The sequence below is a fragment of the Butyricicoccus sp. AM27-36 genome (assembly GCF_003480945.1).
Classification (GTDB): Bacteria; Bacillota; Clostridia; order Oscillospirales; family Butyricicoccaceae; genus Agathobaculum; species Agathobaculum butyriciproducens.
Genome location: NZ_QUJR01000004.1, coordinates 96384 through 153547, shown reverse-complemented (window position 1 = coordinate 153547; position 57164 = coordinate 96384). Strand labels below are relative to the sequence as shown.

The following is a 57164-nucleotide window of genomic DNA, read 5'->3' as shown; positions in this document are numbered from 1 at the left end:
CCTTGCTATGCTGCATGGCGTCAGCGAGGGCAAGGCCGCCGGAGACCGGAATATTCGGGCGGTATTCGACTACGCGAGCGATCATGTTTGCAAAAACTGCATGCTGTGTACGCAGTGCTGGCAGCGGGACTATGTGAGCACGCTGGCGGCGCTCAATGATGTGACCCAGCCGATGCTGCAGCGCGGACGAGCGGAAATGAGCGATTTTCCCTATCATTTTGCGGCACGGTGTGCGCGTCTGCCCGAGCTGATGCGTGCCATCAACAGTGCGCTGTTTGCGCTGCGCGAGCGCGAAAGCCTTCGGCGGCAGCAGGAGGAAAACCAGAGCCTGCTTGCCAGGCAATACGCAGGCATTACGGACATTCTTCGGCAGCTTGGCGCGGAGGTCACGCAGGATGAAACGGCGCAGCCGCTGATGGAACGGCAGGTGCGCCGGTATGCAGCAGCGTTCGGATGGATCGACCGCGTGTGCGCGGTGCGGGATTCGCAGGGCAGGCTGACCGTTGAGTTATACGGCGAGGGGATTGACGACATCATGAAGCAGGGGGACGGCTTTTCAGCCGGTCTGTCCGCGCTGCTGGGCGTGACGCTGACTGCGCCGGAGAAGAAAAAGGGCAGCCAGGGCATCCACGTTGAGATGCACGAGCGGGCGCCGTACCGTGCGGTGGTCGGCATCGGCCGTCAGCAGAAGGAGGGCGCGTCGGTCTCGGGCGACAACGCGTGCTACTTTCTCACCGACACCGGAACGGCATGCCTGCTCCTGTCGGACGGCATGGGCTCGGGTGCCGCCGCGTCGCGGGACAGCCGCATGCTCATCACCTCGCTCGAGCGGTTCCTGCGTGCAGGCATTTCGGTCGGAGACGCGCTGCACGCGGTCTCTCCGGCGCTGCGTCTGCGGTCAGACGGCATGCGCTTCACCACACTGGACGCATTCACGCTCGACCTGTTCAGCGGACGCGCGGAAAACCTCAAGTGCGGCGCCGCACCGACCTACATGCGGCTGAACGGCCGGTGGACTATCCTGCCGGGCACGGCGCTGCCCATCGGTCTGGCGGAGGAGGACGAACTTGGCGATGCCGTGCCGCTGCAGATGAACGACGGCGATATCGTGGTTCTGCTCTCGGACGGCGTGACCGACGGCACGGACGATAAATGGGTGCGGCAGCTGCTTATCGCGCATGCAGGCGACAGCCCAAAGGAGATCGCGGCACAGCTTGTGAACGAGGCGAAAGGCCGCGGACATGATGACGACCGAACGGTAATGGTCATGAAAATCGAAAAGCTGGAATGAGACTGGTATAAAATTACGAAAGAGGGGAATGATGGAACAAAGAGAGGAGGAATCTGTATGGTACGAGGCGTCAGCCGCCGCGTCATTGTCGTCAAGCCGGAGCAGCCGGAATTGTTCGAGCAGGCTATTTTCCTTGTGCGGGACTACAATGCGCCGCGCGGCGACATGGTGCGCGAGGCCTGCCGCATCGCAAACAGCTATCTGCCGCGCAGACGGCGGTCGAGAAGAAAGGCGGACGGTCTTTCTCTGCTGGCCGGATTCTGCACAGGCGCACTGCTCATCGGCACTATATGGGCGCTGACGGCGCTCGTTTTGTAAACAGATTATAAAATGAGCGGCCGTTCTCTTGTACCCTCCGGTTTTGGTTGGTATACTATAGTATACAGACGAAAATTTCGGTTTTCGCCTACTATAGATCAAACGGAGGCGGCTATTATGACGGCCGAAACCTTTTTTCAGCTGTTCAACCAGTACGGACTGATCCTGGTCTGTGCCGTGGTTTTCTGCGAATATATGAACCTGCCCGGATTTCCGGCAGGCGTTATCATGCCGTGCGTCGGTGTGCTGATTGCCCGGAGCGAGCTGTCGCTGCCGCTGACGGTTTTTCTGAGCGTGATCGCCGGTGTGCTCGGCAGTCTGGTCATCTACGCCGTGTGCTACTGGGGCGGCGAACCGGTGATGGAGAAGTTGTTCGGCAGGAGCAAGAAATTTAAGTCGCTCGTGCGTAAATGCCACGAATTTATCGACGCACAGCATGGGCGCGGACTGGCGATCATCCGCGTGATCCCGTGTATCCGCACCATTGTTTCCATTCCGGCCGGACTGCTCCGCATGCCGGTCAAGTGGTTCGTCGGCTGGTCTGCGGCAGGCATTGCCGTGTGGAATACCGCACTGATCTCGTTCGGCTATTTCTTCAGCGAGAAGATTCTCAGCATGGTCATGTAACCGAATATATCGACAGGGTAAATCCTCGGATTTACCCTGTTTTTGCGTTTTTTGGTCGGGAAATGGGTGAATCCATTCTATACGTTGCATTTGCAGTCGTGTTATGGTAAAATATACACCGTTATATAATGTATAAGACGGAGGAACGATATGCAGATCGGCAACGTAACAATCAACGGAAAACTGGCGCTTGCACCGATGGCAGGCGTGACCGATCTTGCATTCCGCCATATCTGCCGGGAGCACGGCGCGGCGCTGACCGTGACCGAAATGGTCTCCGCAAAGGCGCTGTGCTATCAGGATAAGAAAACGCCGCGTCTGCTTGAACTCGGTGCGGACGAGCATCCGGCGGCTGCCCAGATCTTCGGGCACGAGCCGGACACGATGGCCGAAGGCGCGAAACTGGCGCTGGAGAAATCCGGTTGTGATATCATCGACATCAACATGGGCTGTCCGGCGCCGAAGATCGTGAACAACGGTGACGGCTCCGCGCTGATGAAGGACCCGGAGCTGGCATCCGAGGTGATTGCAGCGGTCGTAAACGCGGTCGATGTACCGGTAACAGTCAAGTTCCGCAAGGGCTGGGATGAAAAAAGCGTCAACTGCGTGGAATTTGCAAAAATGGCTGAGCAGTCCGGCGCGGCAGCGATCACGCTGCACGGACGCACGCGCTCGCAGCAGTACAGCGGCACCGCCGACTGGGATGCGATTCGTGAAGTCAAGCAGGCGGTTTGCATTCCGGTGTTCGCCAACGGAGATGTGGCCGAACCCGAGGACGCGGTCCGCATTCTCGCACACACCGGCGCGGACGGCGTGATGATCGGGCGCGGTTCGCTCGGTGATCCGTGGCTGTTCGAACGGGCGAATGCACTGCTCGAGACCGGCATCTGTCCGGCGCTGCCGCCGTTCGCGGAGCGCATTGACACGGCCGTGCGGCAGATTGAGCTTGCCGCCGAGCAGAAGGGCGAGCATATCGCCATGCTCGAGGCACGCCGACACGTTAACTGCTATCTCAAGCGGGAAAGCGGTGTCAAGACGTTCAAGAACCGCATTTGCGCACTCACCAAGCTGAGTGACCTGTATGAAATCGCAGACGAACTGAAAGCCTTCGTTTCGGTGAAGGAGAATGTATAATAATAAGGTAAGAGAAAGGGAGGGGAGACGCAGTGGATGACAAGCATATTGTGGCGCAGGCGCGGCGCGGCGAGCTTTCCGCCTTTGAGGAGTTGGTGACGCGCTACGAAAAGCGCGTGTATGCCATCGCGCTGCGCTCGTCCGGCTCGCCGGAGGATGCCGCAGATATCACGCAGGAGGTTTTCCTTCGGGCATGGCGTTCGATGAAGAACTTCCGCGGGGACAGCGGCTTTGCGACCTGGCTGTTCCGCATCACGATGAACCAGTGCGTCGATTACGCGCGGCATAAGCAGAGCCAGCCGCCGACGCAGCCGCTCGTACAGGGCGAGGATGACGAGGAACGCGAACTGCCGCTTCCGGATACGGCTCCATCTCCCGAAGAGCACCTGGAGAACAGCGAGCTGGGACGCGAGCTTGCCGCCGCGCTCGATGAGGTGAGCGACGAGCACCGCAGAATCGTTCTGCTGCGGGACGTTTCCGGCATGAGCTACACCGAGATCGCCGAGATACTCGAGGTCAGCGAAGGTACGGTAAAGTCGCGGCTGTCACGCGCACGCATCGCTTTACGCAAAATTTTACTCAAACGAGGGAACCTTTTTCATTTGCCTTCGTCTAAAGATATGGAAGGAGGCGAGGAGCATGAATGAGGAGGAATATTTTGAACAGCTTTGCTCGAACAGTGTGGACGGAACCCTGACCGATTCCGAAAAGCAAAAGCTGGAGGAGCATCTGGCAGAGTGCCCATCGTGCGCCGCGCTGAAAGAGGATCTGGAGCAGATGCACAGTATGCTGGCGGTGGACGAAACCGAGCCGCCGGCCGGACTGCATGACAGCATTATGGAACGTCTGCGGCAGGAGGAAACCGTTCGGGTGGTCGCGCCGCAAAAGCCGATGCGCCGTCTGCCGGCGTTTACGATGGTGGCCGCTGCGGCGGTTGTCGTGCTGGTCGTGCTCGGCGGCGGACTGATGCCCGCGTTCAGCACGGTAGGCAGCGGCAGCACGACGGCAGCGGATTCCGCTTCGGCGGACGCAGGAGATTGCACGATGAACGGCGGTATGCAGGATGAGATCGAGCAGTCCGTACAGAGGAATACCGATACGTCGGACAGCGGAGCATCGAATTCAAGCGTGCAGCAGAGCGGCACGGCTTCGCAGAGTATGAACGGCAGCGCATACAGCGGACAGAATGACACCGGCGAGGACTCTGCGGCGAATGCGCAGAGCGATGCGGGCGTTGATGCTGAGCAGTATGCAGACAACGATCAGTCGATTGCAGCGCCTGAGCCGATTATTGAGAAGTCGGTACAGGTGCAGACCAGTCCGGTGCTCGCGCTCCCGCAAAGCCTGCACGGCACACACACCGCGTACTGCTATGTGGCCATCGGCGGCAGAAGCCTGCCGGATATTGATGGTGAGCTGCTTGCACAGGAGAACGGCGTTTCGTGGTTCCGGCTGGACAACAGTATGGAAACGCTCGAAAAGACTCTGCAGATAGTAGAACGGGCGGGCTGCACGGTGACTGCCTATGATAAGGTCGATCTGACGATCGACAGCCATGCAGATTCGTGGATCTTAGCGGTTGTTACCGATTGAGATTGGGCAAAACAGACCTGGAACGAGGGTTTTCAGGTCTGTTTTTGTGCATAACGCGAAAAATTCCGATTTCAACAAAAAATCGCTGAAAATTTTGTGCAAACACTTGACTTTTCTCCGAAAGTATTGTACTATGTATAAGAACTTGCGAGAGCAAGTCAAAACGCGATGATACCGGAGATTGCTGCTATGAGCAGGTAACTTCGGTGGAGTAGGTCCGACAATCGGGCGGTTGAGATAACTGCTATCAGCTGAATTCAGATATTCAGCAAAAACGCAATGTTCATGCGTAAATTCGGGACTCGCGGCGCGTGCGCCGTCAAGCCGATGGTTTGAACCACTTACGTTTCTTATCGTGACCGGATTGTTGCGCTGCGGAGTCAGTGCGCCCGGTTATTTTCATGCCTGTTGCGTGATACGCACGGCGGAGTTGCAGTTTCTCTCCGTAGCGAGTCAAAACATTATTTAATGTATGGCACACATACGAGGAGGAAATTCCACAATGGCAAACGCACAGAAGATTCGCATTCGCCTGAAGGCGTATGATCACGAGCTGATCGACCAGTCCGCAGAGAAGATCATCGAGACCGCTAAGCGCAACGGCGCTAAGGTTTCCGGCCCGATCCCGCTGCCGACCGAGAAGCAGATCGTTACCATCCTGCGTGCTGTTCACAAGTACAAGGATTCTCGTGAGCAGTTCGAGCGCCGCACCCACAAGCGCCTGATCGACATCATCAACCCGAATCAGGCTACTATCGAGGCTCTGACCACTCTCGACCTGCCGGCTGGCGTCGAGTTCGAGGTTAAGCTCTAATTTAAGTTAACAAGCTGACCGGATTAACCCACCGGCGGTTTGAAGCCCTGCCGCGACACGCGCGGCGAGGTCATGTTGGCGGTCAAATGCCGTCAACCAATAACCTTTAAGGAGGAAAAACAAATGCTGAACAAAGCAATCATCGGCAAGAAGGTCGGTATGACCCAGATCTTCAATGCTGACGGCAAGGTTATTCCCTGCACCGTAATCGAAGCAGGTCCTTGCGTTGTAACTCAGCTCAAGACCGAAGAGAAGGACGGCTACAATGCTGTACAGTTCGGTTTTGAGGATGTTAAGGAAGCTCGTCTGAACAAGCCCCAGAAGGGTCACCTGAAGAAGGCTGGCGACTCCCTGAAGAAGTACCTGAAGGAGTTCCGTTTTGAGGACTGCACTCCGTTCCAGCTCGGCGATGTTGTTAAGGCTGACATGTTCGTTACCGGCGATTATGTTGACGTTACCGGCACTTCCAAGGGCAAGGGCTACGCTGGCGTAATCAAGCGCTTCAACGCATCCCGCCTGAAGGAAACCCACGGTACCGGCCCTGTACACCGCCATGCGGGTTCTATGGGCGCTTGCTCTGATCCGTCCAAGATCATGAAGGGCAAGATGATGCCGGGTCATATGGGCGCTGAGCAGGTTACTGTTCAGAACCTGGACGTTGTAAAGGTTGACGCTGAGCTTAACCTGATCGCCGTTTGCGGCGCAGTTCCGGGCCCGAAGGGCGGCATCGTAGTGCTGAAGAACACCGTTAAGAACAACAAGGTTGCCAAGGGCGAGGCTGGCATCAGCAAGAACCCGCAGAAGGCTTCCGCAAGAAAGTAAGGGAAGGAGGAGCAAATCATGCCTACAGTAGCAGTTTTTGATATGACCGGTAAGAAGACCGGCGAGATGGAGCTGAACGCGGCTGTTTTCGGTATCGAGCCGAACATGACCGTTGTACACGCTGCAGTAAAGAATTATCTGGCTAACCAGCGTCAGGGCACTCAGTCCACGCTGACCCGCGCCGAGGTTCGTGGCGGCGGCATCAAGCCGTGGCGTCAGAAGGGCACCGGCCGTGCTCGTCAGGGTTCTATCCGCTCTCCGCAGTGGACCCATGGTGGTATTGCCCTCGGCCCGAAGCCCCGTTCCTACAACTACAGCCTGACCAAGAAGACCAAGCGTCTGGCTATGCTGTCCGCTCTGTCTGCAAAGGCAGCAGCAGGCGAGATCATCGTAATCGATGGCCTGGATATGGGCGAGATCAAGACCAAGTCCTTCGTTGGTTTCCTGAACGCAGTTGAGGCAACCGGCAAGAGCCTGGTAGTTACTCCGGAAGTTCGCACCAACGTAGTTAAGTCTGCGGCAAACATCCCGGGCGTACGCACCACGATCGCGTCTACCCTCAATGTATACGACATCCTCAATGCTGACAAGTTCATCATCGACAAGGCAGCAGTTGAGAAGCTGCAGGAGGTATACGCATAATGAAGTACGCATACGACATTATCAAGAAGCCGATCATCACCGAGCGTTCCATGATGGGCGCACAGGACAACAAGTACACCTTCGAAGTAGCGATCGATGCCGGCAAGGTAGAGATCAAGAAGGCTGTAGAGGAGATCTTCGGCGTTAAGGTTGCCAAGGTTAACACCATCAAGCTGCCGGGCAAGTGGAAGCGCATGGGCGTTCACGTTGGCAAGCGTTCCGACATCAAGAAGGCGATCGTAACCCTGACCGCTGACTCCAAGAAGATCGAGATCTTCGAGAACATGATGTAAAAACCACTTCGGCTGCTAAGGCGAGCCTGAGTGTTCCCGCGAAGCGGGTTTTCAATAGAATCTGCTTGCAGATTCATAAAAACCGGGAGCATGTATCACGGTTTTTATACAAGAGCGAAGAAAAGTTTCGCTGGTCGGAACTTTTCGCAGCCTTGGTTTCATCCGCGCTGTGCACGGTGGAACCTCTCTCGTTTGAAAACGTGTTTTCAAACGAAGTAATTGTATGGGGAAGCCACCCCGATAATAACGTATCAAGGAGTTGAAATTCCAAATGGCTATCAAGACTTTCAACCCGACGACGCCCTCGCGCAGAAATATGACTGTGCTTTCCTACAAGGGTCTGTCTAAGGTGAAGCCCGAGAAGAGCCTTCTCGAAAAGGTCAAGAAGACCGCTGGCCGCAACAGCTACGGCCGCATCACCGTTCGCCACATCGGCGGCGGCAACAAGAAGAAGTACCGTATCATTGACTTCAAGCGTCAGAAGCTCGACGTTTACGCCGAGGTTAAGACCCTGGAGTATGATCCGAACCGTTCCGCTAACATCGCTCTCATTCAGTACGAGGACGGCGAGAAGGCATATATCCTCGCTCCCGAGGGCCTGAAGATCGGCGACAAGGTCGTTTCTTCCAAGGATGCCGACATCAAGCCCGGCAACTGCCTGCCGGTTGAGAACATTCCGGTTGGTACCATGATCCACAACATCGAGCTGTACCCGGGCAAGGGCGCACAGCTGGTTCGTTCCGCAGGCGTCGGCGCTCAGCTGATGGCTAAGGAAGGCGGCAAGGCAATGGTTCGTCTGCCCTCCGGTGAGCTGCGTTACGTCCGTCTGGACTGCAAGGCTACCATCGGCGTTGTTGGTAACTCTGATCATTCTAACGTACAGCTGGGTAAGGCTGGCCGTACCCGTCATCTGGGTATCCGCCCGACCGTTCGTGGTTCTGTAATGAACCCGTGTGATCACCCGCACGGCGGCGGCGAAGGCAAGAGCCCGATCGGTCGTCCGTCTCCGGTTACCCCGTGGGGCAAGCCGGCTATGGGTTACAAGACCCGCAAGAAGAACCACCGCACCGACAAGCAGATCGCTCGTCGTCGCAACGGCAAGTAAGAAAGGAGTTATCTTAATATGGGCAGAAGTGTTAAGAAAGGCCCTTTTGTGGCTCCTGAGCTTATCAAAAGAGTCGTTGAAATGAACGAAAAGGGCGAGAAGAAGGTCCTCAAGACCTGGTCCCGCGCTTCCACGATCTTCCCTGAGTTCGTCGGTCATACTATCGCAGTACACGACGGCCGCAAGCACGTTCCGGTATACGTTACCGAGGACATGGTTGGTCACAAGCTGGGCGAGTTTGCTCCCACCCGTACCTACAAGGGTCACGCGGGCAGCAAGACCTCCAATAACGGCAAGTAAGGAGGAGTTAAAGTAACATGGAAGCAAGAGCTATTGTACGCAACGTACGCATGACCCCGCGAAAGATCAAGCTGATCTGCGATCTGATCCGCGGCAAGGATGCGGGCGAAGCTATGGCCATCATCATGAATACCCCCAAGGCAGCATGCGAGCCGATGGAGAAGCTCCTCAAGAGCGCAGTTGCCAATGCCGAGAACAATCACGGCATGAACACCGACAAGCTTTACGTTAAGGAAGTTCACGTCGGTCCCGGTCCGATCATGAAGCGCGTTATGCCGCGTGCACAGGGCCGTGCATTCAGAATCCTCAAGAGAACCTCGCACATCACGCTGGTTCTTGGCGAGAAAGAATAAGGGAGGGTAATCAATGGGCCAGAAAGTAAATCCGAACGGTCTCCGTGTCGGCGTTATCAAGAATTGGGATTCCCGTTGGTTCGCTAAGGACAATGTGTTCGGCGACCTCCTCGTGGAAGACTACGAGATCCGTAAGGATCTGAAGAAGCGTCTGTACGACGCAGGCGTTCCGGCGATCGAGATCGAGCGCAAGAACGACGAAATCAAGATCATGATCCAGTGCGCACGTCCCGGCATGGTTGTCGGCCGCGGCGGCGAGGACATCAAGAAGCTCGAAGAAGAGCTGACCAAGAAGTACGGCAAGAAGGTTCGCTGCTCCATCATCGAGATCAAGAACCCGGACACCAACGCTACCCTGGTTGCTGAGAACATTGCAGCTCAGCTCGAGAAGCGCATCGGTTTCCGCCGTGCAATGAAGCAGTCCATGGGCCGTGCAATGCGCATGGGCGCCAAGGGCATCAAGGTTTCCTGCGGCGGCCGTCTGGGCGGCGCGGAAATCGCACGCACCGAGCATTACCACGAGGGCACCATTCCGCTGCAGACCCTGCGTGCGGACATCGACTATGGTTTTGCTGAAGCTGCGACCACCTACGGCCGCATCGGTGTTAAGGTATGGATCTACAAGGGTGAGGTTCTCCACGGCGGTCCGCGTCTGGGTCGCTCCATTGAAGCTCCGAAGCCGGCATTCGAGCGCCGCGATCGTCGCGGTGACCGTCGCGGCCGTCGTGACTTCAACCGTGGCGAGCGTCGTGCTCCCCGTCAGGAAGGAGGCAACCGTTAATGCTGCTCCCTAAGAGAGTTAAGTATCGTCGCGTTCATCGCGGCCGTATGACCGGCAAGGCTACCCGCGGTAACTTCGTATCGAACGGTGAGTTCGGTATCCAGGCTACCGAGCCGTGCTGGATCACCTCGAATCAGATCGAGGCAGCCCGTATCGCTATGACCCGTTACACCAAGCGTGGCGGTCAGGTATGGATCAAGATTTTCCCCGACAAGCCGGTTACCAAGCATCCGGCTGGTGCTCGAATGGGTTCCGGTAAGGGCGCACCCGAGTACTGGGTTGCAGTAGTTAAGCCGGGCCGTGTACTGTTTGAGATCGCAGGCGTTTCCGAGGAAGTTGCTCGTGAGGCACTGCGTCTGGCAAGCCACAAGCTGCCCTGCAAGACCAAGTTCGTTGCCCGTGAGAAGAATGGCGGTGAAGCATGATGAAGGCATCTGAGATCAGAGAACTGACGGCTGAGGAGCTGTCTGCAAAGCTCGGTGAGCTGAAGAAGGACCTCTTCAACCTCCGTCTGCAGCTCGCTACCAATCAGCTCGACAACACCAACAAGATCAATGAAGTCAAGCACGACATTGCTCGTATCAATACCGTTATCCGCGAGAAGCAGATCGCGGAGAAGGCATAAGGGAGGGAAACGAATATTATGAGCGAAAGAGCATTACGCAAAACGCGAGTAGGCAAGGTCGTTTCCGATAAGATGGATAAGACCATTGTCGTAGCAATTGAGGATCGTGTAGCACATCCTCTGTACAAGAAGGTTATTCCGCACACCTATAAGCTGAAGGCACATGACGAGAACAACGAGTGTGGCATCGGTGATAAGGTTAAGGTGATGGAGACCCGTCCGCTGTCCAAGGACAAGCGCTGGCGCCTGGTCGAGATCATCGAGAAGGCAAAGTAAGGAGGAGAGCACATGGTTCAGCAGGAAAGCTTTCTGCGTGCAGCTGACAACAGCGGCGCAAAGGAACTGAAGGTAATCCGTGTTCTCGGCGGCTCCGCACGCAAGTACGGCAACATCGGTGACGTAGTTGTTTGCTCGGTGCGCAAGTGCACCCCGGGCGGCGGCGTAAAGAAGGGCGATGTCGTTAAGGCAGTTATCGTCCGCACCGTTAAGGGCCTGCGCCGCGCTGACGGCAGCTATATCCGCTTTGACGAGAACGCTGGCGTTATCATTCGTGATGACAAAAACCCCCGCGGCACCCGTATCTTTGGGCCTGTCGCTCGTGAGCTGCGTGACAAGGATTACATGAAGATCCTGTCGCTTGCTCCGGAAGTACTGTAAGGAGGTCGCCAACAAATGAACAATTTGCACGTTAAGACGGGCGACACCGCAGTCGTTCTTTCCGGCAAGGAAAAGGGCAAGCGCGGCAAGATCCTGTCCGTAAACCCGAAGAAGGGTATGGTAGTAATCGAAGGTGTGAACATGATCAAGTGCCACACCAAGCCCCGCCGTCAGGGTGAAACCGGCGGCATCATCGAGCGCGAGGGTGCGCTGCGTGCCTGCAAGGTAATGCGCGTATGCCCGAAGTGCGACAAGCCGACTCGTGTAGCGCACAAGTTCACCGAGAACGGCACTAAGCTGACGGTGTGCAAGCACTGCGGCGAAACGCTTTAAGAAGAGGAGGTTGCAATAAATGGTTCCGAATATGAAAGCAAAGTATACTGCGGAAGTTGCGCCTGCTCTGATGAAGAAGTTTCAGTACGAGAGCGCAATGCAGATCCCGAAGCTCGACAAGATCGTAATCAACGTCGGCTGCGGTAAGGAAGCAAACGGTAACTCCAAGGTTATCGAGGCTATTGTCCGTGATATCACCCTGATCTCCGGCCAGAAGCCGATCATCACCCACGCTAAGAAGTCCATCGCAAACTTCAAGCTGCGTGACGGCATGCCGGTAGGCGTTAAGGTAACCCTGCGCCGTGACCGCATGTGGGAGTTCCTGGATCGTCTGTTCAACGTAGCTCTGCCGCGTGTACGCGACTTCCGCGGCATCAACGGCAACGCATTTGACGGCCGTGGCAACTACGCTCTGGGTCTGAACGAGCAGCTGATCTTCCCGGAAATTTCCTACGATCAGATCGACAAGATCCGCGGCATGAACATCGTTATCTGCACCACTGCAAATACCGATGAAGAAGCAAAGGAGCTGCTTACTCTGATGGGCGCTCCGTTTGAGAAGTAAGGAGGAGAAGTTAAATGGCTAAGAAGTCGATGGTTCTCAAGCAGCAGGCTAAGCCGAAGTTCTCCAGCCGAGCTTACAACCGCTGCAAGATCTGCGGCCGTCCGCACGCTTACCTGCGTGATTTCGGTATCTGCCGTATCTGCTTCCGCGAGCTGGCTTACAAGGGCCAGATTCCGGGTGTCCGCAAGGCATCCTGGTAAGGAAGAGCGATTTCAAAAAGGAACCCGTAAGGGTTCCTTTTTTTATGCTTTAACGGTGGGCAGAGACCATTTCTGCACCGACTTATCGGGGCACGCGAACTGCGTAAGCGGGTTCGCCCCTAACGGGCGGCAGCCTTTTTCAGCACCGGCTGAGCGGGGTACGCGAACTGCCGCAGGCGTGTTCGCCCTTTCCGGGCGGAGAGTTTTTCGCTGCACCTCAGCGGGGAGTGCGCTGACGCCGCGCGGGCGCACAAGAGGGTAGACACCTGCGGTTTCCACCCTCTTGTGAATCTCCCCTTTCCCTTGGAGAGTCTGGCGCAGATTTCCTATATGTGACCGCTGCGAAAAAAGGAACGATAGAGGATTTTTCCTACCGTAGGGGAGCACAGTGTGCTCCCATTTCTCTACCTATTCGCAGTGCCAGACAGTTTACTGCTACACAGGCGGTTTACTCTACGCAGGCGCGACACAAGATGAATTGCCCGAAGGGCAAGAGAGGGTTCCCTGGGGGATGACAGTGTCGCGCAACGCTTTTGTGTGTTGTTACGGACGGCACCTGCGGGTTTAATAATTGGTACAATCTATCTCGTAGGGTGCGCCGACCTCGGCGCACCGACAAACAAGGGAAAACATCACGTTAAATCTTCATTTTAACGAAAAAATCCGGTTTTCCTCTTGCATTTTCCTGCAAAATGTGTTTTAATAATTCTGTTATGAATATTCCAATGCGATGAGCAGGAAAAGTAACGCTGTGTTCCTCTTTCTCAGAGAGAACGGTCCCATGGCTGCAAGCCGTTTATCGAGGTATGGCGCGAAGTTCCCCTGTGAGCACCGGTGTTGAATAGATGCAGTAGGCGCCGGCGAAGTAACGCTCCGTTACCGGCGTTCAATGAGTGCCCGATTTTTTTCGGGAATCAGGGTGGTACCACGGAAGTTTTACGCCTTTCGTCCCTATTTTACGGGGACGGAAGGCGTTTTTTATTACCACTGTAATGGATGATACCCGTAGGGCGCGACGACTCGGCGCGCCGCATCGAACGGCAGCTGATGATTTCAGACGGCGTGCCGAGGTCGTCACGCCCTACGAACTATCCGCCTTCACTCTATCACAAAATCACATTCCAAAGGAGAATTGGTATGAAAGAAAAGCTGCAAGGCATTTTGCAGACCGCGAAGGAGCAGCTCGCTGCCGCGAAGGATTCGCGCGCGCTGGACGAGGCCCGCGTTAAGTTCCTCGGCAAAAAGGGTGAGCTGACCGCGCTGCTCAAGGGCATGAAGGACGTTGCTGCAGAGGAGCGTCCGGTTGTTGGTCAGCTGATCAACGACGTTCGTGCGGAGATCGAAACCATCATTGACAAGCAGAAGAAGCTGATCGAGCAGGCTGCGCTCGAGAAGAAGCTGGAGGCTGAGACCATCGACGTTACCCTGCCGGGTGAGGATGTTGTCATCGGCAAAAAGCATCCGCTGAACATCGTGCTCGATGAGTTCAAGGAGATTTTCCTCGGTCTGGGCTTCTCGATCGCTGAGGGTCCGGAGGTTGAGCTGGATCACTACAACTTTGAGGCGCTGAACATTCCGAAGGATCATCCGGCACGCGACACGCAGGATACCTTCTATATTTCGGATAACGTTGTGCTCCGCACGCAGACCTCTCCGATGCAGGTCCGCACGATGGAAAAGCGCAAGCCGCCGATCCGCATTATTGCGCCGGGCCGTGTTTACCGTTCGGACGCCGTTGACGCAACCCACTCTCCGCTGTTCCATCAGATCGAGGGTCTGGTTGTCGATAAGGGCATCCGCATGAGCGACCTGAAGGGCATCCTCGAACTGTTTGCAAAGAAGCTGTACGGCGAGGACACGGTTGTTCGTTTCCGTCCGCATCACTTCCCGTTCACCGAGCCGTCTGCGGAGATGGATATCCAGTGCTACCGCTGCCACGGCGAAGGCTGCCCGCTCTGCAAGGGCGAGGGCTGGATCGAGATCCTCGGCTGCGGCATGGTTCACCCCAAGGTGCTTGAGATGAGCGGCATCGACCCGAATGAATACTCCGGCTACGCCTTCGGCATCGGTCTGGAGCGTATGGTTATGGGCCGTTTCAAGATCGACGATATCCGTCTGTTCTATGAGAACGACGTTCGATTCCTGCACCAGTTCTAAACCTGCACCCGTAGGGCGGGATGACCTCATCCCGCCGCACTCTCCCGCATGTTACAAGCGATACGTATTATCGTAGGGCGCGACGACCCCGGCGCGCCGCTCGTAAGTATATGCAGGCGGCAAATACGGCGCGCCGAGTCGTCGCGCCCTACGGACAACAATAACACCAAAAGGAGTGTTCCTATCAATGAAACTGCCATTATCCTGGCTTTCGGATTATACCGATATGACCGGCATCACCCCGAAGGAGTATGATGCCAAGCTGACTATGTCCGGCTCCAAGGTCGAGGAGGTTTACTACCTCGGCGCGGAGATCGACAACGTTGTTACCGGCAAGATCCTCGAGGTTGTCGATCACCCGGATTCCGACCATCTGAAGATTTGCCAGCTCGATGTCGGCAAGGAGGAGCCGGTGCAGATCGTCACCGGCGCACCCAATGTAACGCCTGCGTCCGTTGGCGAGATCTGCCCGGTCTGCCTGCACAAGTCCACCCTGCCGGGCGGCGTGAAGATCACCAAGGGCAAGCTGCGCGGCGTGCCGTCCAACGGCATGATGTGCTCGTTCCAGGAGCTGGGTCTGTCCCACGGCTGCGTACCGTATGCGTGCGAGAACGGCATCCTGTTCCTGCCGGCCGGCACCCCGGTTGGCGAGGACATCAAGAAGGTGCTCGGTCTGGACGACTGGGTTTCCGATTTTGAGATTACGTCCAACCGCCCGGACTGCCTGAGCGTGATCGGTCTGGCCCGCGAGACTGCGGCTACCTTCGACCGTCCGTTCAGCGTCAAGACCCCGGAGGTAAAGGGCGTGGGCGGCGATATCAACGAGTATATGTCGGTTGAGGTTAAGGATACCGACCTGTGCCCGCGCTACATCGCCCGCATTGTCAAGAATATCAAGATCGAGCCGTCTCCGGCGTGGATGCGCGAGCGTCTGCATGCCTGCGGCGTTCGTCCGATCAACAACATCGTTGATATCACCAACTATGTTATGCTCGAGTACGGCCAGCCGATGCATGCGTTCGACTACAAGTGCCTGTCCGACGGCCGCATTGTTGTCCGCCGTGCCCGCAACGGTGAGTCCATCCAGACTCTGGACGGCGTAGATCACGACCTGAGCGACAAGATGCTCGCCATCTGCGACAACGACAAGCCGGTTGCTGTTGCAGGCGTTATGGGCGGCGCAAACTCCGAGATTATGGACGACACCAAGACCGTCGTTTTCGAGTCCGCAAACTTCCACGGCGCTACCGTTCGTATCACCGCAAAGGCGCTCGGCATGCGTACCGAGGCCTCCGGTCGCTTTGAGAAGGGCCTTGACCCGCGCATGACCCTCGATGCGGTCAACCGTGCGTGCGAGCTGGTGGAGCAGTTGGGCGCAGGCGAGGTCATCGACGGCATTATCGACGTTGACAACTCCGACCCGAACCACAAGCGTCTGCCGTTTGAGCCGGACAAGATGAACGCGCTGCTCGGTCTGGAGCTGTCCACGGAGGAGCAGGTAAAGCTGCTCGAGAAGCTGGGCTTCAAGATCGAGAACAACGAGGTCGTTGTGCCGTTCTTCCGCACCGACATCAACCGTATGTGCGACGTAGCCGAGGAGGTTGCCCGCATGTACGGCTACGACAAGATTCCGACCACGCTGTATGCCGGTGAGATGGTACAGGGTGAGTTCACGCCGGCTCAGCAGGCGGAGCGCGCTGCCGCGCTGGTTTGCCGCGAGGCGGGCTTTGACGAGTCCATGAGCCACTCGTTCATCTCTCCGAAGTTCTACGACATGATCGGCTGGGACGAGAACGACCCGCGCCGTATCTCCACCACCATCCTCAACCCGCTTGGTGAGGATTTCAGCGTGATGCGTACCACCGTGCTGCCGTCCATGCTGGATAATCTGGCGCACAACCACGCACACCGCAACCCGACCGCTTCGCTGTACGAGCTGGGCACCATCTACACCCCGACCGTCAAGGATGGCAAGGCTGACCCGGACGTACTGCCGCACGAGGAGAAGATCCTGACCCTCGGCAGCTACGGCCGCCTGTCGTTCTTCCAGTTCAAGGGCGCCATCGAGGCGCTGCTGCGTGAGCTGAACATCAAGGGTGCGTCCTTCGCTCCCGAGAAGGCCAACCCGTCCTATCACCCGGGCCGCTGTGCCAAGGTGCTCATTGACGGCAAGGAGATCGGCGTATTCGGCACCATTCATCCGACCGTTGCCGCACGCTACGGCCTGTCCGGCGAGGTGCTCGCTGCCGAGCTGCAGATGGACGCGCTGCTGGCCGCCATCGACCCGGAGAAGCTGTATCATCCGCTGCCCAAGTTCCCGGCATCCACCCGCGATATCGCGGTTCTGGTTGATGATGCCGTTCCGGCGGCTTCCATGCAGGCCGCTGTTGAGAAGGCGGCAGGCAAGCTGCTTGAATCCGTCAAGCTGTTTGACGTTTACAAGGGCAAGGGCATCCCGGAGGGCAAGAAGTCCGTGGCTTATTCGCTGTCCCTGCGCGCACCCGACCGTACCCTCACCGATGAGGAGTGCGACAAGGCAATGCGTGCCGCTATCTCGGCGCTCGAGACCGAGTTCGGCGCTCAGCTGCGCGGCTAAGTTTCGAAAAAGTACAAAAAAGAGCAGATGCTTGGCATCTGCTCTTTCTTTATGGTTTTATACTGCGTTATCCGAGAGAACCGTCCGGATTGACAGAATCCCAGTCATTGGAATAATCATGCTGCGTCCATTCGACGATTTTGTCGCCTGCAGGCGGCGTGTTTTTCGGCTCGACACTGGATTCGGTCGTGGTCAGTGTGATATCGAGCGACAGAATGCCGGTGTTCTTGGTGTGGTAGGTCGCGTTCAATTTGCAGTTCTGCACACTGCCGGAGAACGTCAGCACGGTTTTGGTGGTGTTCCAGCTATCGGAGCGGCTTTCGAGCGTGCCCGAGAACGAGCCGTCCGCCGTGTTCAGCGTGTAGCTGCCGGTCATGGTTTGCCCGTAGTCGTCATTCTGCTTGTCGAGCTTTGCCGTGTAGCGCGAGCCGCTTGCGGTGAATTGTTCATCGCCCAGCAGGTCGTTCAGGCGGTTTACGTCATTCTTTATGTTGCGATAAAAATCCTCCCAGCCAAGCTCATATGCGGTCACGTTGGATTCGTTCGAGGCAACGATACGTTCGCCCACCGAGGCAAAGGTATTGTTCTTCAGAATCTTCAGATTTTCGCTGAACAGAGCGCCGAATGTGCTGTCCGCCCAGTTGATGTGCAGCCACGCGCCGTTCGACAGCGCCTTGAGATCGGCGTCGTCCGTTTTGTCCATCGCCAGAATCTTTGCCACGGCAGGGCACTTCAAATACAGGTCGCCGCTGTCCGCGCTGCATAGGAGCTCGAGCTTGACGTTGCTCAGCGCACTGCGCAGGAGGGCTGCCTGTGCGGCGGTGAGTACGTCATCCGCCTGCGAATCGCCGAGGAAATAAGACGCCAGCACGCGCAGATCGACGGTCACGGTCGCTTCAATGGCTTGTCCGTTCGCCAGAATTTCGGCTTTGACATCGACCTTGTAATCCTTGTTGCCGTCGATGGTGTCGAAGGCGGTGTACGCCGCGCTGATCGTCGCCACCGTGCGCAGCGTCTTGGCGTTTTCGGTGGACGGCTGCGCCTTGATCCACTTGTTGAGCACGGTAAACTTGCTGTCAATGTCGTTTACAAGCGCCGCGCGGTCATACAGCACGGCGGTCTGCATATCCTGATCCCACTGCACGGTCAGTCCGAACGCTTCCGCGAAAAAGCGCACCGGAACATAGGTGCGTCCGCCTTTTTTGTACGGCGCGGTATCAAGCTGCACGGTTTTGACGGTTTTGCCCGCGCTGTCCGTGACGGTAAGCTGCTTGCCGCCGAGCGCGAACGACAGCGTTTCGCCGCCCTTTTTCGCGGTGATTTTTCCGGCGTCATATGTGACCTCGGCGCCGAGCACCTCGGCAATGGCGCGGAAGGGAACCATCACGCGCCCGTTTACCTTTTCCGGCTGTGCGTCCGCAAAGTGGACATACGCGCCGTTGAGCTGCACGGAAGTCTGACAGCGGAGTTCGTATTCCTCGGCGATTGTCATGTTGTACGCCGTTGCACGATAGCATTCCTCTAAGTCATCATTCCACCCAAGGGACATATCCTCCAGACTGCCATAACCCCAGTAATCGACTGCGATATTGGGATCCTTGAGGATGGCTTCCCAGTGCTGTCGATAATGGTCGCTGAGCGTATCATAATCGAAAATGCCGTAGCCCGGTCCCTCATCCATGTACTCCTCAGCGCTGTCACACCCGAACTGCTTGTACATCGGCGGGGTGGTGTCCAGCGCGAGTGCACTCGGCGCAGAGCCTGCCAGCAGCAGTGCCGCCAGTGCCGCAGAGGCAAATCGTTTCATCTTTTTCATGTCGTAACCCCCTCATGTTGGTGTTACTACCATTGTACAGGAAATCGGTAGGGGTTGTCTACCTGTAACCTGCCGCAAATTGGCAGAGAAAAATCGGCATATTGCCCATGCAGCCGCATAGGGTAGAGCAAGGGAGGGCACTGCTATGTTTATCACGATCACACGCACGGGTCTGCGCCGAATCGGTGTGGGACTTAGCGCTTTTGCGGTTCTGACTGCGGTTTTCATTCTGTTTCCGCGCGAAAATGCTCAGCCGGCAGCCGCCGAACAGGCATCTCACGCATCTGTCAGTGACTGGGGATTATCGTTCCAGACCGAGGGACAGCCGCCGGTCGGTAATGTCTCCGCCGAGGAACTGCGGCAGTACAACGCGTTTTACGTCGGTGATACGAGCAAAAAGACCATCTACCTGACGTTCGACGCGGGCTACGAGAACGGCTGCACGCCTGCTATTCTGGATGCGCTCAAAAAGCATAACGCGCCTGCCTGCTTTTTCGTGGTGGGAAACTTTATTGATACCGCACCGGATCTCGTAAAGCGCATGGCCGCAGAAGGGCATATTGTGGGCAATCACACGCTGCACCATCCGGATATGTCCGGCATTGCGGATAAGAGCGCGTTTACGGCGGAGCTGAACGGTCTTGCGGAGAAATACACCGCGCTGACCGGTCAGCCGATGCAGAAATTTTATCGTCCGCCGCAGGGCAAGTTCAGCGAGGAGAATCTCCGGCAGGCGCAGGAGCTGGGGTATACCACGGTTTTCTGGTCGCTCGCGTATGTGGACTGGTATACGGATAATCAGCCGACCGATGAGCAGGCATTCTCCAAGCTGCTTCCGCGGATACATAACGGGGCCATCGTGCTGCTGCATTCCACCAGTGAGACCAATGCGAGGATTCTCGATGAATTGCTGACCAAGTGGGAGAGTGCGGGTTATGCCTTTGGCTCGCTGACAGACCTTACATCCGGCTAAACCGCAGGGGGCGGCAAGGTATACATTTATAGATGCAGGAAGAAGATGAAACGATTCCTTTTCCATTCTCCGCTGCAAACAAAAACCCTCTCTGGATTTTCAGAGAGGGTTTTGTGCATTGTTTGCTTTTACGGCATCATGGTGCGGCCTTCAAACTCGGCGCGGCGCTTGATGTCCTTCATGACGGTATCAAACTGGTTGAGGTCGAGCGACTGCGCACCGTCGCAGAGGGCGTGTGCGGGATCGTTATGCGCCTCGATGATCAGGCCGTCAGCACCGGCAGCGATGGCTGCGCGGGACAGCGGCTGCACCATATCACGGCGGCCTGCTGCGTGGGACGGGTCGATGATGATGGGCAGGTGGCTGAACATTTTAACCAGCGGAACAGCGGAGATATCCAGATTATTGCGGATCAGCTTCTCAAAGGTACGGATGCCGCGCTCGCACAGGATAACATTGGTATTGCCGCCTGCGAAAATGTACTCGGCAGCCATGAGGAACTCCTCCATGGTGGCGGACAGACCGCGCTTGAGGAGGATCGGCTTGTTGCAGCGGCCCAGCTCCTTGAGCAGCATGAAGTTCTGCATGTTGCGGGCACCAAGCTGGATGATATCCACATCCGCGAACAGGTCGAGGTGCTTTTCACTCATGATCTCGGTGACGATCGGCAGACCGGTCTGACGCTTTGCCTCGAGCAGCAGCTTGAGACCCTCGGCCTCCAGACCCTGGAACGAGTACGGGGAGGTACGCGGCTTGAATGCGCCGCCGCGCAGGAAGGATGCACCGGCAGCCTTGACGCGCTCGGCACACTCGACGATCTGTGCTTCGTTCTCGACCGAGCACGGACCTGCCATAACATTGAAGTAGCCGGTGCCGATCTTGCGGCCCGCAACCTCGATGATCGTGTCCTCGGGATGGAATTTGCGGTTGACGGCCTTAAACGGCTCGGTCACGCGCTGTACACGCTCGACCACGTCATACGCCATAATGTCCCTTTCATCGAGCCGGGTCGTGTCGCCCATCAGGCCCAGGATGGTGGTATCTGCGCCCTCGGAATAGTTGATCCGCAGCCCCATATCCGTGAAATGCTGCATCAGTTTTTCGACATGTCCTTTGTCGCTGTTTTGCTTGAGTACAACGATCATTTCAGTTCACTCCTTCGCAATGTGATAAATTTTAAGTAGGATTGGATATACGCTTGATTTTTCAGCTTTTTTACAGCGTACGATTTGAAGTATACCATATCAGAGGGCAAAAAGAAAGAGCGATTTACGACAAATCGCCCTTTGATTTTCCACGCTTTTTGCACGTGGTTGCATTCTGCTAACCGGATGCTTACGATGCGTTTGCCGCCTCATCGGCCTTCAGCTCCTTGTATTTGGCGGTTACTGCGCTGCAGAATTCATCCCAGCGGCCGCTGTTGATGAGGGTGGACGGGCAGATTTTGCCCGAAAAGTCCTGATGCTTTTTCAGTGCCTTGGACGGATTCAGGTCGTACTCGATCAGCAGCCGCGCGCACAGCTTTTCGGTGTTGATGAGCGTCTGTTCGTAGTTGCCGTCCGAGTTGACGCACATTTCAATGCCGATGCCGTTCATGTTGCCGCCGTTCTTCTCCATGCCGTCGCCTGCGTGGTAGGCAGTCTCATCATCCGGCAGATGGTGGTAGATCTCGTGATCGTCCACCGTGTAGTGCCACGAAACAATGCCCTCCTCGGCGTTGGCGTTCTGGTGGATGAACGAGTTGTGCGCGGCCGCATTTGCGCCGGTGCCGGTGTTGTCGGTCTCGTGGATGACAAGATACTTGATCTCGCGCTTTTGTCCCGGACGGGCGCGTGTGCCCTCGGGAAGAAAGTCGGTCAGCACCGGAATATCCTCAATGTAGGTCAGACCGGCGTCGGTCTGCGGCTCGCGGAACACGATCCTCTGTGTCAGCATGCCCGCCGCAAACGACACGATCATCAGTCCGACTGTCAGCATCAGGCTGACCCGAAGTCCCTTGCTTCTCTTTTTGCGTGCCATGATTCACCTTGTCTTTTCAGAATGATATCGTCTTGCTTTTTCCATTGTACTACGTTTTACGCGATTTTTCAAAACAAAGACTGTAAACTTTTTGTGATGGCGACACCGTATATGCGGATTCGGTATCAAATTCGTAAAATTTGCAAGATGAACTTGCATTTGTACTCAGATTCCCTTATAATAAAAGTTATTCGGAGAGGCGAAGCCTTTCAGCAGAATTTCTTTGACCGCCCGGTTTCTGCGCGAAAACGGTGCTAAGGCCATACGGACAGCCGGGTCAAATGCCGAAACTGGCAACTTTGTTGCCTTATTGAATTTTATAAGTTGGCTGACTAAAAGCCGTGTGCCGCGGGCGCATCACACTTGTGAAACGATCAATAAGAGTACAAAGGCAACACCGTACAATTAAGACTGCGGCGCTTTGCGGAAATTTTGCCCCCTGATTTCGTTGTGATTTTTTGCAATACAGCAAGTATTGCCGCACAACCACGCCTTATCAGAGCACAAAATTTACTCGCAAATCGCTCTTGCTTCATTATGCGGTATTGCCTAAAAGTAACGATTCTTGCTATATAGACTCTTTCCTCTTCCATAAAACCTACGGAATGTGCAGAAGCATCTGCAAAAAGAGAACGATCATCCTCAAGTGAAAGCGTACCGTGTGTACCCCTTTCGCCTGGGGATTTTTTGGTATTGTGAGGATATGAAATGCAGAACAAGCTCAAACTTTACGGGTTCAACAACCTGACCAAGGCGCTGTCCTTCAACATTTATGATGTCTGCTACGCAAAGACCGAGCGCGAACAGCGTGACTACATCAAATATATCGACCAGCAGTACAACTCCGAACGACTGACCGGCATTCTCGAGCGGGTAACCGAGATGATCGGTGCGCATGTGCTGCACATTTCCAAGCAGGATTACGACCCGCAGGGCGCCTCGGTAACCTTTCTCATCGCGGAGGAGCACATGAAGCCGGCCCTTGAGCCGGATACCATCGTCGCGCACCTCGATAAGAGCCACGTTACCGTGCATACCTATCCGGAGTACCATCCGGATACCTGCCTTGCCACCTTCCGCGTGGATATTGACGTTGCCACCTGCGGTGAGATCACGCCGCTGTCTACGCTTGATTACCTCATCGGCTCGTTCGATTCGGATATCATCACCATGGACTACCGCGTGCGCGGCTTTACCCGCGATATCGAGGGCAAAAAGCTGTTCATGGATCACCATATGACGTCCATTCAGGACTTTATCGACCCGAAAACGCTCGAGCGGTACGACGCATACGACATTAACGTGTACCAGTCCAATCTGTTCCACACCCGTATGCTGCTCAAGGAGGTCGATCTGCAGAACTACCTGTTCAACACCGACATCTATGAGCTGCCGCCCAAGACCAGACTCAAGATTCACTCCGACCTCAGACGAGAGATGATTGAGATATTTTCGGGCAAGAACATCTACTGATTTCGATTGAAAATACATTTTCAATCGAGAAAGACAAACCGAACGATGTTCGGATTTGTCTCACAATAAAGGGGAGGCCAGTGGCTTCCCGCGTAAGCTGTCTGCTCAGGATAAAATGGGCGCACACTGTGCGCCCCTACGGTGACGTTTGTACCGATGGTAAATCGTAGGGGCGAACATTGTTCGCCCACACAACGTAAAAGAGTTACCAAACTCCTGACTGTAAAAAAGTTTTCATTACAAAGAGGGTTATATAATGGATCAATCCCGTGCGCCAATTATGGAGGCGCTCGAAAACTTCAAAGACATGCGCATTGTGCCGTTTGATGTACCCGGCCACAAGCGCGGACGCGGCTCGCCGGAATTAACGAAATTCCTCGGTCAGCAGTGCATGACGGTGGACGTCAATTCGATGAAGCCGCTCGACAATCTGTGCCACCCGACCAGCGTTATCCGCGAGGCCGAGGAGCTTGCCGCGGATGCGTTCGGTGCGGCGCACGCCTTCCTGATGGTGGGCGGCACGACGAGCAGCGTACAGGCGATGATTCTCTCCGTGGTCAAACGCGGCGACGAGATCATCCTGCCGCGCAACGTGCACCGCAGCGTCATCAATGCGCTCGTGCTGACCGGTGCGATTCCGGTTTACGTCAACCCGCAGATGAACGACCGGCTGGGCATTTCGCTCGGCATGTCGGTCGCGGATGTGAAGGCCGCCATTGAGAAGCACCCGTCCGCGAAGGCGGTGCTCGTCAACAACCCGACCTATTACGGCATCTGCTCGAACATTCGGGAAATCGTAAGGCTCGCGCACGCGGCGGGCATGAAGGTGCTGGCCGATGAGGCGCACGGCACGCATTTCTACTTCGGTGAAAATATGCCGGTCTCCGCGATGGCGGCAGGCGCGGATTTGGCATCCGTTTCCATGCACAAGTCGGGCGGCTCGCTCACGCAGTCGAGCTTTCTGCTGTGCGGCCCATCGATGAACGCGGAGCACGTTCGCCAGATCATCAACCTGACGCAGACGACCTCCGGTTCGTACCTGCTGATGGTCAGCCTGGATATTTCGCGCAAGAACCTTGCACTGCACGGCAAGGAGATTTTCCGAAAAGTCGTTGACCTGACGACCTACGCCCGCGAGGAGATCAACGCCATCGGTGACTACTACGCCTACGGCAGTGAGCTGATCAACGGCGACACGGTATACGACTTCGACACAACCAAGCTGGCGGTAAACACGCTGGATGTTGGTCTGGCGGGCATCGAGGTGTACGATATTCTGCGCGACTTTTACGATATTCAGACCGAGTTCGGCGATCTCGGCAATCTGCTCGCCTATGTTTCGGTGGGCGACCGTGAGCGCGACCTCGAACGTCTGGTAGCCGCTCTGGCGGACATTCGCCGCCGCTACAAGCGCGACAAGGCGACGCTCATGCGGCAGGAGTATATCTCTCCGCAGGTGGTCGCCGGCCCGCAGGAGGCGTTCTACGCGGACAAGAAGGCCATGCCGCTCGAGGAGTCGGTCGGACGCATCTGCGCGGAGTTTGTCATGTGCTATCCGCCCGGCATCCCGATCCTCGCGCCCGGTGAGCGTATCACCCGCGATATTCTTGATTATATTCGCTACGCCAAGGAAAAGAACTGCATGCTGCTCGGCACCGAGGACCCCGAGGTGAACAGCCTGCAGGTCATCCGCGGCGTGGTCAGCCCGGAATAAAAGGAGCGTTTCACTCATGCAACTTACCTTTACTGAAATGCACACGCCGACGGTTGGGCTGCAGATACAGGTAGACCGTCAGCTTTACACCGAACAGAGCGACTTTCAGCGCATCGACGTGTTTGAATGCGAGGAGTTCGGTCGGTTTCTCACGCTTGACGGCTACATGATGCTGACCGAGCGGGACGAGTTCATCTATCATGAAATGATGGTGCATGTTCCGATGGCCGTGCTCGGTGAGAAGATTAAAAAGGTGCTCGTCATCGGCGGCGGTGACGGCGGCTGTGTCCGCGAGCTGTGCCGCTATCAGCACATCGAGCACATCGACCTTGTGGAGATCGACGAGCGCGTTGTCGCGGTCTGCAAGGAGTACCTGCCCGGTGTGGCGTGCTCGCTCGACGACCCGCGCGTGCACATTCTCTATCAGGACGGATTAAAGTATATCCGCCGGATTGAGGACGAGTACGACCTTATCATCATCGACTCGACCGACCCGTTCGGCCCGGGCGAGGGCCTGTTCACGATGGAATTTTACGGCAACTGCTACAAGGCGCTCAAGGAGCACGGCGTGCTCGTCAATCAGCACGAAAGCCCGTTCTACAAGGGCGATGCGCTTGCGTGCCAGAGAGCGCACCGCAATATCGTGCACTCGTTTGAGCTGAGCCGTCTGTTTCAGGCACATATTCCGACCTACCCGTCCGGACACTGGCTGTTCGGCTTTTCGTCGCGCGGCGTGCATCCGGTGCGCGATCTGAATCCGGACTGGTGGAACAGTCTGGGACTGGAAACCAGATACTACAATACCAATCTGCATAAGGGTGCGTTCTATCTGCCGAATTATGTGCAGAAGTTGCTGGAAAAGGTGGAAGAATAACGGAATCGTTAGAAAATCACGACGGTTTTGATTGGGTAGCCGCTTGGTAAGCGGGGAATGCGCCGCACCCGCGGCGGGGGGCAAAAAGGGGAGACACCTACGGTTTCTACCCTCTTTGAACACCCGTTTCCCTTGTTGGGATAGCTTGGGTGCAGACGGTAGACTGCGTAAGCAGGAAAAGGGGAACGGCAGTCGGGTTACTCTTGCGTGTCTTTCTCCACCTTTTCGCAGTTCACAGACAGCGTACTGCTACACATGCGGGTTACTCAACGCAGAGCGCGGCATAACAGTGCCGCGCAAATCCTTGGCACGTTGTAACGCACGGCACCTGCGAGGCTAAATTGCACCGAACACCTAATCCGTAGGTGCTGTCCGCAAACTCCAGGCTTACGAGTTGCGCGGCACGGGTATGCCGCGCCTGCTGGAAGTAGCCGACCTGTGTAGCAGTACGGTATCTGACACTGCGAACAGGTTGCGAAAGACACGGAAGAAAAAATCCTCTGTCGTACTCCTTTTCGGAGCGGTCACATATAGGAAATCTGCGCCGGAATATCCCCAAGGGAAAGGGGTGATTCACAAGAGGGTGGAAACCGCAGGTGTCTACCCTCTTGTGCCCCCGCCGGGTAGGCGCACTCCCCGCTGAGGTTCAGCGACCCCCCGCCCGTTAGGGGCGAACCCGCTGACGCAGTTCGCGTCCCCCGCTCAGCCGGTGCAGAGAAAAAGGCTGCCGCCCGCGCAGTTCCGTTCGCTTCTCAAGCGGCAGTTTAACAAATAAAGACCATTCAATAAATCTAAATTATATATACAGTTAAAAATGAGGAGGAATTAACAATGGGAAGAGCATTGATCATCGGCTGCGGCGGCGTTGCCGGCGTAGTTATCCACAAGTGCTGCCAGAACAGCGACGTTTTTGAGGAGATTATGATCGCATCCCGCACCAAGAGCAAGTGCGATGCCATCAAGGAGAAGCTGGACGGTACGACCGCAACCAAGATCCGCACCGCCAAGGTGGATGCGGACAACGTGGACGAGCTGTGCGCGCTCATCGACGAGTACAAGCCGGACATCGTGATGAACATTGCCCTGCCGTATCAGGACCTGACCATCATGGATGCGTGCCTCAAGTGCGGCGTAAACTACATGGATACGGCAAACTACGAGCCGGAGGACACCGACGATCCGGAGTGGCGCGCCATTTACGAGAAGCGCTGCAAGGACGAGGGCTTCACCGCGTACTTCGACTACTCCTGGCAGTGGGCATACAAGAAAAAGTTTGAGGACGCCGGTCTGACCGCTCTGCTCGGCTCCGGCTTTGACCCGGGCGTAACGCAGGCGTACTGCGCTTACGCACAGAAGCACCTGTTCGATGAAATCGACACCATCGACATTCTGGACTGCAACGGCGGCGACCACGGCTATCCGTTTGCGACCAACTTCAACCCGGAGATCAATCTGCGTGAGGTATCCGCACCGGGTTCGTACTGGGAGAACGGTCACTGGGTTGAAATCCCGGCGATGAGCATCAAGCGCGAGTATGACTTCGATCAGGTCGGCCACAAGGATATGTACCTGCTTCACCACGAGGAGATCGAGTCTCTGGCGAAGAATATTCCGGGCGTGCAGCGCATCCGCTTCTTCATGACCTTCGGTCAGTCCTATCTGACCCATATGAAGTGTCTGGAGAACGTCGGCATGCTGTCCACCACCCCGATCGAGTTTGAGGGCCACCAGATCGTGCCGATCCAGTTCCTCAGGGCGCTGCTGCCCGATCCGGCAACGCTCGGTCCGCGCACCAAGGGCAAGACCAACATCGGCTGCATCTTTACCGGCAAGAAGGACGGCAAGGAAAAGACCGCCTATATCTACAACGTCTGCGACCATGAGGAGTGCTACCGCGAGGTCGGCTCGCAGGCCATCAGCTACACCACCGGTGTTCCGGCGATGATCGGCGCGGCGATGCTGCTGACCGGCAAGTGGAACAAGCCGGGCGTGTACACGGTCGAGGAGTTTGATCCCGATCCGTACATGGAGGCGCTGAACAAGTGGGGTCTGCCGTGGCAGATTAACGACAAGCCGGTACTGGTGGACTGATATGAAATTTACTGAGCTTCCTACGCCCTGCTACCTGCTCGATGAAAACCGTCTGGTGCAGAATCTGGCCGTCCTGCGGGACGTTGCCAGACGCACCGGCGCGAAGATCCTGCTGGCGCAGAAGGCGTTCTCGATGTTTTCCGTGTACCCGCTGATTCGGGAGTATCTGGCGGGCACAACGGCCTCCGGTCTGTACGAGGCACGGCTCGGTCATGAGGAATTCGGCGGCGAGACCCATGTTTACGCACCGGCCTACGCGGAGGGCGAGTTCCGCGAGCTTCTGGAGTACGCCGACCACATTGTGTTCAACTCGTTCACGCAGTGGAAGGCCTACGGCAGCCTTGCCCGCGCGGCAGGGAAGAGCTGCGGCCTGCGGCTCAATCCGGAGTGCTCCACGCAGCCGAGCGACCACGCGATGTACGACCCGTGCGGTCCGGATTCGCGCCTTGGCATTACGATAGAGAATTTTCAGCCGGAGCTGCTCGACGGCATTGAGGGCTTCCATTTCCACACGCTCTGCGAGCAGAATTCGGACGATCTGGTGCGGACTGTCGCTGCATTTGAGCAGAATTTCGGTCAGTATATGGACGGCCTGAAATGGATCAACCTCGGCGGCGGCCACCACATCACCCGCGCGGATTACGATGTGGAAACGTTGGTGCACTGCATTGATTATCTGCAGAAAAAGTACAAGGTGCAGGTTTATCTGGAGCCGGGCGAGGCCGTTGTGCTGAATGCGGGCTATCTGGTCGCCACCGTGCTTGAGGTGATGCACAACCATAAGGACATTGCGATTCTGGATACCTCGGCGGCGTGCCATATGCCGGACGTGCTCGAGGTGCCGTACCGTCCGCCGGTGTACCGCGGCGGCGAGCCGGGGAAAAAGGCGTTCACCTATCTGCTGACCGGCCGCTCCTGCCTCGCAGGCGACGTCATCGGTGAGTATTCGTTCGATGTGGCGCTCGGCGCCGGTGAGCAGGTCGTGTTCGAGGACATGGCGCTCTACACCATGGTCAAGACCAATACGTTTAACGGCATGCCGCTGCCGCTCATCGCGGTAAGACGCGCCGACGGCACGGATGAGGTCGTGCGGATGTTTGGGTATGAGGAGTTTAAGCGGAGACTTTCCTGATGGAGACGAGGAGATCGGCTCGGCTGCCAAAGTATGATTACGGAAAGCAGGGCGTCTATTTTGTGACGCTCTGCACCTATCAACGGCAATGCACGCTGTCAACCGTAGGGCGCGACGACCTCGGCGCGCCGTCCCTGCGGTTATCAGTCATCGGTAAAATTGTTGAACATTATATCCGAACGATTCCTGGGGCATATCCATATGTGTCGATTGATTCCTATGTTATCATGCCAAACCATGTTCATATGTTGATTTCGGTTTTGCGTGATGATGGCGCGCCGAGGTCGTCGCGCCCTACGGAATTGGTGCCACGCATAATTGCGGCATTGAAACGGTTTTCCAATCAGGATGCCGGACGCAATTTGTGGCAGCGGTCGTTTTATGACCATATTGTGCGCGATGAAAACGATTATGTGATACGGTATAATTATATTGCCGATAATCCGCGCAGATGGGCAGAGGACGAATATTACAGCAACAGGTAATAAGTTGTAAATCGCCTGACCGTAGGGTGCGCCGACCTTGGCGCACCGCATTCCAGCGAATATCACCGGATTATAGTCCGTGGCATACGCTGTCGTTAATGTATTCCGTTGCTGTGAAATTTGCCCTGCGGTTTACAAACGGTGCGCCGAGTCGGCGCACCCTACGGGATAGCGTGAGCTTGTATTTATCTGTTAGTATATTCGCTGGCATGTATCGTATAGGCAAGTTGCTGTCAACTGCGTCATATCCCTTGACAAACCCGAATTTAACAGCTATAATATTAAAGTTAATACGCAAATGCCGTGAAAAAGAGGAGTATTTTTCCTTTGCGCGTTTAGAGAGGGTGCGGTCGGTGCAAGCACCTCGGCGGGGAAGAAGAAGGTCGCTTTGGAGCAGAACAGCCGAATTTTCGTTAAGCTGTTCCGTCTAACCCGCGTTACGGGGCAACGAGTGCGCGTCTTTACGCGAATTCAGGTGGTACCACGGAGCATACTTCGTCCTGTTGTCGGGATGAGTATGCTCTTTTTTGTTTGCACAGAAGTATCCCGCATTTATATCGTAAATCAAATTGAAGGAGATAGATCAATGAGCGAACTGCCTAAGACCTACGACCCGAAATCGGTCGAGGACAAGCTGTACAAGTTCTGGGTCGATTCCGGCTTCTTCCACGCCGAGGTCAATCCGGACAAGAAACCGTACACCATCGTTATCCCGCCTCCGAATGTTACCGGCCAGCTGCACATGGGCCACGCATTCGATGAGACCCTGCAGGATATCCTCATCCGCACCAAGCGCATGCAGGGCTACGAGGCACTGTGGATGCCGGGCACCGACCACGCCGGTATCGCAACCCAGATTAAAGTAGAGGAGAACCTCCGCAAGGAGGAGGGCCTGACCCGTTACGACCTCGGCCGCGAGGAGTTCCTGAAGCGCGTCTGGGCGTGGAAGGACAAGTTCGGCAGCCGCATCATCAGCCAGCTCAAGAAGCTCGGCACCTCCTGCGACTGGGACCGCGAGCGCTTCACCATGGACGAGGGCTGCTCCAAGGCGGTCCGCGAGGTATTCGTAAACCTGTACAACAAGGGCCTTATCTACAAGGGCCACCGCATCATCAACTGGTGCCCGCACTGCGCGACTGCGCTGTCCGACGCTGAGGTTGAGTACGAAACCCAGCCGGGCAAGCTGTGGCACATCCGCTATCCGCTCGCGGACGGCTCGGGTGATCTGGTGGTTGCGACCACCCGTCCGGAGACCTTCATGGGCGATACCGGCGTTGCTGTCAACCCGAACGACGAGCGCTACAAGCACCTCATCGGCAAGACCTGCATCCTCCCGATCATGAACCGCGAGATTCCGATTTTCGGTGACGAGTACGTTGACATGGAGTTCGGCACCGGCTGCGTTAAGGTTACGCCGTGCCACGACCCGAACGACTTCGAGATGGGTCAGCGCCACAACCTCGAGCAGATTCTCGTGTTCAACGAGGACGCGACCGTCAACGCAAACGGCGGCAAGTACGAGGGCATGGACCGCTACGAGTGCCGCAAGGCGGTTGTAAAGGACCTTGAGGAAGGCGGCTGGCTGGTCAAGATTGAGGACCACGAGCACAACGTCGGCACCTGCTACCGCTGCGGCACCACCGTTGAGCCGATGACCTCGGCACAGTGGTTCGTCAAGATGGCGCCGCTCGCCAAGCCCGCTATGGACGTAGTAAACGAGGGCAAGACCAAGTTCGTGCCCGACCGCTTCTCCAAGACCTACCTGCGCTGGATGGAAAACGTACACGACTGGTGTATCTCCCGTCAGCTGTGGTGGGGTCACCGCATTCCGGCGTTCTACTGTGAGGACTGCGGCGAAATGACCGTCTCCAAGACCGATGTATGCACCTGCCCGAAGTGCGGCGGCACGCATATCCATCAGGAGGAGGACGTACTGGATACCTGGTTCTCGTCCGCTCTGTGGCCGTTCTCCACGCTCGGCTGGCCGGATAAGACCAAGGAGCTGGAGTATTTCTACCCGACCTCTACGCTTGTTACCGGCTACGATATCATCTTCTTCTGGGTTGCCCGCATGATTTTCTCCGGTGTGGAGCACATGGGCGAAACCCCGTTCGAGACGGTTTATATCCACGGTCTGGTGCGCGATGCACAGGGCCGCAAGATGTCCAAGTCGCTCGGCAACGGCATCGACCCGCTCGAGGTCATCGACCAGTACGGCGCGGATGCGCTGCGCTTCACCCTCGCAACCGGCAACAGCCCCGGAAACGATATGCGTTTCTCGGATGAGCGCGTGCAGGCGTCCCGCAACTTCTGCAACAAGATTTGGAACGCATCCCGCTTTATCCAGATGAACCTGACCATCGACAAGGACAAGGCAGTCCAGCTGCCCGCAGACCTTGCCATCGAGGACAAGTGGATTCTCAGCAAGTTCAACACACTGGTTGCCGATGTTACCCGCAACATCGACCAGTACGAGCTGGGTCTGGCTGCCGCAAAGTTGAACGACTTTATCTGGGAGAACTTCTGCGACTGGTATATCGAGATTGCAAAGACCCGTCTGCAGACCGGCGACGAGAACGTACAGAAGGTGCTCTGCTATGTGCTGAGCGGCGCGATGCAGCTGCTGCACCCGTTCATGCCGTTCATCACCGAGACCATCTGGCAGGCGCTGCCGCATGAGGGTCCGTCCGTTATGGTATCCGCATGGCCGGAGTACAAGGACGAGCTGCACTTTGCCGCGGAGGAGGCACAGATGGAGAGCCTGATGGACGCTGTCCGCGCTATCCGCAACCGCCGTGCCGAGATGAACGTACCGCCCTCCAAGAAGGCCAAGGTGCTCATCCTGACCGAGAAGAAGGATACGTTCTCCGCAGGCGCAGGCTTCTTCCCCAAGCTGGCATACGCTTCCGAGATTGAACTCATCGACGCGGTTCCGGCGGACGCTGCGAAGATGGCTTCTGTCGTCACCGGCGACGCACAGATCTATATGCCGATGGGCGACCTCATCGACTTCGAGGCCGAGCGGGCCCGTCTCGGCAAGGAGAAGAGCAAGGTCGAGGCCGACATTGACTTCGTTATGAAGAAGCTGAACAACCCGAAGTTTGTCGATAAGGCACCCGAGAAGGTTGTTGCAGCCGAGCGCGAAAAGGCTGAAAAGCTGCGCGAGCACCTCGCAAAGCTGGAAGAGTCGATTGCAGCGCTGAATTAAACATAAAAAGAGTGGAGAGTGAAGTGCTGTCCACTCTTTTTTCTTAACATTTTCCCCGAAAACACTTGACTGTAAACCCACTTTATCCCTTATAATGTAATCAATAGAAGGGAAGGTGATCGTATGAACATAGCAGAAGCAGAGCGCAGGACGGGCTTATCCCGGGCGAACATCCGGTTTTACGAGAAGGAAGGCTTGCTCAAGCCGACACGCGGAGAGAACGGCTACCGCGACTACACCGAGGACGATGTGCAGACCCTGCGGAAGATCATGCTGCTGCGGCGGCTGCGCCTGAGCGTGCCTGACATCCGCGCCATCGAGAGCGGCGAGAAAGCGCTGCCCGAGGCGGCGGCAGGCCAGCTCGACGTATTGCAGGGGGACATCCGCGAGAGCGAACAGGCGTATGCGATGTGCCGCGCCATCTGCGAGGACAGAGCGGAGTGGAACGGGCTGGATGTAGACCGGTACCAGTCCATCGTACTGCCCGCAGACGACCCGCGCGAGAAAGACCGCATCCCGCCGGCAGGCTGTCCGTGGCGGCGCTTCCTTGCCCGCAATGTGGATGCCGGACTGTATGGACTGCTGTGGTCGATGCTGTCGCAGTGGGTGTTCCGCATCAATCCGGATCATTTTATGTCGAATCTGGCGTGGACGCTCGCGTGCGGGTATGTCAGCTGGCTGCTGACGTTCGTGTTCGAGCCGATGCTGCTGCATTACTGGGGCACAACGCCCGGCAAGTGGATCTTCGGGCTGTCCGTCCGCGATGAGGACGGAGAAAAGCTGTCCATCCGCACCGCATATGCCCGTTTGTGGGGCGTGTTCGGCTACGGCAACTGCTATGCGCTGCCGTTCTTCGAATGGTACTGCAATTACAAGTGTTACCGCGCGTGCAAAGAAGAGGAGCTGCCGTGGGATTTGGAGAACGGGTGCAGCATCATCGTCCGCGAGCGGGAGGTGCGCTGGTATCGCGTGGCGCTGTACCTGCTGGTGCTCGTGCTGCGAGCAGCCGCAGGTTACGGCATTGACCTGTACGCCAAGCTGCCGCCCAATCGCGGCGAGCTGACTCTTGCGGAGTATGTGGAGAACTGCAACGACTGCCTGAAATATAATCAGGGCACGGCGCCGTATGTCCGGCCGGACGGAAGCTGGAATAAGGATTTGGACATAATGGGCGGCTCGTACACCGGATTCTCGCTGGGCGATTCTGCTGTATCCGATGTGACGGTCGAAACCGATGCGGACGGCTATGTGCAGTCTGTGACGGTGGTTTCGGATTCGCAGAACGGCTCGTGCGGCTATCAGGAGCGCATGACGGTGTATTACGCCTTTGCGGCCGCGTATGCCAAATGGAGCTGGCTGTATGCCGCCCACATGAGGGATGACATCATTGACGACGGCTGGGAATACGATGCACCGGATACGAAAAACGTCAAGGAGGCGCATCTCGACGGGCTGGATTTCCGGTACGAGTATGAATTCAGCGGCGCATCGCGCGATAACGCCGTGGACGGAAAGCCGATGCCGTATCATTCGGTGCTGACGATTGAGAAAGAGTGAGGAGTGGAGAGCGAAGTGCTCTCCACTCTCTGCTTTATTAGAAAATTGCTTTCTTATTTGCCCAAAGTGTGCTATACTAATCTCACAAAAACATATAGATAGAGGAATAGCCAATGAAAGGAATCATTCTTGCCGCCGGTAAGGGTTCGCGCCTGTACCCGATGACACGTCCGGTATGCAAACCGCTGCTGCCGGTATACGATAAACCGATGATCTACTATCCGCTGGCTGCGCTCCTGCAGGCCGGTATCCGCGATATTCTCATCATCATCCCGCCCGGAGAGGAAGGCCCGTTCTACCGCCTGCTCGGTTCCGGCGGCCGCTTCGGCGTCAACATCACCTACGAGGTGCAGGAGGTTGCACGCGGCATCGCGGACGCGCTGCTCATCGGCTCCCAGTTCATCGGGGATGACTCGGTTTGCCTTGTTCTGGGCGATAATATCTTCTATTCCCCCAATTTCCAGAACTATCTGGACCGTGCCGTGCAGCAGAAATCCGGCGCCTGCGTGTTCGGCTACTATGTCGATGACCCGCGTGCGTTCGGCGTTGTGGAGTTTGATGGTCAGGGCCGTGCTATTTCCATTGAGGAGAAGCCGCGCTATCCGAAGTCTAACTATATCGTTCCGGGTCTGTATTTTTACGATAACTCGGTTATGGAGATTGCCCGCGGACTCAAGCCCTCGGCAAGAGGTGAGCTGGAGATCACGGATGTCAATATTGAGTACATGAAGCGCGGTCAACTGCACGTTGAAAAGCTCGAGCGGGATTTCGTCTGGCTGGATGCCGGTACCGCCGAGAATCTGCTCGAATCCGCACAGGTTGTCCGCCGCGTGCAGGATGAGAGCGGCCGCTACATCGCATGTCTGGAGGAGATTGCGTACGCGCGCGGTTATATCAGCCGTCAGACGCTGCTCCGTCACGCCGCCGACCTCAGCAAAACGCTGTACGGCCGCTACTTAGAGTGCCTCTAAAGGAGAATCGCAAATGCCTGTTTATACCGAAACCAAAACCTACAAAACCAAGGCCCACATGGGCATGATCGACGTTACCGATGACTTCCGCGCAGCGGTGCAGAACGCCTGCCGCAAGACCGGCATGAAGTCCGGCACGATTACCGGCTTTACCACCGGCGGCGTTGCCGGTCTGACCACGCTCGAGTTTGAGCCGGGCATGGTCTACCATGACCTCAAGGCGGCGATGGACGTCTTTTCGCCCTACCGCGATGAGCAGGGAAACGTCATTTACTATCACCACCACGATACCTGGCATGATGATAACGGCTCGTCGCATATCAAGGCGGCGCTGCTCAGTCCGTTTATCGTTATCCCGTTCGTGAATGGCGAGATCACCATCGGCCCGTGGCAGAATCTGACCCTTGTGGAGTGCGATACCCGCAACCGCGTGCGGGATATTGTCTTTCAGGTGATGGGAGAATAATGCAAATTGAGAATGGAAAGTGGAGAACGGAAATGAGTTCCGTTCTCCATTTTTTTGTGCAAAAAATAAAAAAACGCCTGTAAAGGCGGTTGATTGACAGATTTCCGCAGTATATGCTATACTATACACGGATGTTGTTCCATTAGCGGTCAGATCTTCTTTCTTTCCTCAGTTCGAGGAGGAAAGGAGGTGGCGCGGATGCAGAAAAAGACAGTACAGCTGTTGGTATGTGCAGTGATTTTGCTGTACATTTTCTGTATAAAAGCACGATGACCGCTCGGAGTAGGGCCCGAACGGTCATCTTAGTTTAACTATGATACGGAAAGGTCTGGTTGCTTAGCAACATCCCTTGGGTATATTATACCCGCAGAACCTCGGTCTTGTCAAGCGACAGGGCCGGGGTTTTGTTGCGTCGCGGCTCTCTCACGCGCCGCGCAGCCGGAAAGATTAGCGTCCGCTAACCAAATAGCTTTTCTTTTTTCGATAAATGTGGTATAATATAAGCGTTCGGAAAATTTAAGTACGGTTTGGGAATCCCTGTGCCGTGCATAGAAATGGAGCGACAAAGCATGACTAAAATTGATATTATTTCCGGTTTTCTGGGTGCCGGCAAGACGACTCTCATCAAGCGTCTGCTGGCCGATGCGCTCAAGGGTGAGCAGGTTGTTCTGATCGAGAACGAGTTCGGTGAGATCGGCATTGACGGCGGCTTCCTCAAGGATGCTGGCATTGTTGTAAACGAGATGAACGCAGGCTGCATCTGCTGCTCGCTGGTTGGCGACTTCGGCAAGGCGCTGCACGATGTTGTGGACCAGTACCATCCGGACCGCATCCTGATCGAGCCGTCCGGCGTCGGCAAGCTGAGCGACGTTATCGCTGCGGTACAGAACGCGCACCTCGAGGTTCAGCTGAACAGCTTTGTAACCGTTGTTGACGCGCTCAAGGCCAAGATGTACCTCAAGAACTTTGGTGAGTTTTTCGAGAATCAGGTGGCGCATGCCGGTGCCATCCTGCTGTCCCGCACGGCTGAGTGCCCGGAGAAGCGTCTCGACGAGACCGTTGCCATGCTGCGCGGCCTGAATGAGCACGCCCGCATCGTCACCACCCCGTGGAAGGACCTGACCGGCGAGCAGCTGCTCTCCACCATGGAAGGCAGCCGCGACCTCGTTGCGGAGGTGCTCGAGGAGATCGCGCACGAGCCGCACCACGAGCATCATCATCACCACCATGACCATGAGCATGAGCACGAGCACGAGCATGACCACGACCATGACCATGACCACGAGCATGAGCATCATCATGAGCACGATGAGCACTGCACCTGCGGCTGCCACGATCATGACCATCACCATGAGCACGACCATGACCACGAGCACCATCATCATCACGACCACGACGGTCACTGCTGCTGCGGTCACGACCACGACCACGATGCTGACGAGGTATTCACCTCCTGGGGCAAGGAAACGACCCGCAAGTACACCGAGGCCGAGCTTAACGCGGCTCTTACCGCGCTCGGTGATGTTACGCTCGGCACCGTACTGCGTGCAAAGGGCATCGTTCCGTGTGCAGACGGCGGCGAGTGGCTGCACTTTGACTACGTTCCGGGCGCACCGGAGATCCGCCGCGGCACTGCCGATTACACCGGCCGTCTGTGCGTCATCGGCTCCGAACTGGATGAGGAGCGCATCGCTACGCTGTTCGGCGTAAACGAAAAGTGAGGTAACCAGATATGGCTAACGAACCCATTCCGGTATACGTCTTTACCGGCTTTTTGGAGAGCGGCAAGACCAAGTTCATTCAGGACATTCTCGCGGACCCGAACTTTACCGAGAACGAGCGCACGGTGCTGTTGCTGTGCGAGGAGGGCATCGAGGAGTACGACGAGAAGTGGCTGCTGCACTACGGCACCGCGCTTGTGCCGATCGAGTCCGAGGACCGTCTGACGCCGAATATCCTCAAGCGCGTGGAGCAGAAATACCAGCCGGACCGCATTCTTGTTGAGTACAACGGCATGTGGAAGCTGGAAAAGCTGATGCAGGCATTTCCTGCCCGCTGGGAGCTGTACCAGATCGTCACCACGGTCGATGCGACCACGTTTGAGCTGTATTCCAACAACATCGGCCCGATGATGTTCGAGCATATCACCACTGCGGATCTGGTTGTGTTCAACCGCTGCACGGATGAGCTGAAGGACATGCTGTACAAGAAGAACATCAAGGCGATGAACCCGCGTGCGGCAATCTATCTGGATGACGTGAACGGCAATTCCGAGGACTACGCCCGCAATATGCCGCTGCCGTTTGATGTGGATGCGGATATCATCGACATCCAGCCGGAGGACTACGGTCTCTGGTACATCGACGCCACCGGCGACCCGATGAAGTATGACGGCAAGACCGTCCGCTTTCTTGCCCAGGCATACGTCGGCAAGGATGTGCCCGCCGGCAGCTTCGTGCCCGGCCGCTTCGGCATGGTCTGCTGCGCGGATGACGTCACCTTCCTCGGCTTCCTCTGCCGCTATCCCGACCGCGATCAGCTGCATAACCGCGACTGGGTCAAGGTAACGGCGTCCATCACCGTCGAGGAGCTGCCGCAGTACCGCGGTCCCGGTCCGGTGCTGCATGCCATCACGGTAGAACCCGCCGAAAAGGCGAAGGAAGATATCGTTTACTTTAACTGAATCTTCTCCATACAACGTAAAAAGAGACGAGCCTGCCTGGCTCGTCTCTTTTCTGTATAAAAGCGCACTGACCGCTCGATTAGGCCTCGAACGGTCAGTGACTAAAAATCGCTAATCAATTAAGGTCTGACTGCCTGAACAGCATCCCTTGGGTATATTATACCCGAGCAGCCCCGGTTTTGTCAAGTGCGGCAAAGCCGGGGTTTTGCTTTGCATGCAGCGATTACTGCCTGCTGATTGCTAATTTCTAATTAGAAAAGCATGTCCCCCGCCACACAGCAGTGACGGGGGACAAAGACAAAAGGGGGGATACAGACGATTCATAAACCCATGAACGTCTAACGAAAGTCACAGTGGTTAGCTTGAGGGATTAGCCAATGCCACCGTACATAATGCCGAGGATCAGTGCAGCAATTGCACAGATAACGTATACCCACTTACCAAGCGGGAAGAACCAGCTGCCGATGGGCTTCTTAGCGCCTTCGTTAACAGCAGCAAGTGCCTTTTTCTTGCCGAGTACCCAGAAGAACATGATGCCGGCCAGAGCAGCGCCGAGCGGGCAGATGTAAATGGAAACAACGTCCATCCACTGAGAGGTCCACGGCTGGATTGCGATGGAAACGACCAGACCGATCACACCGATGGTGCCAACGGCTGCTGCACGCTTGAACTTGAACTGCTCCTGCAGGAAGGCGATCGGTGCCTCGTACAGGTTTACGATGGAGGATACGCCTGCGAACAGTACGCAGATGTAGAAGATCGCGCCGATGATACGGCCGGCAGGCATTGCGTTGAATACATTTACAAGGTAAACGAACATCAGGCCGGGGCCGCCTCTTACTTCGCTGATGCCTTCGCCCAGAACAACTGCCATTGCCGGAATGATAACGACTGCTGCCAGCAGAGCTGCGATGGTATCAAATACTGCAACGTTGCGTGCGGAGGACGGGATATCCTCGCTCTTGGACAGGTAGGAACCGTAGATTACAGAACCGTTGCCTGCAACGGACAGGGAGAAGAACGCCTGACCGAATGCAAATACCCACAGGTCGGGCTTGAGCAGACCAGCCGGATTCAGGGTCAGAATGTACTTATAGCCTGCGGATGCGCCGGGCAGAGTGCCGATGTAGATTGCCAGTACGAGGAACAGACCGAACAGAACCGGCATCATGACCTTGTTGGCCTTCTCAATGCCGCCTGCAACGCCCATTACCATGATGGCAAGGGAAACTACCAGTGCAACGATCTGCCATACGCCGTTGCCGATGCCGAAGAAGCCGGCCGACGCCATTGCCTTGAGAGCTTCGGGAAGCGTTTCTGCCTCCGGTGCGGTCATGCCGAAGGTGCCGCCGATAGCGCCCATGTCCGTGCCGAGATTGAACAGGCTGCCGGAGAGGGACATGAAGGTGTACTTGAAGATCCAGCCGAGAACAACCGTGTAGCCGATCGCCAGCATCAATGCACCGATGATCGGGATTGCGCCGATCGCCTTACCGGATTTATCACTGCCGGTGCGCTCCTTGGTACACATACCGAACGCACCAACCGGACCTGCGGCTGCACGACGGCCGAGAGCGAACTCCTCGATAACGCCGGTACTGCCGATCAAAATTACAAAGATAAAATAGGGAAGCAGGAAGGTCATGCCGCCGTACTTCTGCACCATGATCGGGAAACGCCAGATGTTGCCCATACCAACCGCAGAACCGATACATGCCAGAATGAATCCCCACTTACTCTGGAAACCATCTCTCTGTTCTAAGTTTTTAGGCTCTTTACTCATTATCTTACACCCCTTTAATGTGTAAATGGATAGAAAAAGGGCGTTCTCTTTGACGCAGAAACTGTTTAGTTTTCTGGCAAAAAGAACGCCTTTGTTCTTTGCTTTCCTGTGCACTTTCCACGCGGCACAGGTTACGCCCTGATTATCAAGTTATAAAAAGGTCAGGAGAAATTCCTGTTATGCAATGCCGCAGCGCCATTGCTGCAGCATTGGCGGAAATACCGCACAATTTATGCAATTATGCGGTATCGCCTTTGACGAAAGGATGGAACAGGGGATTATTTCTCTTCGTTAGCGTACGGCTCCAGGAATGCATGGAAGTGACGCATCGGGAGGTTGTGGCCCCAAACGATACGCATGTTCGGGATGTTCTCACGATCCTCGTACAGAGCCTTAACAGCTGCGATTACATAGTCCAGATGCTCCTTGGTCAGACGGCTGCGGTCGATTGCGAAGCGAACTACGTTACATACTTCAGCCTGCTGCTCCGGGGTCTTCAGGTCATACTCCATGGAGTAGTCGCCCAGCTCGGATACACGGATGCCGTAGCGGCGGATCAGCTCAAGGCTGAAGCCCTCACCAGCGAAGGTGTCGTGGCCGCGCTTGCCGTCGAAGAACTCATCCATGTTGATGTATACAGCGTGGCCGCCTGCCGGCAGTACAACGCCCTTAACGCCAGCGTCGTAGAAGCCTTCTGCCAGGTAGTTACACTGAGCAACACGCTCGTTCATGTAGTTAAAGTCGCAGGACTCGTACAGGCCAACTGCCAGAGCCATGATGTCACGGCCGGACATGCCGCCGTAGGAATCGTTGCCGTAGCAGGAGATCTGCTTAACCTTCAGCAGAACGCCAACGTCGGTCTTAACGGTGCCGTCTTCGTTGAAGTCGGAGAAGTTCTTCCAGAACAGGCCCTTATCGCGGAATGCCAGCATGCCGCCCATGTTAGCGTGGCCGTCCTTCTTAGCGGACATGGTGAATGCATCGCAGTAAGAGAACATCTCGGTAGCGATCTCAGCGATGGACTTGTCAGCGTAGCCTTCCTCATTCATCTTGATGAAGTAAGCGTTCTCAGCCCAGCGAGCGGTATCAAATACCAGCGGGATGTTGTACTTATGCGCAACGCGGTTGATTTCCTTCAGGTTGCCCATGGAAACGGCCTGGCCGCAAACCGGGTTGTTGGTGATGCAGGTGAAGATCAGCGGAACGTTCTCCGGACCAACAGAGGTGATCAGCTGCTCGAGCTTCTCGATATCCATGTTGCCCTTGAACGGGTTCTTCTCGTAACGGCCGCCTTCCGGTACTTCCCACAGCAGGGTCTTGTTGTACAGGTTACGCGGAATGGAACCCATCTGCTTGATGTTGCCTTCGGTGGTGTCGAAGTGACCATTCGACGGAATAGTGAACTTCTTGCCCGGGTGACGCTTAGCAAGGATGTTGCGAACGATTTCCATCAGAACGGACTCAGCTGCACGGCCCTGCTGGATGATAAATGCGTTCGGGCGCTCCATCTGAGCTGCGCCGCCATTGAACAGGCCGCCTTCGTACTCGCACAGATAAACTTCATCCATCATCTTCTCAACGTCGCGGCAATCGGTGCGAACGAGGTCGATGATCTTCTTCCAGTTCTTCTCGCCGCCGCGCTCGAAAATGTCGCGGAAGGTGTCGAGCAGAACGTAATAACCGGTGTTGCGGCCGTAAGCCTCGTCGCCGAGGAACAGGCTTGCCCACTGATGATTGGTCATTGCAGTGGTACCGGAGTCGGACAGCATATCAACGGTCAGCATGCCGGACGGGAATGCGAACTCGTTGTAATGAGTAGCCTGAAGAGCGCGCTCACGCTGCTCAACGGTTACTTCCGGAAGATCACGGACTGCGTAAGTAAAATGATGCGGTGCGGGTACGTTCAGCGGATACTGCTTGCTCATAATAAAATTACCTCCATTTTTTTGGCGTTGTTGCCGTTTGTGTTTTGGAGGTACCCCGGTCGTCAAAGCCGAATTTTCCGGTTCCGGCTTTGCCTAGCGGACAGCACCTTTCTTTTTTGCTGTTTTCTTTTCTTTTTGGTTTGCCTTACGGCAGGAGAGCGGTTACCTCAATCTCGACGAGAGCGTCCTTGGGAAGTCTTGCAACCTCCACAGCGGAACGTGCCGGGTAGCTGCCTTCACCGAAGAAGGTGGCGTAAACCTCGTTCATCGCGCCGAAATTGTTCATGTCGCTCAGGAAGACGGTAGTCTTGATCACCTGATCCATACCGGTTCCTGCCTCAGCAAGGATTGCCTTTACATTGGTGAGCGACTGCTGGGTCTGTGCTGCGATCCCTTCCGGAAAAGCACCGGTTGCGGGATCAATCGGAAGCTGACCCGAAGTAAATACGATACCGTTAGCGGCGATTGCCTGTGCATACGGGCCGATAGCTGCGGGTGCGTGTTCCGAACAGATAACCTTTTTCATTTCCTGCTCAGCCTCCTTTCGTCCTTTCGTGAGATAAATTTATCACTTTTCAAATTCTTTGTCAAGACGTATTTGTGCAGTTTGGATGAATGAATAAAAAAATCTCGCGTATTTATCAATATTATCAACAACTGTTGTGGAATAATGATAAATTCGGACAGACTTTTTGTACAAAAATACTGCGTAAAATATTTACTTTTTTCACCTTGCACTTAGAAAAGTTTATTATTTTACAGAATATGGTAATCGAAGCGCGAATTTATAAAAAAATTTTGTCATCCTACTAAAACAATGCGATGAAGAATTCATGAAGAATCGCAGGGAGCGCGGCATTGCTGCGAAAAGTGATAAAAATTCCGACACCGCTCAACCGGTGCAGAGAAAAGACATCCCGCGTTTGCACTTCAAATAAAAGCCTGCGTATGCTATAATAAATTGGATTACATTTCACAGGGAGGTGCACCGCATGCCGGACGAAAAACTCATCACTAGCCGCGGCGGCAAAGCGCTTCGCCGCGGCTGGACGACCGGCTCGTGCGCGGCGGCGGCCTCGCAGGCGGCGGCTGTGCTGCTGCTGACCGGAATCGCGCCGCCGGAGATTCATCTGCACACGCCGGGCGGCATCACCTTCTGCCTGCCGGTCGAGGACGCGCATATGAGCGGAAACGCGGCTGTCTGCACCGTCCGCAAGGATTCGGGCGACGATCCGGACATCACAAACGGGGTCCGCATCACGGCTTCCGTACGCCGAATCGAAAAGGGCGTTACCATAGAGGGCGGCGCCGGCGTCGGACGAATTACCCGCCCGGGACTGGCGATGCCGGTCGGAGAAGCGGCGATCAATCCCGGTCCGCGGCAGCAGATTGCGGACGCAGTGCACCGTGCCGCACAGCAGAACGGATACGGCGGCGGTTTTTCCGTTACCATTTCGGTGAAGGACGGCGAGGCACTTGCCGCCCAAACCTACAACGGGCACCTCGGCATCGTCGGCGGCATCTCGATCCTCGGCACGAGCGGCATCGTTGAGCCGATGAGCGAAAAGGCGCTCGTGGACACCATCCGATTGGAGCTGGACAGCCTGTATGCGCAGGGACAGCGCATTGCGTTCCTGTGCCCGGGCAACTACGGCGCGGATTTCGCGCGGGACACGCTCGGCCTTGATCTCGAACGCGCGGTCAAGTGCTCCAACTTCATCGGTGAGGCGTTCGACCATGCGGCGTACCGCGGCTATCCTGAGATCCTGCTGGTCGGGCACGCCGGAAAGCTGGTCAAGATGGCCGCAGGCGTGATGAACACGCATTCGTCGGTCGCAGACGCACGGCAGGAGATTTTCACCGCGCATGCGGCACTGTGCGGCGCACCGCGCGAAACACTCGAAGGACTGATGGCTGCCATCTCGGTGGACGCGTGCGTGGAGCTGCTGGACGAAGTGAATCTGCGTCAGCCCGTCCTGTCGCGCATTGGCAGGGAGATGGAAACCCGCATCGCCCTGCGCATGAAGGGGCAGGCGCGCGTGGAATTCATCATGTTTACCGGAAAATACGGCGTGCTGGCCGAGTCAGCGGGCGCGCGCGCACTCTGTGAGAGGTTGAAACTGCAATGAAGGGTATTTTATATGGAGTCGGCGTCGGTCCGGGCGACCCGGAGCTGCTGACCGCCAAGGCGATCCGGCTGCTGCGCGAGTGTGATGCGGTCGCCGCACCGAAGTCCGCCGGCGGCAGACAGACCGCACTGGATATTGCTTCGCCGTACATCGGGCAGGATAAGACAATCCTGCTGTTCGATATGCCGATGACGCACGACAGGCAGGCGCGAAATGCCAGCCACGACGCGGCGGCAGACGCGCTCTGTGCGCTGCTCGACGAGGGCAAAACCGTGGTGTTTCTCACACTCGGTGACTCGACGGTGTATTCTACCTACTGGTATGTGCACAAGCGTGTTGCCGCCCGCGGGTATGACGCAGAACTGGTGCCCGGCGTGCCGTCCTTCTGCGCCGCGGCTGCCGCCATGGGCCGCGCCCTGTGCGAGGACGGCGAAATGCTGCACATCATTCCGGCCACGCACGGCAGGACGGAGGAAGGGCTTGCGCTCTCCGGCAGCAAGGTGCTGATGAAGACCGGAAAGAGTGTATTGGAGGTGCGCGAACTGCTCCGGCAGCGCGGCGAACTCGGCAGCGCGGCACTGATCGAGCGGGTCGGCATGGACGGTCAGCGGCTGATCGAAAATTTAGATGAGCTGGAACAGCCGAGCGGCTATTTCTCTATTATATTGGTAAAGGAGCAAAGCGAATGATCTACTTTGTGGGTGCAGGCTCAGGGGCGCCCGACCTGATCACGGTACGCGGCGCACGTCTGCTGAGCGAGGCAGATGTGATCGTTTACGCCGGTTCGCTGGTCAATCCGGCACTTCTGGAGTACAAAAAGGACGGATGCGAGGTATACAACAGCGCGAAGATGACGCTCGAGGAGGTCATCGCCGTGATGGCGCCTGCCGCGAAAGCGGGCAAAACGGTCGTGCGTCTGCACACCGGCGACCCGTGCGTGTACGGTGCGCATAGAGAGCAGATGGACGAGCTGGATAAACGCGGGATTCCCTACGAGGTCTGCCCGGGCGTGTCCTCGTTCTGCGGCGCGGCAGCGGCACTCAAAGCCGAGTACACACTGCCGAATGTCAGCCAGTCGGTCATCCTGACGCGCATGGAGGGCCGCACGCCCGTGCCCGAAAAGGAGCAGATCGAGTCGTTCGCGGCACACGGAGCCACCATGGTCATCTTCCTGTCGGCGGGTCAGCTGGCGCGCCTGTCCGAGCGGCTGATCGCGGGCGGCTACGCGCCGGACACGCCTGCGGCTATCGTGTACAAAGCCACTTGGCCGGACGAAAAGGTCGTGCGGACAACGGTCGCAGACCTCGCCGAAGCCGGTGCGCGAGAGGGCATCACCAAGACCGCGCTCATCACGGTGGGCGGGTTTCTCGGCACCGAGTACGAGCGCTCCAGGCTGTACGACCCGACCTTTACGACCGAATTTCGTGAGGCAAGCCGATGAAGCACGCAAAATTTGTATCCTTTACCCTGTGCGGCGCACAGACTGTGCAAAAGGCGGTAAAACTCCTGCCGGATTTCCGGTGTGAGCGGTACGCGCGGACGGTGGATGCGTCGCTCTCGGGCACGAGCCTTAAGCGCTTTGCGCAGCAGGCGATGGTCGATTGCGACCTGATCGTGTTCGTGGGCGCGACCGGAATCGCGGTACGCGCAGCGGCGCCGTATTTGATGGGAAAAGCCTATGATCCGGCGGTAATCGTCATTGACGAGCAGGGAAAGTTCGTGATTCCGCTCCTGTCCGGGCATCTGGGCGGCGCCAACGAGATTGCCAAAACACTTGCGGAGGGTCTGCAGGCTGTGCCGGTGCTCACCACCGCGACCGACGGTCGGCAGGTGTTCGCCGTGGACACCTGGGCAAAAGTACACAGCTGTGCAGTCCTGGAGCCGCACTATATTAAATATGTATCCGGTGCGCTGCTCAGAGGGGAAACCGTGGGCGTTCGCTCGGATTTTCCGATAGACGGGCTGCTGCCCGCCCGTATTGACCTCAAAAAAGACGCGGAAAGCGGGTTCACGATTGGATTTCGCACAGACGCACAGCCGTTTGCACACACGCTGCATCTCGTGCCGCGGATTGCATATCTCGGCATTGGCTGCCGCAAGGGAACGAGCGCGGATGCCATCGAGCAGACAGTTCAGGCGGCGCTTGCCTCGGGAAAACTGCCCTGGCAGGCGATCTGCGGCGCGGCGAGCATTGATATCAAGCAGAATGAGCTGGGTTTGCTGCTGTTTTGCGAAAAACACGGACTGCCGTTCCGTACCTTTACGGCCGAGCAGCTGCAGGACGCACAAGGCGAATTCAGCCGGTCGGCGTTCGTGCAGCAGACCGTCGGCGTCGATAATGTGTGCGAACGCGCGGCTGTGTGCGCGGCACAGAACGGCACACTTATCTTGCACAAATTCGCGCAGAACGGCGTGACGGCGGCTGTCGCCGTGCCGGACTGGCGCGTGACGTTTGAAGAACGGGAGGGTGAAGCATGAAGCTGTATTGCATCGGCATCGGGCCGGGCGGCGAGGAACAGATGACGCTGCGCGCAGTGCATGCTCTGGAAAAATGTGACTGCGTGGCAGGCTACGGCCTGTACCTTGATTTGATCGAGAACCTCATTTCGGGCAAGGAGCGCATCGAATCCGGCATGACACGCGAGGTTTTGCGATGCAAAGCGGCGGTTGAGGCGGCAAAACAGGGCAAAACGGTCGCTGTTGTATCCTCGGGAGATGCGGGTGTGTACGGCATGGCGAGCCTGCTGCTCGAGCTTTGCGAGCACGAGCCGCACCTCGAGGTCGAGGTTATTCCGGGCATCACGGCGGCCTGCTCGGGCGGCGCCGTGCTCGGCTCGCCGCTGACATGCGACTTTGCGTGCATCAGCCTGTCCGACCTGCTCACGCCGTGGGACAAGATCGAGCAGCGTCTGCGCGGCGCAGCGGCTGGCGATTTCTGCATCGTGCTGTACAATCCGTCAAGCAAAAAGCGCACCGACCATCTGCGCCGAGCCTGCGATATTCTGCTGGAGACCGTGCCGCCGGAAACCGTCTGCGGTCTGGCGCGCAGCATTGGCCGAGAAGGCGAAAGCTGCACGCTTACAACGCTCGGTGAGCTGCGTGATACACAGGTCGATATGCTGACCACCGTGTTTGTCGGAAACAGCCGTACGCGCGTGATGGACGGCCGCATGGTCACGCCGAGGGGGTATCGCGGCGTATGAAGCTGATGATTTTCTCCGGTACGACAGAAGGACATGATTTGTGCCGTTTTTTGTCGAAAAACAGCGTGCAGGCAGACGTTTTCGTTGCCACAGAGTATGGTGCGGCGGTGATGGAGCCGATGGCGGGAATCACGGTTCACGAGGGCCGCTTGGATGAGCGGGAGATGGAAAAGCGATTGACCTCGGACACGCTGCTCATCGACGCAACGCATCCGTACGCGGCGGCTGTGACCGACAATCTGCGGGCGGCCTGCGCGAAATCGGGCGCACGCTACGAGCGGCTGCTGCGGCCTGCCCTGCCTTATCAGAACTGCGAAATCGTGCTGGACACAGCCGCCGCAGTGGACTGGCTGAACGCGCACGAGGGCGCGGTCCTGCTCACCACAGGAAGTAAAGAACTGGAAGCGTACACGGCGGTGCAGGACTTCCAAACGCGCCTGTTCCCGCGCGTGCTGCCGACCGCCTCGGTGCTCGAAAAGTGCGCCGCACTCGGCTTCCCGGGCGCACACATCATCGCCATGCAAGGTCCGTTTTCGCAGGCCATGAACGCGGCGCTGCTGCGCGAGACCGGCGCAAAAATCCTCGTGACCAAGGATACCGGCGTGTCCGGCGGCTTTGCGGAGAAGGTCGCGGCAGCCGAGGAGGTCGGTGCAAAGGTACTGGTCATTGCGCGTCCGCGTATGGAAAACGGCAAAAATCAGGCGCAGATGCAGGTATTTTTGACGGAATTGCTCGGTTTACGGAACGAAAAGCAGCAGCGGGAATTTTTTGTCATCGGCGCAGGCATGGGCACGGCGGACACGCTGACCGGCGAAGCCGTCCGCACGCTTGCAGCCGCAGAGGAAGTATTTGCCACAAAACGGCTCGCATCGCTGTCGCCCAAGGCGGAGGTCTGTGCGTTCTCAGAGTTGGCTGAGCGGGCAATTTCCGGTCATGCCCGGCACACGGCGCTGTTGGTTTCCGGCGACGTGGGATTCTTCAGCGCGGCCGGAAAGCTGCGCGAGCGGCTCCTGCCATACGGCGGGGTAACACTCGTGCCGGGATTGTCAAGCATGCAGTATATGTGCGCGAAATGCGGCATTTCCTACGAAAATCTGTGTTTTAAGAGCCTGCACGGTCGCACAGGAAATATTCTCGGTGCCGTAAGTTACCATACGGCAACATTTGCGCTGACCGGCGGTGAAAACAACGCGCAGGCGGTTTGCAGCAGCCTTATGGACGCGGGATTGGGCGCGCTGCCCGTTCATCTCGGGGAAAATCTCGGCGCGGAAAATGAGCGGATTGTGCACGGCACAGCCGCGGAGATCGCGCAGCTTTCGTGCCCGGATTTAGCGGTTCTGCTGATCGAAAACCCGCGTGTGGCGAACAAAAACGAACCGATTCGAGATGAAATGCTCACGCGCGGAAAGGTGCCGATGACCAAGGAAGAGGTTCGGTGGGTGTCGGTGAACCGCCTGACTGTCCGACCGACCGACACGGTTTGGGACGTGGGTGCGGGCACCGGTGCGGTCACGCTCGAGCTGGCGCGCAAGGCCGGCGACGGCACGGTTTATGCCGTTGAGCGAAAGCCGGAAGCGGTCGCGCTCTTGCGTGAAAACCGCACAAAACTCGGCGGATATAATGTAAAAATCGTTGAAGGATTTGCGCCGGAGGCGCTGGAGGACCTTCCGGCACCGGACTGCGTGTTCGTCGGCGGGAGCGGCGGCAGAATGCGAGAGATTCTGGCACTTGCTAAGAAGAAAAATCCGGAAGTTCGCGTGGTCGTGAACGCGATTGCGCTCGAGACGTTGTTTGCGGCGCAGACGGCTTTGAAAGAATTGGGATTTACTGACATCGAGGTCACACAGTTGGCGGCCACGCGCGGCAAGCCGGTCGGCGCGTACACCATGCTGACTGCGAACAATCCGGTGTTTATTCTGTCCGGGAGGGCCGAAAATGACACAAAATAATGCACCAAGACTGCTGCTTGCGGGCACCGGCAGTGGCTGCGGCAAGACGACGGTCACGACCGCGATTCTGCGGGCGCTGCAGCGCCGCGGCGTAACACTCAGCGCGTTCAAGTGCGGTCCGGACTACATCGATCCGATGTTCCACACGGCGGTTTTAGGCGTTCCGAGCCGCAATTTAGACCTGTTTTTCGAGGACGAGGCCGGTATTTGCAGTCAGCTTGCGCGGCATATCCAGCCGGACGGTCTCGGCGTGATCGAGGGCGTCATGGGCTTTTACGACGGCGTTTCCGGTACGACGGATACGGCTTCGGCGGCGCATCTGGCCCGCGCAACCGGCACGCCTGCGGTGCTGATCGTGCGGCCTAAGGGGCAGTCGCTGTCGCTTGCGGCACAGATTCACGGGTTCCGCACATTTGCGGAAAATACGCTCGCAGGAGTGATTTTAAACGGCGTTTCCGCAGGAATGTACTCGTTTTACAAACAAATCGCAGAGAAAGCGGGGCTGCCTGTGCTCGGCTTTTTGCCGCCGGTTCCGGAGGCCGAAATACCTGACCGCCACCTCGGTCTGGTGACGGCGGACGAGCTGTCCGACCTGCGTGAAAAAATTGATCGGCTCGCGGATGCGGCAGAGGAGGGCATTGACCTCCACGCATTGTGTGCATTAGCACAGACGGCGAAACCGCTGACCGATACGCACATGCCGCTCGCTCGTGTGACCGATTTTCCGGTGCGGATCGCGGTAGCCAAGGACCGCGCATTCTGCTTCTATTATGAGGATAACTTCGATGTGCTGCGCGAGCTGGGGGCAGAGCTTGTGCCGTTTTCGCCGCTCACAGACGAGCGGCTGCCGGAGAATATCGATGGCCTGTATCTCGGCGGCGGCTATCCGGAATTATATGAAAAACGGCTTTCAGAGAATGAAATTATGCGAAATTCTATCAAAAAAGCGATTCAAAACGGTTTACCTACAGTTGCAGAATGCGGCGGATTTCTCTATCTGATGCAGTCGCTCGACGGCGCGGAAATGGCAGGTGTGCTGCCGACTTCGGCGCACATGACGCGCAGGCTGCAGCCGTTCGGCTATGTCATGCTCACGGCAAACAGTGATAACCTGCTGTGCAAAGCCGGTGGACAATTTTCTGTGCATGAGTTCCATTATGCACAGGCTGTGGATAATGGCACAGATTTTCGCGCGGTCAAGCCAAACGGGCGCGCGTGGGACTGCGGCTTTGCGTCGGATACGCTCTATGCAGGATTTCCGCATTTGTATTTCCGTGCGAAAACTGAAATTGCAGCGAATTTTGTCCGGAAATGCGCAGAAAGGAGCGAAAAATGACACTTGAACAGGCTATTTCTGCCATCCGACCGCTGGATGAGAAAAGCATGACGGCGGCGCGAAATCGTTTTGCAAATATTGCCATGCCGCTCGGCGGACTGGGTCTTCTGCAGGACGCGATCGTGCAGCTTGCGGGTATTCTCGGTCAGCCGGTGCCGGATATTTCCAGACGTGCGGCGGTTGTTTTCTGCGCGGACAACGGCGTGGTCGCCGAGGGCGTGACGCAGTGCGGGCAGGAGGTGACAGCAACGGTCGCGGAAAATATGGGCCGCGGCGAGTCCACCGTGTGTCTAATGGCAAAACAGCTCGGAATGGACGTGTTTCCGGTCGATATAGGTGTTGCACAGCCAATAAAGAGCGAAAAAGTGCTGCAATTTTCCGTTCGGCGCGGAACTGCAAACCTTGCGCATGAGCCTGCCATGACGCGGAAAGAGGCGCTCGAAGCGGTCGAAATCGGTATTAAAATGGCAGAAATATGTGCCGAAAAGGGATATTCGATGCTCATTGGCGGCGAAATGGGCATAGGGAACACGACTACGAGTGCGGCAGTCACGGCGGCGCTGACCGGCGCGGAGGCTGCGGCGGTCACAGGACGCGGAGCGGGTCTGTCAACGGCCGGTCTGGAGCGGAAAATCGCGGTGATCGAGGCGGCGCTGGCGCTTCACAGACCCGACCCGAATGACTCGATCGACGTGCTGCACAAGGTCGGCGGTTTGGACATCGCGGGTCTGTGTGGTCTGTATTTGGGTGCGGCGGCACAGCGCATCCCGGTCGTGCTGGACGGCGTGATTTCGTGCGCGGCGGCGCTTCTCGCGGTGCGATTGTGTCCGCAGTCTGTGCATTTTATGGTCGCAGCGCACAGATCGGACGAACCGGCGAGCATTTTGCTGCTCGATGCACTCGGCAAGCGGCCGTTCCTGACGGCGGGCATGCACCTCGGGGAGGGGACAGGCGCGGCGGCAGGCGTGGCACTTTTGGACCTGGCACTGGCGCCCTATCGGGAAATGGTGAGCTTCGCGGACATTGGAATAGAGGCATATCAGCCGCAAAAGTAGTTGTTTGTCTGACAAATAGCACAAATTTTTATATAAATATTGTGTGTAACGCCGATAAATGCGATCTGCCCGCATTCTTTACAGGAATACTGCGTGCAGCAAAAAGCACCGAGCGTTAACTCGGTGCTTACGGTTCAAATTCTTAGCATTTCAGCGCTTCATCCGCGATATTTGCGGTGATTTTGTTGTAGAACTCCTGCTTCTGCGCATCGTTTTCAAACGCTGAGAACGGCACGATGACCGCGGAGAACTCATCAACAAAAATATAATAATGCTTGTCATCGGTTGCGGTGCGCTGAACGGCCGAATACTGGTAAACGGTATCTTCGTTCTCGCCGGACAGCTCGAATTCGCTTTCACGCAGCGTGAGCGTTTTCGGTCCGCAAAGCTGTTTGTTCTTTGCGTTCTTGAGGATTTTCTCGATATTTTTGATCATTTTATGACGCATATAGCGCGGTGTGCCCCAGAAGCAGACGGCAGCGAGCGCAACGTAAACCGCGATGGAAACCGGCGTGAGCGTATGCAGCCAGTACATGAGCGCACTGCCGCCGAGAATGACAATAGCCGCAGTGGCGATTCTCATGGTGCGAATGCTGCGTTGAACAATCGCATTATTGTTGTAATAATTCAAATTAAAATCAATAAAATCCTGTTTGGTGATATCGTAATGCAGCTCCATTTTTCCTTACCTCAACTTACTCGGATAAAGTTATTGTATCGAAAATCAGAGCGGATTGCAAGTCTAATTCAGAAAGGGGAGCGAAAATGCTGATTTTAGTGACCGGCGGAGCGGCTTCGGGCAAGTCGGAGCACGCGGAACGGCTGGTGTGTGAAAAAGCACAGAGCCGATTATATCTGGCGACCATGCAGCCGTTCGGCAAGTCCGCAGAGGCGCGGATTGCACGGCATCGGGCGCTTCGTGCGGGAAAAGGGTTCGCTACGGTAGAGAGAACACTTGATTTAGCGAATCTCAGGCTCTCTCGGCAATACGACGGAATTTTGCTCGAGGATTTGGGCAATCTGCTGGCAAACGAGCTGTTTGCGCCGGAAGGCGCAGGCGCAGGATCGGCGTTCGACAGCATTGTTGCAGGCGTGGATAATCTGCAAAAATACTGTGAAACGCTGGTTATCGTTTCCAACGAAATCTTTGCGGACGGCGTGCCGTACCCGCCGGAGACCATGCAGTATATCCGGATTTTGGGAGAGCTTCACCAGGAATTAACTGGGAAAGCAGACGCGGTATATGAATCGGTATGCGGTATTTTACTGCCGGTAAAGGAGGGGAAACAGCCGTGAAAAGTGTAATCAGCGGACTTTTGGTCGCGTTTTCAATGTACTCTGCGATACCTGTTCCACAGGTGAACTGGGAAAAACAGACCATGCGGTGGGCACTTGGCTTCCTGCCGCTCATCGGTGTGCTGATCGGTGCGATAGAGTGGTTCTGGTTCGCATTTTGCATGCATTTCGGCGCAGCAGGTGTGTTTTACGCTGTGATCGCAGCGCTGATTCCTCTGGCAGTGTCCGGCGGCATTCATCTGGACGGCCTGTGCGACACCTGCGACGCGCTGTGCTCGTTCGGTGACCGGAAAAAGCGGCTGAACATTCTCAAGGACCCGCACGTTGGCGCGTTTGGGCCGCTCTGGCTGATGGCATTCCTGCTGGCCGAGGTTGGGTGTTTTGCCCAGATTTACGACCGGCCTGTGCTTCTTCCGCTGGCATGCACAGGATTTGCTTTTGCACGGACAATGGGCGGCCGTAAGGTGGTTGCATCACCGTGCGCAAAAGACAGCGGACTCGCACATATCTTTGCAGAAAACAGTGATAAACGCGCGGTATCACGCATGTTAGTTGCTGAATTTGTTCTGTTTGCGGTGCTTCTCGGATTGTGGATATACCGCGTGCCGCACGCGCTTGCTGCGGCGAAAGTGCTCGTTATCGTGCTCGTTGTGTGGTATGCTGTGCATGAGCACATAAGCCGCCGCGTGTTCGGCGGTGTAACCGGAGACCTGGCGGGATTCTGCATCTCGCTGTCGGAATTGATCACGCTTGCGGCAGCAGCGATTGGAGGACTGATTTTATGACCGTGCTCATCATTGGCGGGGCATATCAGGGGAAACGAAAAGTTGCCGAAAACCTGTATGCAGACCTGCCGAGGATTGAAAATCTGCACGAAATCGTGCGGAAAATGCTGAAGGAAGACAAAGACCCGCTGTCGCTCGCAGATACGCTGTGCGGACACGTTATCACCTGCGATGAGATCGGCTGCGGCATCGTTCCCATCGACCGTGCGGAGGAAAACTGGCGTGAAGCGGTTGGTCGTCTGTGCTGTGCTTTGGCACAGAAAGCAGACGCAGTCGTGCGCGTGATCGTAGGCGTGCCGCAATTCATCAAAGGAGAACAACCATGACGATAACCCTTGCCGTGCTGCTCGGCTTCGCGCTCGACTGGCTGCTCGGAGACCCGAAAAAATTGCCGCATCCGGTATGTGCGGTGGGAAAACTCATCTCAGGAACCGAAAAAGTGCTGCGCCGCATCTTTCCCGCAACGCCTGCGTCACTGACATTCGCTGGAATTGTACTCTGGCTCATCACCTGCGGCGTGAGCTTTGCCGTGCCGTTTTTCCTTCTGCGCTGGCTGTATCATGTGAACTTCTGGCTCGGTTTTGCCGCCGAAACGCTGCTCTGCTGGATGATTTTCGCACGAAAAAGCCTTGCGGACGCCGGTTATCATGTCTACGGCGCGGTCAAGCAGTCGCTTGCGGAGGGCCGCAAGGCCATCGCGTGGTACGTCGGCCGCGACACCGCAGAGCTGTCCGAGGAGGGCGTTGTCAAGGCCGCTGTTGAGACCGTGGCTGAGAACCTGACGGACGGTGTGGTCTCGCCGCTCGTGTTCATGCTCATCGGCGGAGCGCCGCTCGGCATGCTGTACAAGGCGGTCAACACGCTGGATTCCATGGTCGGCTATCATAACGAACAGTACGAGTATTTCGGCAAATTTTCGGCAAAAATGGATGATTTATTCAACTTTATTCCTGCCAGACTGTCCGCACTGTGCATGATCGCCGGTGCCGGAATGCTGCATCTCGATAACCGAAATGCGCTGCGGATTTATCGCCGAGACCGCAATAAGCACAAAAGTCCGAACGCCGGTCAGACCGAGTCCGCGTGCGCGGGCGCGCTGCACATCCAGCTCGGCGGCGATGCCAGCTACTTCGGCAAAGTCGTTAAAAAGGCCGCCTTCGGTGATCCGATCCGCCGCGTAGACCGCACGGATATTCTCGCAGCGGTCGATCTGATGACGGCAGCAAGCGTGTTTGCGCTGGTGCTGTGCTGTGTAATCCGCCTGATCGTAAAAAGTTAGGATGCTGTGCGAGAGAGAAAATTCGTATTTGAAAGGGTGACAACATTGCCAACCTATGTCCACGGCGGCGATATCCAAACCTACATCGACCGCCACGGCTTCGCGCCGCTCGACCTGTCCGCGAACATCAATCCGTTCGGCATACCGGACGCGGTACGCGCGGCCATGCACAGGGCTGTGGATAACTGCACGCAGTATCCCGACCCGTTTTGCCGCGCCGCGCGGCAGGCGATTGGTGCGAGAGAAGGCGTCAATCCGGATTTTCTGTACTGCGGCAACGGTGCGGCGGATGTGCTCGACCGTCTTGCGGCGGTGCTGAAACCGCGCAAGGTGCTGCTCACCGCACCGACCTTTGCGGAGTACGAGCGCACGCTCTCAGGTGCGGAGATTCGGGTGCATAATCTGCGGGAAACGGACGGTTTTGCGCTCACGGAGCGCATTTTGGACGAGATTTCACCGGATTTGGATGCGGTGTATCTCTGCAATCCGAACAACCCGACCGGGCGAACCGCCCAACCGGAACTTCTGCGGGAAATCGTCCGAAAATGCACAGAAAACGGCGTAAAACTGGTCGTGGATGAGTGTTTCAATGACTTTCTGGAGGACGCCGCGCAGCACACACTGAAAGACCTGCTGGAATCCGATCCCGGCCTGATCATCCTGCGCGCGTACACGAAAATGTACGCCGTGCCCGGTGTGCGCTTCGGCTGGTGCATGACGGCGGACGCGGCGCTGATTGAGAAATTATACCATGCCGGACAGCCGTGGAACGTGTCGGTCATCGCGCAGGCGTGCGCTGTCGCGGCGGCAAACGAGCCGGACTGGGCCGCCGAGACCGCCAAACGCATTGCCGAGGAACGCAGGTTTTTATCCGACAATCTATCAGCTCACGGACTGAAAGTCTTTCCGGGCGAGGCCAACTTCCTGCTGTTCCGCTCAAATGATACCGGATTGCACAAGAAACTCGCTGAACAAGGCATAATGATACGAAACTGCGATAATTATCGCGGACTTTCGGCGGGATACTATCGCGTTGCGGTAAAAACGAGAGAAGCAAGTGAGCGGTTACTGCAAATCATTACTAATTATACCCAATGTGAGGTGTAAAATGGCAAAGACAATTATGATACAGGGAACGTGCTCGAATGCAGGCAAAAGCCTTCTCTGCGCGGCCCTGTGCCGGATTTTCCGGCAGGATGGCTACCGCGTTGCGCCGTTCAAGTCACAGAATATGGCGCTCAACTCGTTCATCACGGCGGACGGCAGGGAGATGGGCCGCGCGCAGGTCGTGCAGGCCGAGGCGGCGGGCATCGCGCCCGATGTGCGTATGAACCCGATTTTGCTCAAGCCGACAAGCGATGTTGGCTCGCAGGTCATCATCATGGGCGAGGTGCAGGGAAACCGCACCGCGCGCGAATATTGGGGGCATAAAAAGGCGCTTTTGCCCATTATCAAGGACGCATTTGACAGCCTTGCCGCCGAGAACGACATCATCGTGATCGAGGGGGCGGGCAGTCCGGCGGAGATCAATCTCAAGCAGGATGATATTGTCAATATGGGTCTGGCGAAGCTGGTGGATGCGCCCGTTCTGCTGGTCGGCGACATCGACCGCGGCGGCGTGTTCGCGTCGCTGTACGGCACGGTCAAGCTGCTCGATGAGGACGAGCAGGCGCGTATTCACGGTCTCATCATCAACAAATTCCGCGGTGACGTGGAGATTCTGCGGCCGGGTCTGACGCAGCTCGAGGATTTGACC

The 57164-nt window shown here is 56.6% G+C and carries 57 protein-coding genes and 2 other annotated features (2 of these 59 cut by a window edge); of the genes, 50 read left to right on the top strand and 7 right to left on the bottom strand.

Going from position 1 to position 57164, the window contains the following annotated elements; genetic code table 11:
* From DW724_RS07295 to pheT, 23 genes are all read left to right on the top strand, one after another.
* Positions 1–1291, top strand: the 3' portion of a protein-coding gene (locus DW724_RS07295; RefSeq protein ID WP_118761096.1) for a SpoIIE family protein phosphatase. The gene continues 1064 nt to the left of window position 1, outside the view; only the last 1291 of its 2355 coding nucleotides appear in the window; its start codon lies off the left edge, out of view; its stop codon occupies positions 1289–1291.
* Between the two features lie 57 nt (positions 1292–1348).
* Entirely contained in the window at positions 1349–1609 is a 261-nt protein-coding gene (locus DW724_RS07290; RefSeq protein ID WP_118359703.1) for a hypothetical protein, read from the top strand.
* 117 nt (positions 1610–1726) lie between these two features.
* Positions 1727–2236 carry a DedA family protein gene (locus DW724_RS07285; protein ID WP_158574603.1) on the top strand — a complete coding sequence of 170 codons (510 nt, stop codon included), beginning with the start codon at positions 1727–1729 and terminating at the stop codon, positions 2234–2236.
* Positions 2237–2386: 150 nt separating this feature from the next.
* Positions 2387–3370: a tRNA dihydrouridine synthase DusB gene (gene dusB / locus DW724_RS07280; RefSeq protein ID WP_118761095.1), complete on the top strand. Its 984-nt coding sequence runs from the start codon at positions 2387–2389 to the stop codon at positions 3368–3370.
* 32 nt (positions 3371–3402) lie between these two features.
* Positions 3403–4017, top strand: a complete 615-nt coding sequence (locus DW724_RS07275; protein WP_118761094.1) for an RNA polymerase sigma factor — start codon at positions 3403–3405, stop codon at positions 4015–4017.
* Positions 4010–4963 (top strand): anti-sigma factor family protein, encoded by a 954-nt coding sequence (locus DW724_RS07270; RefSeq protein WP_118761093.1) that lies wholly within the window; start codon positions 4010–4012, stop codon positions 4961–4963. The genes DW724_RS07275 and DW724_RS07270 overlap by 8 nt, the downstream gene beginning before the upstream one ends.
* Positions 4964–5465: 502 nt before the next feature.
* Positions 5466–5777, top strand: a complete 312-nt coding sequence (gene rpsJ, locus DW724_RS07265) for a 30S ribosomal protein S10 (RefSeq protein ID WP_054326972.1) — start codon at positions 5466–5468, stop codon at positions 5775–5777.
* A 126-nt stretch (positions 5778–5903) separates the two neighbouring features.
* Positions 5904–6599, top strand: coding sequence for a 50S ribosomal protein L3 (gene rplC, locus DW724_RS07260; protein WP_117491440.1), 696 nt, complete (start codon positions 5904–5906; stop codon positions 6597–6599).
* Between the two features lie 18 nt (positions 6600–6617).
* Entirely contained in the window at positions 6618–7241 is a 624-nt protein-coding gene (gene rplD / locus DW724_RS07255; protein ID WP_110435212.1) for a 50S ribosomal protein L4, read from the top strand.
* Complete coding sequence (gene rplW / locus DW724_RS07250) at positions 7241–7534, top strand: 50S ribosomal protein L23 (RefSeq protein ID WP_110435211.1); 294 nt, start codon at positions 7241–7243, stop codon at positions 7532–7534. Before rplD ends, rplW begins: the two co-directional genes overlap by 1 nt.
* A gap of 271 nt (positions 7535–7805) precedes the next feature.
* Positions 7806–8639 carry a 50S ribosomal protein L2 gene (rplB, locus tag DW724_RS07245; RefSeq protein WP_118478294.1) on the top strand — a complete coding sequence of 278 codons (834 nt, stop codon included), beginning with the start codon at positions 7806–7808 and terminating at the stop codon, positions 8637–8639.
* Between the two features lie 18 nt (positions 8640–8657).
* The gene (rpsS, locus tag DW724_RS07240) at positions 8658–8939 is read left to right on the top strand and encodes a 30S ribosomal protein S19 (protein ID WP_110435209.1); all 282 of its coding nucleotides are present in this window, start codon (positions 8658–8660) and stop codon (positions 8937–8939) included.
* A gap of 17 nt (positions 8940–8956) precedes the next feature.
* Entirely contained in the window at positions 8957–9292 is a 336-nt protein-coding gene (gene rplV, locus DW724_RS07235; protein WP_118478296.1) for a 50S ribosomal protein L22, read from the top strand.
* A 13-nt stretch (positions 9293–9305) separates the two neighbouring features.
* A complete protein-coding gene (gene rpsC, locus DW724_RS07230; protein WP_116704663.1) occupies positions 9306–10073 on the top strand; it encodes a 30S ribosomal protein S3 in 768 nt (255 codons plus the stop codon).
* Positions 10073–10498, top strand: coding sequence for a 50S ribosomal protein L16 (gene rplP / locus DW724_RS07225; RefSeq protein WP_110435206.1), 426 nt, complete (start codon positions 10073–10075; stop codon positions 10496–10498). The genes rpsC and rplP overlap by 1 nt, the downstream gene beginning before the upstream one ends.
* Positions 10498–10698 (top strand): 50S ribosomal protein L29, encoded by a 201-nt coding sequence (rpmC, locus tag DW724_RS07220; protein ID WP_110435205.1) that lies wholly within the window; start codon positions 10498–10500, stop codon positions 10696–10698. Before rplP ends, rpmC begins: the two co-directional genes overlap by 1 nt.
* An 18-nt stretch (positions 10699–10716) precedes the next feature.
* Positions 10717–10974 carry a 30S ribosomal protein S17 gene (gene rpsQ / locus DW724_RS07215; protein ID WP_054326963.1) on the top strand — a complete coding sequence of 86 codons (258 nt, stop codon included), beginning with the start codon at positions 10717–10719 and terminating at the stop codon, positions 10972–10974.
* A 12-nt stretch (positions 10975–10986) separates the two neighbouring features.
* Positions 10987–11355: a 50S ribosomal protein L14 gene (rplN, locus tag DW724_RS07210; RefSeq protein ID WP_116704662.1), complete on the top strand. Its 369-nt coding sequence runs from the start codon at positions 10987–10989 to the stop codon at positions 11353–11355.
* A gap of 15 nt (positions 11356–11370) precedes the next feature.
* Positions 11371–11688, top strand: a complete 318-nt coding sequence (gene rplX, locus DW724_RS07205) for a 50S ribosomal protein L24 (RefSeq protein WP_110435203.1) — start codon at positions 11371–11373, stop codon at positions 11686–11688.
* A 19-nt stretch (positions 11689–11707) separates the two neighbouring features.
* Entirely contained in the window at positions 11708–12253 is a 546-nt protein-coding gene (gene rplE / locus DW724_RS07200; RefSeq protein WP_117555184.1) for a 50S ribosomal protein L5, read from the top strand.
* 14 nt (positions 12254–12267) lie between these two features.
* A complete protein-coding gene (locus DW724_RS07195) occupies positions 12268–12453 on the top strand; it encodes a type Z 30S ribosomal protein S14 (RefSeq protein ID WP_110435201.1) in 186 nt (61 codons plus the stop codon).
* Between the two features lie 721 nt (positions 12454–13174).
* Positions 13175–13409, top strand: a binding site (T-box leader).
* Between the two features lie 181 nt (positions 13410–13590).
* Positions 13591–14610 (top strand): phenylalanine--tRNA ligase subunit alpha, encoded by a 1020-nt coding sequence (gene pheS / locus DW724_RS07190; RefSeq protein ID WP_110435200.1) that lies wholly within the window; start codon positions 13591–13593, stop codon positions 14608–14610.
* Between the two features lie 187 nt (positions 14611–14797).
* Positions 14798–17206: a phenylalanine--tRNA ligase subunit beta gene (pheT, locus tag DW724_RS07185; protein ID WP_118761092.1), complete on the top strand. Its 2409-nt coding sequence runs from the start codon at positions 14798–14800 to the stop codon at positions 17204–17206.
* Between the two features lie 67 nt (positions 17207–17273).
* On the opposite strand, the gene DW724_RS07180 is transcribed toward pheT, so the two are convergent.
* Complete coding sequence (locus DW724_RS07180; protein ID WP_118761091.1) at positions 17274–19022, bottom strand: copper amine oxidase N-terminal domain-containing protein; 1749 nt, start codon at positions 19020–19022, stop codon at positions 17274–17276.
* Between the two features lie 145 nt (positions 19023–19167).
* Between DW724_RS07180 and DW724_RS07175 the strand changes: the two genes are divergently transcribed.
* The gene (locus DW724_RS07175) at positions 19168–19995 is read left to right on the top strand and encodes a polysaccharide deacetylase family protein (protein WP_118761090.1); all 828 of its coding nucleotides are present in this window, start codon (positions 19168–19170) and stop codon (positions 19993–19995) included.
* Positions 19996–20123: 128 nt separating this feature from the next.
* Here the strand turns inward: DW724_RS07175 and aroF are convergent, their stop codons facing one another.
* Both aroF and DW724_RS07165 read right to left on the bottom strand, forming a co-directional pair.
* Entirely contained in the window at positions 20124–21140 is a 1017-nt protein-coding gene (aroF, locus tag DW724_RS07170) for a 3-deoxy-7-phosphoheptulonate synthase (protein ID WP_118728918.1), read from the bottom strand.
* Between the two features lie 190 nt (positions 21141–21330).
* Positions 21331–22014, bottom strand: coding sequence for a peptidoglycan recognition protein family protein (locus tag DW724_RS07165; protein ID WP_118761089.1), 684 nt, complete (start codon positions 22012–22014; stop codon positions 21331–21333).
* A 708-nt stretch (positions 22015–22722) separates the two neighbouring features.
* Between DW724_RS07165 and speD the strand changes: the two genes are divergently transcribed.
* From speD to DW724_RS07105, 12 genes are all read left to right on the top strand, one after another.
* Positions 22723–23487 (top strand): adenosylmethionine decarboxylase, encoded by a 765-nt coding sequence (gene speD / locus DW724_RS07160; protein WP_110435194.1) that lies wholly within the window; start codon positions 22723–22725, stop codon positions 23485–23487.
* A gap of 256 nt (positions 23488–23743) precedes the next feature.
* Complete coding sequence (locus tag DW724_RS07155) at positions 23744–25201, top strand: aminotransferase class I/II-fold pyridoxal phosphate-dependent enzyme (RefSeq protein ID WP_118761088.1); 1458 nt, start codon at positions 23744–23746, stop codon at positions 25199–25201.
* 16 nt (positions 25202–25217) lie between these two features.
* On the top strand, positions 25218–26075 hold the full coding sequence (gene speE, locus DW724_RS07150; protein WP_110435192.1) for a polyamine aminopropyltransferase: 858 nt from the start codon (positions 25218–25220) through the stop codon (positions 26073–26075).
* A gap of 831 nt (positions 26076–26906) precedes the next feature.
* Positions 26907–28166 (top strand): saccharopine dehydrogenase family protein, encoded by a 1260-nt coding sequence (locus tag DW724_RS07145; RefSeq protein ID WP_118761087.1) that lies wholly within the window; start codon positions 26907–26909, stop codon positions 28164–28166.
* A 1-nt stretch (position 28167) separates the two neighbouring features.
* Positions 28168–29298, top strand: coding sequence for a carboxynorspermidine decarboxylase (gene nspC, locus DW724_RS07140; RefSeq protein ID WP_118478312.1), 1131 nt, complete (start codon positions 28168–28170; stop codon positions 29296–29298).
* A complete protein-coding gene (locus DW724_RS07135; protein ID WP_118647890.1) occupies positions 29298–29783 on the top strand; it encodes a transposase in 486 nt (161 codons plus the stop codon). The genes nspC and DW724_RS07135 overlap by 1 nt, the downstream gene beginning before the upstream one ends.
* Before the next feature lie 294 nt (positions 29784–30077).
* Positions 30078–30289, top strand: a binding site (T-box leader).
* Between the two features lie 80 nt (positions 30290–30369).
* Entirely contained in the window at positions 30370–32991 is a 2622-nt protein-coding gene (locus tag DW724_RS07130) for a valine--tRNA ligase (RefSeq protein WP_118761086.1), read from the top strand.
* 123 nt (positions 32992–33114) lie between these two features.
* Positions 33115–34548: a MerR family transcriptional regulator gene (locus DW724_RS07125; protein WP_118761085.1), complete on the top strand. Its 1434-nt coding sequence runs from the start codon at positions 33115–33117 to the stop codon at positions 34546–34548.
* Between the two features lie 113 nt (positions 34549–34661).
* Complete coding sequence (gene rfbA / locus DW724_RS07120) at positions 34662–35519, top strand: glucose-1-phosphate thymidylyltransferase RfbA (RefSeq protein WP_118761084.1); 858 nt, start codon at positions 34662–34664, stop codon at positions 35517–35519.
* Positions 35520–35532: 13 nt separating this feature from the next.
* The gene (locus DW724_RS07115) at positions 35533–35985 is read left to right on the top strand and encodes a YjbQ family protein (RefSeq protein WP_118761083.1); all 453 of its coding nucleotides are present in this window, start codon (positions 35533–35535) and stop codon (positions 35983–35985) included.
* 569 nt (positions 35986–36554) lie between these two features.
* On the top strand, positions 36555–37706 hold the full coding sequence (locus DW724_RS07110) for a CobW family GTP-binding protein (RefSeq protein ID WP_118761082.1): 1152 nt from the start codon (positions 36555–36557) through the stop codon (positions 37704–37706).
* 11 nt (positions 37707–37717) lie between these two features.
* A complete protein-coding gene (locus DW724_RS07105) occupies positions 37718–38668 on the top strand; it encodes a TIGR03943 family putative permease subunit (protein ID WP_116704655.1) in 951 nt (316 codons plus the stop codon).
* 370 nt (positions 38669–39038) lie between these two features.
* Here DW724_RS07105 and DW724_RS07100 read toward each other — a convergent pair whose 3' ends face one another.
* The 3 genes from DW724_RS07100 to DW724_RS07090 all read right to left on the bottom strand — a co-directional run bounded on the left by DW724_RS07100 (position 39039) and on the right by DW724_RS07090 (position 42902).
* Positions 39039–40451, bottom strand: coding sequence for a sodium-dependent transporter (locus DW724_RS07100; RefSeq protein ID WP_118761081.1), 1413 nt, complete (start codon positions 40449–40451; stop codon positions 39039–39041).
* A 278-nt stretch (positions 40452–40729) separates the two neighbouring features.
* Positions 40730–42376, bottom strand: a complete 1647-nt coding sequence (locus DW724_RS07095; protein WP_117488913.1) for a tryptophanase — start codon at positions 42374–42376, stop codon at positions 40730–40732.
* 145 nt (positions 42377–42521) lie between these two features.
* On the bottom strand, positions 42522–42902 hold the full coding sequence (locus DW724_RS07090) for a RidA family protein (RefSeq protein WP_118761080.1): 381 nt from the start codon (positions 42900–42902) through the stop codon (positions 42522–42524).
* Between the two features lie 466 nt (positions 42903–43368).
* Between DW724_RS07090 and cbiD the strand changes: the two genes are divergently transcribed.
* Genes cbiD through cobT form a run of 8 tightly spaced genes read left to right on the top strand, consistent with a single transcriptional unit; the run spans position 43369 to position 52048 of the window.
* Positions 43369–44505, top strand: coding sequence for a cobalt-precorrin-5B (C(1))-methyltransferase CbiD (gene cbiD / locus DW724_RS07085; protein WP_118761079.1), 1137 nt, complete (start codon positions 43369–43371; stop codon positions 44503–44505).
* The gene (gene cobI / locus DW724_RS07080) at positions 44502–45194 is read left to right on the top strand and encodes a precorrin-2 C(20)-methyltransferase (protein ID WP_118761078.1); all 693 of its coding nucleotides are present in this window, start codon (positions 44502–44504) and stop codon (positions 45192–45194) included. Before cbiD ends, cobI begins: the two co-directional genes overlap by 4 nt.
* Complete coding sequence (gene cobM / locus DW724_RS07075; protein WP_118761077.1) at positions 45191–45946, top strand: precorrin-4 C(11)-methyltransferase; 756 nt, start codon at positions 45191–45193, stop codon at positions 45944–45946. Before cobI ends, cobM begins: the two co-directional genes overlap by 4 nt.
* Positions 45943–46983, top strand: a complete 1041-nt coding sequence (locus DW724_RS07070; RefSeq protein WP_118761076.1) for a cobalt-precorrin 5A hydrolase — start codon at positions 45943–45945, stop codon at positions 46981–46983. Before cobM ends, DW724_RS07070 begins: the two co-directional genes overlap by 4 nt.
* The gene (cobJ, locus tag DW724_RS07065; RefSeq protein WP_118761075.1) at positions 46980–47708 is read left to right on the top strand and encodes a precorrin-3B C(17)-methyltransferase; all 729 of its coding nucleotides are present in this window, start codon (positions 46980–46982) and stop codon (positions 47706–47708) included. Before DW724_RS07070 ends, cobJ begins: the two co-directional genes overlap by 4 nt.
* The gene (gene cobK / locus DW724_RS07060) at positions 47705–49657 is read left to right on the top strand and encodes a precorrin-6A reductase (RefSeq protein ID WP_118761074.1); all 1953 of its coding nucleotides are present in this window, start codon (positions 47705–47707) and stop codon (positions 49655–49657) included. Before cobJ ends, cobK begins: the two co-directional genes overlap by 4 nt.
* On the top strand, positions 49644–50993 hold the full coding sequence (locus tag DW724_RS07055) for a cobyrinate a,c-diamide synthase (RefSeq protein ID WP_118761073.1): 1350 nt from the start codon (positions 49644–49646) through the stop codon (positions 50991–50993). Before cobK ends, DW724_RS07055 begins: the two co-directional genes overlap by 14 nt.
* Positions 50990–52048, top strand: a complete 1059-nt coding sequence (gene cobT, locus DW724_RS07050; protein ID WP_118761072.1) for a nicotinate-nucleotide--dimethylbenzimidazole phosphoribosyltransferase — start codon at positions 50990–50992, stop codon at positions 52046–52048. Before DW724_RS07055 ends, cobT begins: the two co-directional genes overlap by 4 nt.
* Positions 52049–52190: 142 nt before the next feature.
* Here the strand turns inward: cobT and DW724_RS07045 are convergent, their stop codons facing one another.
* Entirely contained in the window at positions 52191–52727 is a 537-nt protein-coding gene (locus tag DW724_RS07045; RefSeq protein WP_118728935.1) for a YcxB family protein, read from the bottom strand.
* Positions 52728–52813: 86 nt separating this feature from the next.
* Here DW724_RS07045 and DW724_RS07040 point away from each other — a divergent pair, with 86 nt between their 5' ends.
* The 6 genes in view from DW724_RS07040 to DW724_RS07015 are tightly spaced (at most 45 nt apart) and all read left to right on the top strand, a layout consistent with a single transcriptional unit that may run on beyond the window.
* Positions 52814–53344 carry a bifunctional adenosylcobinamide kinase/adenosylcobinamide-phosphate guanylyltransferase gene (locus DW724_RS07040; protein ID WP_118761071.1) on the top strand — a complete coding sequence of 177 codons (531 nt, stop codon included), beginning with the start codon at positions 52814–52816 and terminating at the stop codon, positions 53342–53344.
* The gene (locus tag DW724_RS07035; protein ID WP_158580235.1) at positions 53341–54129 is read left to right on the top strand and encodes an adenosylcobinamide-GDP ribazoletransferase; all 789 of its coding nucleotides are present in this window, start codon (positions 53341–53343) and stop codon (positions 54127–54129) included. Before DW724_RS07040 ends, DW724_RS07035 begins: the two co-directional genes overlap by 4 nt.
* Entirely contained in the window at positions 54126–54455 is a 330-nt protein-coding gene (locus DW724_RS07030; RefSeq protein ID WP_118761069.1) for a bifunctional adenosylcobinamide kinase/adenosylcobinamide-phosphate guanylyltransferase, read from the top strand. Before DW724_RS07035 ends, DW724_RS07030 begins: the two co-directional genes overlap by 4 nt.
* A complete protein-coding gene (gene cbiB, locus DW724_RS07025; protein WP_118761068.1) occupies positions 54452–55408 on the top strand; it encodes an adenosylcobinamide-phosphate synthase CbiB in 957 nt (318 codons plus the stop codon). The genes DW724_RS07030 and cbiB overlap by 4 nt, the downstream gene beginning before the upstream one ends.
* 45 nt (positions 55409–55453) lie before the next feature.
* Positions 55454–56515 carry a pyridoxal phosphate-dependent aminotransferase gene (locus DW724_RS07020; RefSeq protein ID WP_158580234.1) on the top strand — a complete coding sequence of 354 codons (1062 nt, stop codon included), beginning with the start codon at positions 55454–55456 and terminating at the stop codon, positions 56513–56515.
* Position 56516: 1 nt separating this feature from the next.
* On the top strand, positions 56517–57164 hold the start of the coding sequence (locus tag DW724_RS07015; RefSeq protein WP_118761066.1) for a cobyric acid synthase. It continues 852 nt past the right edge of the window; only the first 648 of its 1500 coding nucleotides appear in the window; it begins with the start codon at positions 56517–56519; the stop codon falls past the right edge of the window.

Excerpts from the sequence above, each read along its gene's own strand:
- DW724_RS07055 (WP_118761073.1), top strand. The coding sequence starts at position 49,644 with ATGACACAAAATAATGCACCAAGACTGCTGCTTGCGGGCACCGGCAGT.
- DW724_RS07165 (WP_118761089.1), bottom strand. The coding sequence starts at position 22,014 with ATGGCACGCAAAAAGAGAAGCAAGGGACTTCGGGTCAGCCTGATGCTG.
- DW724_RS07125 (WP_118761085.1), top strand. The coding sequence starts at position 33,115 with ATGAACATAGCAGAAGCAGAGCGCAGGACGGGCTTATCCCGGGCGAAC.
- cobI (WP_118761078.1), top strand. The coding sequence starts at position 44,502 with ATGAAGGGTATTTTATATGGAGTCGGCGTCGGTCCGGGCGACCCGGAG.
- DW724_RS07180 (WP_118761091.1), bottom strand. The coding sequence starts at position 19,022 with ATGAAAAAGATGAAACGATTTGCCTCTGCGGCACTGGCGGCACTGCTG.
- rplW (WP_110435211.1), top strand. The coding sequence starts at position 7,241 with ATGAAGTACGCATACGACATTATCAAGAAGCCGATCATCACCGAGCGT.
- DW724_RS07095 (WP_117488913.1), bottom strand. The coding sequence starts at position 42,376 with ATGAGCAAGCAGTATCCGCTGAACGTACCCGCACCGCATCATTTTACT.
- DW724_RS07130 (WP_118761086.1), top strand. The coding sequence starts at position 30,370 with ATGAGCGAACTGCCTAAGACCTACGACCCGAAATCGGTCGAGGACAAG.
- cbiD (WP_118761079.1), top strand. The coding sequence starts at position 43,369 with ATGCCGGACGAAAAACTCATCACTAGCCGCGGCGGCAAAGCGCTTCGC.
- DW724_RS07070 (WP_118761076.1), top strand. The coding sequence starts at position 45,943 with ATGAAGCACGCAAAATTTGTATCCTTTACCCTGTGCGGCGCACAGACT.
- DW724_RS07045 (WP_118728935.1), bottom strand. The coding sequence starts at position 52,727 with ATGGAGCTGCATTACGATATCACCAAACAGGATTTTATTGATTTTAAT.
- rplB (WP_118478294.1), top strand. The coding sequence starts at position 7,806 with ATGGCTATCAAGACTTTCAACCCGACGACGCCCTCGCGCAGAAATATG.
- DW724_RS07145 (WP_118761087.1), top strand. The coding sequence starts at position 26,907 with ATGGGAAGAGCATTGATCATCGGCTGCGGCGGCGTTGCCGGCGTAGTT.
- cobK (WP_118761074.1), top strand. The coding sequence starts at position 47,705 with ATGAAGCTGATGATTTTCTCCGGTACGACAGAAGGACATGATTTGTGC.
- pheT (WP_118761092.1), top strand. The coding sequence starts at position 14,798 with ATGAAACTGCCATTATCCTGGCTTTCGGATTATACCGATATGACCGGC.
- cbiB (WP_118761068.1), top strand. The coding sequence starts at position 54,452 with ATGACGATAACCCTTGCCGTGCTGCTCGGCTTCGCGCTCGACTGGCTG.
- cobJ (WP_118761075.1), top strand. The coding sequence starts at position 46,980 with ATGAAGCTGTATTGCATCGGCATCGGGCCGGGCGGCGAGGAACAGATG.
- DW724_RS07290 (WP_118359703.1), top strand. The coding sequence starts at position 1,349 with ATGGTACGAGGCGTCAGCCGCCGCGTCATTGTCGTCAAGCCGGAGCAG.
- rplN (WP_116704662.1), top strand. The coding sequence starts at position 10,987 with ATGGTTCAGCAGGAAAGCTTTCTGCGTGCAGCTGACAACAGCGGCGCA.
- rpsJ (WP_054326972.1), top strand. The coding sequence starts at position 5,466 with ATGGCAAACGCACAGAAGATTCGCATTCGCCTGAAGGCGTATGATCAC.
- rplX (WP_110435203.1), top strand. The coding sequence starts at position 11,371 with ATGAACAATTTGCACGTTAAGACGGGCGACACCGCAGTCGTTCTTTCC.
- DW724_RS07285 (WP_158574603.1), top strand. The coding sequence starts at position 1,727 with ATGACGGCCGAAACCTTTTTTCAGCTGTTCAACCAGTACGGACTGATC.
- DW724_RS07175 (WP_118761090.1), top strand. The coding sequence starts at position 19,168 with ATGTTTATCACGATCACACGCACGGGTCTGCGCCGAATCGGTGTGGGA.
- rplV (WP_118478296.1), top strand. The coding sequence starts at position 8,957 with ATGGAAGCAAGAGCTATTGTACGCAACGTACGCATGACCCCGCGAAAG.
- DW724_RS07040 (WP_118761071.1), top strand. The coding sequence starts at position 52,814 with ATGCTGATTTTAGTGACCGGCGGAGCGGCTTCGGGCAAGTCGGAGCAC.
- DW724_RS07030 (WP_118761069.1), top strand. The coding sequence starts at position 54,126 with ATGACCGTGCTCATCATTGGCGGGGCATATCAGGGGAAACGAAAAGTT.
- dusB (WP_118761095.1), top strand. The coding sequence starts at position 2,387 with ATGCAGATCGGCAACGTAACAATCAACGGAAAACTGGCGCTTGCACCG.
- speE (WP_110435192.1), top strand. The coding sequence starts at position 25,218 with ATGCAACTTACCTTTACTGAAATGCACACGCCGACGGTTGGGCTGCAG.
- DW724_RS07090 (WP_118761080.1), bottom strand. The coding sequence starts at position 42,902 with ATGAAAAAGGTTATCTGTTCGGAACACGCACCCGCAGCTATCGGCCCG.
- DW724_RS07100 (WP_118761081.1), bottom strand. The coding sequence starts at position 40,451 with ATGAGTAAAGAGCCTAAAAACTTAGAACAGAGAGATGGTTTCCAGAGT.
- DW724_RS07110 (WP_118761082.1), top strand. The coding sequence starts at position 36,555 with ATGACTAAAATTGATATTATTTCCGGTTTTCTGGGTGCCGGCAAGACG.
- speD (WP_110435194.1), top strand. The coding sequence starts at position 22,723 with ATGCAGAACAAGCTCAAACTTTACGGGTTCAACAACCTGACCAAGGCG.
- cobT (WP_118761072.1), top strand. The coding sequence starts at position 50,990 with ATGACACTTGAACAGGCTATTTCTGCCATCCGACCGCTGGATGAGAAA.
- rplD (WP_110435212.1), top strand. The coding sequence starts at position 6,618 with ATGCCTACAGTAGCAGTTTTTGATATGACCGGTAAGAAGACCGGCGAG.
- pheS (WP_110435200.1), top strand. The coding sequence starts at position 13,591 with ATGAAAGAAAAGCTGCAAGGCATTTTGCAGACCGCGAAGGAGCAGCTC.
- aroF (WP_118728918.1), bottom strand. The coding sequence starts at position 21,140 with ATGATCGTTGTACTCAAGCAAAACAGCGACAAAGGACATGTCGAAAAA.
- cobM (WP_118761077.1), top strand. The coding sequence starts at position 45,191 with ATGATCTACTTTGTGGGTGCAGGCTCAGGGGCGCCCGACCTGATCACG.
- DW724_RS07105 (WP_116704655.1), top strand. The coding sequence starts at position 37,718 with ATGGCTAACGAACCCATTCCGGTATACGTCTTTACCGGCTTTTTGGAG.
- rpsQ (WP_054326963.1), top strand. The coding sequence starts at position 10,717 with ATGAGCGAAAGAGCATTACGCAAAACGCGAGTAGGCAAGGTCGTTTCC.
- rpsS (WP_110435209.1), top strand. The coding sequence starts at position 8,658 with ATGGGCAGAAGTGTTAAGAAAGGCCCTTTTGTGGCTCCTGAGCTTATC.
- rfbA (WP_118761084.1), top strand. The coding sequence starts at position 34,662 with ATGAAAGGAATCATTCTTGCCGCCGGTAAGGGTTCGCGCCTGTACCCG.
- DW724_RS07270 (WP_118761093.1), top strand. The coding sequence starts at position 4,010 with ATGAATGAGGAGGAATATTTTGAACAGCTTTGCTCGAACAGTGTGGAC.
- rpsC (WP_116704663.1), top strand. The coding sequence starts at position 9,306 with ATGGGCCAGAAAGTAAATCCGAACGGTCTCCGTGTCGGCGTTATCAAG.
- rplP (WP_110435206.1), top strand. The coding sequence starts at position 10,073 with ATGCTGCTCCCTAAGAGAGTTAAGTATCGTCGCGTTCATCGCGGCCGT.
- DW724_RS07115 (WP_118761083.1), top strand. The coding sequence starts at position 35,533 with ATGCCTGTTTATACCGAAACCAAAACCTACAAAACCAAGGCCCACATG.
- rpmC (WP_110435205.1), top strand. The coding sequence starts at position 10,498 with ATGAAGGCATCTGAGATCAGAGAACTGACGGCTGAGGAGCTGTCTGCA.
- rplE (WP_117555184.1), top strand. The coding sequence starts at position 11,708 with ATGGTTCCGAATATGAAAGCAAAGTATACTGCGGAAGTTGCGCCTGCT.
- DW724_RS07195 (WP_110435201.1), top strand. The coding sequence starts at position 12,268 with ATGGCTAAGAAGTCGATGGTTCTCAAGCAGCAGGCTAAGCCGAAGTTC.
- nspC (WP_118478312.1), top strand. The coding sequence starts at position 28,168 with ATGAAATTTACTGAGCTTCCTACGCCCTGCTACCTGCTCGATGAAAAC.
- DW724_RS07135 (WP_118647890.1), top strand. The coding sequence starts at position 29,298 with ATGGAGACGAGGAGATCGGCTCGGCTGCCAAAGTATGATTACGGAAAG.
- DW724_RS07155 (WP_118761088.1), top strand. The coding sequence starts at position 23,744 with ATGGATCAATCCCGTGCGCCAATTATGGAGGCGCTCGAAAACTTCAAA.